This is a genomic window from Alkanindiges illinoisensis DSM 15370 (genome assembly GCF_000619845.1).
Classification (GTDB): Bacteria; Pseudomonadota; Gammaproteobacteria; order Pseudomonadales; family Moraxellaceae; genus Alkanindiges; species Alkanindiges illinoisensis.
Genome location: NZ_JHUX01000004.1, coordinates 115,343 through 173,013 on the forward strand (window position 1 = coordinate 115,343; position 57,671 = coordinate 173,013).

Sequence of the window (57,671 nt, forward strand, 5' to 3'; positions counted from 1 at the left end):
CCTGAACAGGTGGAATACAAGCTGCGCCGCATGGTAAATGACTACCTGCAACCACCCAAAACCCGCCAGAAAATGGAAATTGGTCTGCGTCGTTTTGAAGAAATCAAGGCCGATATTGCCCAGATCAAGGCCAATAATCCGCACGAACTCATGCGTGCTGCCGAAGTATCCGTAATTCGTGATTGTGCCGAAATGGCGGCGCGTGCCTCGCTGTTTCGTACCGAAAGCCGCTGGGGCTTGTATCACTATCGCGCTGATTTTCCGCAAAAAAATGATCAGGACTGGTTTTGCCATGCCCATCTGAAAAAAGATGCCAGCGGCAATATGGTCAGCCTGAAAAAACCGGTTGAACCCTACCTGATTCCGATTGAGCAGGATGAAGCGCAATCCTACCAAAAACTGCGTATTCCGCAAGGCAACAAAGAACCGGGCAATAAGCAACTGGCTGAAATTTGAAACACTATTTTTTAAAAACAGTTTTCTGGAGAACATCATGGCATTTATTGCACGTGAAACTGGACACCGTACCGCCGCTCCTGTGCTGGTGGATGAAGACAAATGTATTGCCGACAAGGGCTGCACCGTGTGTGTGGATGTTTGCCCGCTGGACTTGCTGGCGATTGATCCAGTTAAGCAAAAAGCCTACATGCAGTTTGATGAATGCTGGTACTGCATGCCGTGTGAGAAAGACTGCCCTACCGATGCCATTTATGTGGGCATTCCCTACTTATTGAAATAATTACTTTTTATGAGAAATGCTCAATGAAAATTTTACTTAAAACATTACCAGTCGTGTTGACGGCAACTACCTTACTTAGTACCCAGTCTGTACTGGCCGAAACCATCCGGGTGGCCATTGGTACACAGGACACCACCATCAATTGCGCTACCGGGGGCCTGCTGATTCGTGAATTGAATCTCCTGAATAAATACCTGCCCAAAGATGGCAAATATAAAGATGTGAAATACGATATTGTCTGGAAAAACTTTACTTCCGGTGCCCCGCTCACCAGTGAAATGGTGGCGGGACGGCTGGATTTTGGGGCAATGGCCGATTTTCCCGGCGTCAATAATGGTGTGGCCTTTCAAAAAACAGGCAAGCAAAGTGTGTTTTTAAGCGTGCTGTCCGGCAGTACCACGGGAAGCGGCAATGGCATTGTCGTGCCGTTAAATTCTAAAGTGCAATCCATTCGTGACTTAAAAGGCAAAACCATTTCCGTGCCGTTTGCCTCAACCGCACATGGCTTGCTGCTACGCGCAGTGGCTGCACAAGGCTGGGACCCCAAGCGTGATGTCAAAATTATTGCACAGGCGCCTGAAGTGGCAGGCCCGGCGCTCAAGAGCAACAAGATTGATGCGCATGCCGACTTTGTGCCATTTGCCGAGCTGTTCCCGTACCGGGGTTTTGCTCGCAAGATTTATGATGGCTCACAGTCCAATGCACCGACGTTTCACGGTTCACTGGTGAGCCGCGAGTATGCGCAAAAATATCCGGAGATTGTTAATGCCTATCTGCGCGCGGCCATTGAAGCCAACCAGCTGATTGCCCGTGAACCGGAAAAATACAGCTTGCTGATTTCAAAGGTGACTGGCGTTGAACCTGAGGTGGTATATCTGTTCCACGGTCCACTGGGTCTGCAAACCCGCGACCTGACCTGGAAACCGGAATACCGCAAGGCCACCCAGACTGCTATTGACACGCTCAAGCTGCTTGGCCGCACTGATGTCAACCTGAACGTCAACCAGTTTATCTCTGACAGCTATATCAAAAAAGCCTTTGCCAGCGCTGGCCTGAATTACGATGCCCAACTGAAAAACTACGGCAAACTGCTGCTGGTTGCCAATGATGCGCTAACTCACCAGCCGATTAAAACCTTTGAACGGGTAACGCAGGTCTGGGTACGCGATGAAGCCAAAGTGCGCAGCTACCAGAATGCGGAAAATGCCTTTAAGGATTTAAAACGCCTGCATCAAGCCGGTAAAAATATCCGGGTGGTTTACATTCAGGATCGTAACAGTGGCATCAAGCTGCTGGCCAATCAGGCGTGGTTTGCCACTGATAAACAGGGCCAGATCAATGGTTTCCTCCTGCGTGGCAATGCCGATCAGTGGGCCAAAGCGCATGGTGGCAAGGTCTATGACTTCAACAATGCCCAGAAACTGGTGAAAGCAGGTTAAGCCTGCGTTGATGCTGGTACTGGCTAAAAGATCAGTACCAGCGTTAGGGAGCTAATCATGAAAGTACTGACTCAATCTGCCGCGCTGGACCAACCGACTACCGCCAGCATTCCCTATCTGTCCATACAGCGGCTGGCTCAACTACGCCAAGTGGTAATGCGGGTACTGGCTGTGGCGGACTGTGTGCTGCTGTGGCATGTGCTGGCACATTTCAAGCTGGATCTGGGCGTGGTGAGCTTTGTCAATGTGCCCACCCCTGTTGAGGTGCTACATGCCTTTGTCCAGTTTAGTCACTTGCCAGATGCGCTCAGTCACTTAAAGGCCAGCCTGTGGCGGGTACTGGCCGGTTTCCTGGCGGCTGCAATTGCTGGCATTGCTTTGGGCGTGCTGATTGGCCGCTCCAGACTGGCCTGCAACCTGCTCATGCCACCGCTTGAAGTGCTGCGTCCCATTCCTGCGGTGGCATGGATTCCACTGGCTGTGCTGATGTTTCCCTCGTCTGAAATTTCCATGATTTTTATTACCTTTCTGGGCGCGTTATTTCCCATTTTACTCAATACCATTCATGGCGTAGAAGACGTTGACCCACGCTTGATTGCCTCGGCAAAAAGTCTAGGAAGCAAGCGCTGGTCTATTTTTAGCGAAGTCGTGTTGCCTGCCGCCACGCCCAATATTGTGACTGGGCTTGCCATTGGCATGGGCACCTGCTGGTTTTGTTTAATTAGCGCCGAAATGATTTCAGGCCAGTTGGGCATTGGTTATTTCACCTGGGAATCATTCACCCTGCAAAACTATGCCGACATTGTGGTGGGGATGCTACTGATTGGCGCACTGGGTTTGCTCAGCAGCGCCCTGATTCGCTGGACTGGCAAACAACTCACGCCGTGGTATCACACAGGACGCAAATCATGACACAGACCATTTCCAACAAGCAGGGCCATGTCAGCATTCAGCACTTAAACCTGCATCTGGGACAGGCTGACAAGCGTTTTGAAGCCCTGCATGATGTTTCCTTTGACATTCAGCCTGGTGAATTTGTCTGCCTGCTGGGGCCTTCCGGCTGTGGCAAATCCACCTTGCTGGGGGCGCTGGCCGGGCATTTGCCGTTTACGTCAGGTCAGTTGCTGCTGGATGGCCAACCCATTAAGGCACCCGATTCTGAACGCGGACTGGTGTTTCAGCATCACACCCTGTTTCCGTGGAAAAGCGTGCTGGACAATGTCAGCTTTGGCCTGAAAATGAAAGGCATTGGCAAGGCAGAACGCGAGAAACAGGCCCGTGAATTGTTGCATCTGGTCGGGCTATCCGGCTTTGAAAACCGCTATCCAGCCGAGCTGTCCGGTGGGATGCAACAGCGGGTTGAAATTGCCCGTGTGCTGATTAACAAGCCCAAAGTGCTGCTGATGGACGAACCTTTTGGTGCGCTGGATGCCCAGACCCGCCTGATGATGCAGGAACTGCTGCTGGACATCTGGAATGAAATTCAAACCACGGTGCTGTTTATTACCCATGATATTGATGAAGCCTTATTTCTGGCTGACCGGGTACTGATTATGAGCCACCGCCCCGGCCAGATCATTGAAGAAATTCTGCTGACCTCAAAGCCTGATTTTACCCGCCCGCGCAGTACTGATCTGGTGACCTCACCTGAGTTTATGCAGCTGAAAAAACACTGCATCCAGACCCTGCGGCAACCACCTACGGCTGAGCTAAAACGGCTTAATCCACTGGGTATTCTGCCCAAAACCCCAGCCTGATTTTAAAAATAAATCATATCCCGTTAAGACATAGGGTAAATCATTATGACGCTCACCACCCAGACTTACTATCCGGATTTAAGCCCCGATTTGAGTATTGATGCGGAGTATTTAAGCCTTCATCGCCGCTTGAATCAGGATGATGCCGCTGTTCGCCGCATTACCATTATGGATATTGCCGATGAGGAAAACAGTGAATTGCTACCGTGGCTACATTTTGCAGTCAAGCATGACCCTGCCCCTGAAGTAAGGCAGGAAGCTGCCACTCGGCTGGAAGGCTGGGAAGATCACGACACTATACATGCCTTAAGTATGGCGCTGCTGGATTCCAGTCTTTTGGTTAAACAGGCTGCTGCGCAAAGCCTGAGCGAAATCAAACAGGCAGAATCCATTGAACCGCTATTGCCCCTGCTGGCGCATGCAGACAGCTATGTGCGTGCTGCGGCCTTGCGGGCCATCCGTGAGTTACGTCCTGTGCAAGCCATTAATGCCATTGTGGCCAATATTCATCATGCCGATGTGCAGGTGCGCCGTGAAGCAGTCAGTACGCTGGGCTGGCTTAAACAGGCTTCAGCGCAATCCTTGCTGGCTGAACTGGCGATCAATGACACTGATGCCGAAGTACGCCGTATTGCGACCGGGGCGCTTGGAATTAGTGAACAGACCACGCCTGCCATTGAACAGGCGCTGCTTAAAGCCCTAACCGATGAAATCTGGCAAATCCGGGTTGAAGCGGCCCTGACGCTGGGCAAGGTTAAGCCGCAGTCCGCCATTATTCCGTTAATTACAGCGCTTGCCGACTCCTATTGGCAGGTGCGTATTCCAGCCGCACGCAGTCTGGGCAAACTTAAAGCCACTCAGGCTTTAGAAGCGCTGGCCCTGCCCCTGCAACATGAGATTAGTAACCTGCGTAAGGAAGCCGCTCTGGCCCTGGGCGAAATTGGTGGCCACCGTGCCTTGCAACTTCTGCAACAGGCAGAAACAGACAGTGATCCCGAAGTGCGAAAGGCAGTACGCATTGCCATCAATCAAATTGGTCAGGCGGATTGAAGATGAAACCTGAGCACATCAAGGTCGATGTATCACAACAAATCCTGCACCTGTATTGGCCGGATAGCAAGGTGCAGGCATTAAGCCATCAGGTGTTGCGTGAGCAGTGTCCCTGTGGTTTTTGCCGGGCAAAACGCTTAAGACAGCAAGAGATTATTGCAGCACCAGATACTACAATTACTGCCATGTTTGATCAGGGCTATGGGGCACAGATTTGTTTTAGTGATGGGCATGACAAGGGAATTTTTCCATGGACTTATTTATATGAAATCCAGCAAGCTGAGCTATAACTTATGAGCCTTTACCTTAACAAATAATTATTTATCATCTTCATCCGCTAAAAATTTTAGCTGTAGTGGATGATTTAAATGCGCTGGACAACCTCACGTTCTCAATCCTTTAAACCATCTACACGATGGCCCATAAATTTTTATAGGCATAAAAAAACCCTTAACCATTGCTAGTTAAGGGTTTTAGGCTCATATCACCGCAAGTAACGGCATATGAATTTAAGCAAATGGTAGAGATGGCGTCAACTGAACAATAATCATAAGTTACTGATATTAAATTAAAATTTAATTAGTAAAACTCTCAGGATACACCGCAGGATACAAAATAATTTTCGTTGCTCTACTTAATAATTACTTTGGTGATCGTGTTGGAAGCTTACCACCCTTCTTTATGGCTATATTGATAGCACTAGAAAGTTTAGCTACATGATCCAAACCAAAAAAAGCCGAATACTCTTTTAAAGGCGTGGTCATCTTTTCCCTCATCATTTCATGATTTTTTTTAAGCTCAGGATAATCATCATTTTCGTTAAAGGCATTAACCGCTATGTCATCGCCCACATACAAACGTCCACCATTAGAAAGACAATACTCAGTTAAATAATCAAGTAAATCATAAATAAATTTTCTTGGAACATTAGTTATATGAGAGAGCATATAAACATGAGAAATATGTAGAGAAGATATTCCATTCTCAAGTTTGCTATATCCGGATTTTGATATACCACCCAATTGAAAACCCATGATTTCCTGACTTACATCTAACTCTGTCCTGAATAGATATAAGATATAGCCAAATAAACTATCAACCGAACACCTAAAAGTCCTCTGCTGATCTTCTAATATTTTCATTGTTTCATCGAAAGAAAGATGATCACTATTTTTCATACTAGCCTCCTTTATTTCGCTATTGTATCATAAAAAAAATAATAACCACCAATCCGTCACTTTTAATCATATAAATATTTAAAGTTTCCTAAAAGAGTCTATTCACTCATAAGAATTTATGTGTTATTTTGAGTCCGTGAAATTAAAAGCTATGAAAACCCCTACTGAACTAGCAGTGGCAATTCCATACGCAAATGCTTTTCACGCGTTAATGATTATCAAGAGGAAAATATATGAATACTGAATTTTCACAACTTTCCCAAAAGTATCTGATTAGTCAGAAAGATTTGGCAAGAAAGCTTGGGATGAGCGTAGATGCCCTACGCAAGCTGCAAAAAATTGATCCTGTATTTGCCCAAGCTATGATTAAAATGGGTTCAACTCGACAAGCTGCTGTTTTTTACATAGTCGCTGAAATTTTAAAGTGGATTGAGTCAAAAAAAACTCAGAACGTGTTTAATCAAGCTATTGAATGCAAATGAAAAAAGCTGCTCTAAAGCAGCCTTTCTCAGTGAGAACGCTGGTTGCCGCCAGCTTCCATCACAAACTGAATAATCGACTCAAAATCAATCACCAGCAGTTCATCCTAACATAAAAATTTAGGATGAGCATGCTGGTAAATATTCTAACAGCTTGGAACACTCCAAGCCTATATTAGGATCTTTTCCAATGGTTAAGCCTTATCACGAAGCAGTGGATGGCAAGTTATTACTGGATCAAATTATTGAGAAGGTTAACTTGCATATTACCTGTGAACCACAAGTTGCTGTCGCAATTGCTCTATGGATTATGTTCACTTGGTGTATTAATGCATTTGATATCGCACCAATTGCCTGCATTACCGCTCCTGAAAAACGCTGTGGTAAAAGCCAGCTTTTAACACTGATGAGTTTAATGTCCAAAAATCCTTTAAACACATCCAATATTTCACCAGCAGGACTATTCCGAACTATCGATGCCTTTGCACCCACTTTATTTATTGATGAAGCAGATACCTTTGTCGCTGGTAATAATGAGTTACGAGGAATTTTAAACAGTGGCCAAGACAGGGCTAATGCCTATGTGATCCGCTTGGTCGGTGAAAAATTTGAACCTAGGCGGTTTTGTACTTTTGGTGCCAAGGCTATTGCAGGCATTGGACAGTTACCCAGTACTCTAAAAGACCGCTCTATTACTTTAGAACTCAGGCGACAGTATAAGGACGAGGTACGCCAGCGCTTACGGCATACTGACAAGGCAGAGTTTGCGCTAATGAGTAGGATGCTGATGCGCTGGGCACAGGACAACATGGAAGCACTTGCAATCGCACGTCCAGTTTTACCTGATGTATTAAATCATCGGGCACAGGATAATTGGGAACCGTTATTTGCGATTGCTGATCAAGCTGGTGGGCACTGGCCAGAAACGGCACGACAGGCTGCTATTACTATCTCTGGTATTGATGAGGAATCACAAAGTATCAATGAACAGCTATTAAGTGATCTTCGGGATATTTTCCAAACCTTCCCTTTGGAGCGCTGGAGTACCAAAGCGCTACTACAGCAATTATGTGCCAATGAAGAAACACCTTGGCATGCATGGAACAAAGGTAAACCAATGACAGCTTATCAACTAGCCCATCAGTTGAAGCCCTTCAAAATCCGGCCAAAACAAATCAGAGTTGGTAGCGAAACATGTAAAGGTTACGAGGCTGAAGATTTTAAAACTACTTTTGAGCGTTACCTGTCAAAGTGTGAGCCTCCTTCCCTAACTTTACCCGAAACAGGGAAACACGAGCCTAACGGCATTGCCTTGGCGATGTTAGAATATTTTAATACCATCCAATCATAAGCGGTTTTGTTATGACAAAGGCAACCCTTTGATGTCAAAGGGTTGTTTCGTTGTTTCGGGTAATTTAACTAAAGCAGATCACATTCAACAAAAATTATAATTTGTGGCCGAAGCACCTAGATATGATTTAACTGGTACTTGAAATATACATAGCCCCACTATCTGTTGAGGCCTGCCCCCCCCTATGAATAATAAATAACTCCGTATTTAGCAGGAGGGTTTTTGGGGTCAACCCTGTAAGCGTTTACCACAAGCGGTTCAATAGCGTTAAAAAGCATTGCTACTCCACAGCACACAGGCATAGCCTGCCGTACTGTCGGAGCAGCTTCAAACGACAATGCACTATCATTGAGTTGAGGTATAACCGTTACATGGCCATTAAGCGGTAAAAGTGACAGGTTTGATCTTTCATCATTAATACCCACTTAGCAGATCAACAGCAGTACCAGTAATACAAACATGGGCATCAGGTTAAAATCAGATAAAAACGTTAACTTAGGCATGATCAGCTAACACCTGTAATGCAGCCTCTACGACCTCAAGTAGACGTAGTGCTAACGGGTTATCAGCAATCACATGGTATTCGTCTGCTTCAAGCTGATGGGTTTCCACGTAGTCTAGGACATGGTTTAACATCGCTTGGCTAATCAGGTCAGTATCATGCTCGGTTAGTAGCTGTAAGGCTGCAAAGTTCAAAGCTTCGATATAGACGTGGGTTTCATTATCTATGGTTTCGTGGGTAATGGGTAATTCATAAGTTACGACTTCTTTAATACTGGACATCATAAATTTATTTCCTTTTTTATTGATTTGCTGGTTCATGATTTTTTTAAATTCGTGTTTATAGTGGTCACTAATGTGTTGTGAGCTACTAAATTTCTTCCTCTGGAATTGGCTGCATTTATTATCAATGTTTTTATCATTGGTCTTGGCAAGGTATAAATACCTGTCGATACAATCCAGTGTTTCCTGCTTGACCAAGTGGTAATAAGGATGCAGTGGCTTCGGCAGCGTTGGGAATACCTTCCTCTGGTAGATACCGCATCCGTTTTACAATTTCTCGTTCACTGTCGTTGTAGTTCACATCGACATGCTTTAAGCCTTGTAATGCAGGCAGTGCAATATTCCTGAACAGGTGATCATAGTCGGCATTCAAAAATGGAACATCAAGAATCAGGCAAAAGTGAATATGTACCGTCTCACAGAATTTCTGCATATAAGTCTGTTCAACTGACCAGAAGTACATCAGGCCGTTTACCTTATCCTTCAGTACACGGTTTAGACGCTGGGCGATGGATCGGATATCAAACTCATACTTGGTAAACAATACGAAATGGGCAGCTACGGGATTAAGCATGGTCTCATTAGCTTGCAGGATGACCGCAGCAATGGTCTCAGCATTGTCATGGTCATATTGATAGCTTTTTTTGTGTTTGGAATTAATCAGGTTATAGATATTTCTATGCATTATAATCTCTCTTATAATAAATGGTTTGTTTTAATAGTTTATTATGTGGGTTTTATAAGTGTGAATAGCGTGATTATTAATACCCATCGGTATTAGATAACCACAGCCAATAGTATTTCATACTGTATAATGGTTGTCAAATCAGTGGAATATCTCAGTATAGAGTCAAGGAAATAGTAAGAAATTACATAGATTATAAAATGATTAAGAATAAAGAATAATTAATCATCAAGAAAGGATAGGTTAACTATTAAATATTAACTAGTATGAATAATCAATAAAGAGAAGATAGAGGAATAGAAGTAGATAAAACTATTAAAAGCACTCTAAGGGGGTTAATTTAAAATATGAAAAAAGCTATAATATATAAGCGTTTTATCAAGGTTGAAGGCTTTAATAGCATGCACGTAGAATCAGGCTTTTGGGGCTGTTGACCGTTGCTAAGTAATGCAACCTCAAAAATAGTTCTAGTGAAAGTCATATTTTAGGAATCATAAATGAACTTTCACTAGTAATGTGATTAGCTTCAAAGCCAGTTAAAAATAAATGTCACCCAACAACTATTTAATTCACCCATCCAGAATGCGATAGCAGCCCCATAGCGAAGTTTAAAATCATAAGTGATAAGAATGTACCACCAGAATTAAAATGGCTGTAATAAGTATTTAAGGCCTTTTAGAGCGAACTAAATATTAATCAAATATTATGGCTTGTTAACTGCATCAAAATTTAAGCCATTAAAGAACAATGAAGGATTACTCTCTAAAGCGTTCAGCCAATCCAGCAACTCAATCACATCCAAGCGGCGTTCAAGCAGCTCAGTCTTGGAAATGTAAGATTGAGGTTTAAGTAGTTTCTTCGCTAGTTCAACCTGCGTAATTTTCTTTTCATCTCTAATCTGGATGAGCTTGGCAATTACTAAGCTATAGCGTGGATCATGGATAGTTCGCATGACCAGCACTATCAGGGAATATGAAAAATATCCCAAAATAGGATATTATTAAACCTATAAGTTATTATTTAAAAAATATTGCTATAAAGGGGTTTACATGGTCTGGCTCATCATTCTGTTTATTGTTGGCATCATCATTGAGATATGCAAGCAAAACGATAACAACTCAACATCTGACAGTGTGCCAAAAATTGGTAATGGACAAGAACAGCATAATGCTGCTAACGAAGCACAGCACAACTCATTTAAGAACCTTTATCCCTTTATTGATCTGTATACCTACTATGCCCTAGAGGGCAAGCGGTCTTGGACACCTGAAAAAATCCAGTTCATTAAAACAGTGCTTAGCCCATTAAATGATGCTGAAAAGATATTGCTTCGGGATCGGCTAAAGCATGTACCTAACGTAAGCCTGAGTATCCTGATTGATGGGGTAAAACAGGCAGTCAGCAATAATCCGGCAGCACGTCCTGAAATTACTTATGTAATAGCAAGGATGCTGGTTATTGACCAAACCCCTCACCCAAGCATTGAACGCAAGATTAATGATTTAGGACATTCCTTTGGCTTATCTAATGATGAGATTGGCAGGATTATCAGTACAGCCATTCATGCCAGTGAAGAATCCTATCAATCTGGGGAATCACAGCAGGAACACCAAGGCTATGAGCAACAAACCACAACGAACTCTGCCACTGAATGGGCATGTGAAATCCTAGGGCTATCACAGGCAGAGATTAGCACAGCACGTATCCAACAAGCCTACCGCCAGAAGATGCGGGAATATCACCCTGATAAGCACCAAGGCTTGCCAGAAGCCATCCAGAAGCTCCTGCATGAAAAGACACAGGACGTCAATAAGGCTAAGGACATATTACTCAAGCTAGCCAATAACAAAATGAGTGCTTAAGGAAGATTACGATGCTAAGAACACTATTACTACTACTGGTTGCTGTGGGTGGGCCAGTCGGCTTGGTCACTTATATTATGCTTCACGGTAGGATTCAAAAAGCCAAGCTAGCGCTATCCTCAGAAGATCATTACAGCAGGCTAAAGACACCTGCATCCTCGACACTTAGCTACCAAAGCCAAAGCACAAGTCGCACTTTGCAGCCAGTGCCGAGTAGTGATCATAAGCAACAGGATACCCGATCCATTGAATGGGCTTGCCAAGTGCTAGGGCTAACAATGGAAGGACTAACGCCAGAGACGATTGAAAAAGCCTACAATCGAAAGATGGAAGCGTATCAGGCCAGCGATCAACAGAATCTACCTGAATCGATTCAGCAGCTATTGCATGAAAAGATTCAGGAGGTAAAAGAGGCTAAAAAAGTTTTATCAGAGGGTAATAAAATTTGAATTTAATATTCAAAAGGAATCATTCTTTTATATCTTGTCTTTAATGCATCGACCCCACCTTCCATTATTGAGCATACCAAATCCCTAACAGCTTTCTCTTGTAACGCACCACTAGCTTCAATTTGAATTAGACCTTTATTTTGTAAAGCTATTACATTTTCAGAGTCGGAGTTGACTACTATATTTGGATTATGTGTTACAAGAATAACCTGCCTTTTGGTTTTTGATTCTTTTAGCTGTTTAACAATTAATCTAGTAATTAGAGAGTTATCTAGATCATCTTCTGGTTGATCTAGAATTAATGGCTCATTACCATAATTCAATAATAAGCTCAGTATCGTTGCTGATTTTTGACCTGCCGATCCTTCAGCAATATTTCTAAAATTATTTCCATTAGTTCTAAAATCAATTTTGATATCATCGTGTGGAAACCATCCGAGGATGCTTTCAATTACTTCAGAGGAAGAATTTATTTTCATTAGGTGATCGAATAATCTTTTCTCAATCTTTTCTTTTATAACACTAGCTATTGGGTTTGATAATATCTCCATTTTAAATTCTGATATTATTTTATGACATTCTTCAATGTCATAATTTTTGTTCTTAAAATCATTTTCCAAATTAAATAAAATGCCTTTTTGCTCATCGGAGTCATAAATACTACTTGAAAAATAGTCTCCTGTTTTTTGTATACATGCTCTAAAACCATTTTCATTAATTTTACCAAAAGGAATTATAGTAACTCTAATTTCATCATTGCTAGAAAAATAATTACTTATAAATTCTTTTCTACGTTTGGTTAGATTCATCCTATTTTCTATCAATTTACCATATATAGCTTTTAATTCGATTTTATTATTTATTAATTCACTCTCATATATACTAATATTCTCCAAATTTTTATCAATAATTTCTATGCTATTCACTAATTTCTGATGACTTTGAAAGTCAATACCTACATCTTTGAGTTGATCTAAAGTTATTTTATAATCTTCAATAGCTCTATCTATCCTCTTATAATCATCTATTTGAAGAATTTTTTCCTCAAAATCCGTAAAAAGATTACTCAGTTCCTGAGTTTTAATAACTAAATTATTTTTAATATCAGCAACTAGATTTAAAATTGAATTAATTTCATTATTTGCATATGTTTCATCTATTTGATTAGATATTTCTGAGTAATTATCTGTAAATTTTGTTAGTTCCAATATTTTCTCTGAAACACTATTTTTAAAATCCTTAAATTTATTTTTTTGTATTAAGGCATTTTTATAGTCTTGTGCTATTTTTTCATTTAAGGGATTTTCAATAAGGCTTAACTTATTAATTAAGTCTTTCCTCTCACCTAATAGCTGATTTTTAAAACCTATCTCAGAAACTAAATAATTTTTACGATTCAAACTATGTTTTAAATCCCTAATTATTTCATTTGATTCTCTATTAAGACTATTAATATCTACTATGAGTGATTGATCAATCATATTAAATAAAAAAGAAGGATTCTTGGAAAGTTCAAATATCTGCTTTTGGCTATAAATACTGATTGGAAATCTTTGATGAATTTCCCCAAATTCTTCCTCTAAGATATTAAATTCATTGTCAATTTTATATATATTATGTTTTTGATTATCAGCAGACCATACAATTTTATATTTTAAATTATCTTTTTCATAAATACATGAAATAACACTTTTTTCTAAGAACATACCAGAATCTTCACGAGATTTTGAAATCTTTTTAAATAATTCAAAGGTTCTTTTAATTTCATGTAAATCTTTAGTATCTAAAATTTCTTTATCCTTTGATAATACTATCCTTATAAATTCCACTAAAGAAGATTTACCTGCACCTCTACCACCAATTATTGAATTTAGCCAAGGACTAATATTTATAGTAAGTCCACTAGAGCGTCCTGCATACTTACAATCCTTAATATCTATAGATTGTATTAATAGTTTAGATTTTTCATCATTTGGATTAATGCTTGTTGTCTCCTTCCTTTTAATAGAAGTATTTCCATCTATTAATGCAAGTTTTAGACCCTCAATAGTTGGAGCACCCATTTTGACCCAAGTAAATGCCCTACCAACCTCTCTGGGCATATGAGCATCACTACCTATTACATTTGGCAAGTTGCTTATATGTGAATATTTATTTTTAAAATCATTATTCCATAATGAAAATTTTTCTGGAAAAACGACTTCTACAGCTAAAACCGCTTGTATCAATTGTTTGTATGAACTCATTGATTGCATCAGAAAAGCTCCTGCTGCAAGATCAACATGAGCTGGAATAGCAATCCCTCCAGCTTGATGAATTGCATGTACAACTTCAATTGCACTTTTAGTGCAGGGTATATCTATTTGATTTGGTTTAGCTCCTACCGCTCCAATTAAACTAGAAATTTCTTCTTGGGAGCAGCTTGGATCAAATATTGCAAGTATATGAACATTCGAGTTTGCTGTTATTTCCATACCAGGAAATATAGAAATATTTTTACCTTCATTTTTTAATAATTCAGCCTCTTTTTTTAGGCTATCTATCCATGTTGCAGTGTTATGGTCTGTTACAGCTACGCACTCTATCCCTTCATCTATAAATTTCATTAGCCAATCACGAGGGTTAATCGTTTTTGGATCAAATTGAGCTTTAGCATAATCACTTGATGCAGGTGTATGTGTATGAAAATCAAATTTCCACCATCTTGCTCCAGTAGTATTAATCATGTTTTCCCCTTAATTAATTTATTATGAATATATTCATATAGTGTAAAGAAGGTTTCTCAAATTTTATAGGTTTTGAGAATCAAAGTTTTATAACTTCTGGCTTATGCTTGTTTAGAGATTGGTTTTCATTGTCAGCTAACTTATCCCTATAATCAGCCCACCGTCCACACGTTGCACTAGGATAGTACTATGTTATAGAAACTAGCCACACCGCCTTTACATGCGCTAGGGCGGCTTCTAAATATTTCTCATTAAGTGTTTTACTGGCAACTTTCCTAAAGCTATGTGGTATTTATTGGCCTTTATACCCTAAGCGTATTAAGATATCAGAGACAAAAGGGCTTTTAGTATTGTACTTCTGGCTCAGGAACAGATAAGGCGAATGATAGGTGAGCCTGTTGGCTTAGTGGCATACATCACGATTCACACTAAGACTGAACAAGCCAAACTATCACGCTCATCAGAAGATCATTATAGCAGGCTAAAGTTACCTGCATTATCGATGCTTAGCTATCAAAACCAAAATACAAGCTTCAGTGTGCAATTAGTTCCAAGTAATGAACATACTCATGCCTATCTATTGAATAGGTTTGTGAAGTCTTAGGGCTGCCAATGGATTAATTAACCAAAGAGACGATTAAAAAAGCCTCTAATCGCAAGATAGAAGCGCATCAGGCCAGCGATCACCAAAATCCATTCGAGAGTTATTGGAGCAAAAGATTTAGGAAGTTAATGAGGCGAAGAACATTTTCACTTTCTCAAGAAACCACTATGTAATGCTCAAGTAAAATTAGTCACCTTACTACCAAGGCAGAGCACACAAAATGTTTACTATAGTCAACAATATGCTATCATTTAGGTATATCACTTATTGAATTAGTCGACTCTAGTGTAGAAGATAATAGTCAATGACTCACAGGAAATATGCAAACTAAATTATTCCCCAAAGCATCTTTTGAAATAGAAGCCAAGCACACTACACACTCGGGTGGTAAAGGTGAATATTTACATGATTGGTATTCATATTTAGAAGGTTTTTCATCATCATTTGTATATGAAATTTTAAAAACTTATGCTCCTGATGCTGAAATCGTTCTGGAACCTTTTGCTGGAGTTGGAACGACTCCAGTGAATAGCTCGATTTTAGGTTGCACATCTTATTATTGTGAAATTAACCCTGTTTTAAGAAAAGTTGTCGCAATTAAGCAAAAAATTCTTAACCTTTCAGATAGTAAAAAATCAGAATTTTTATTAGATATCAATGAGCTAGGGAATAATTTAAATCATTATTTACAGAATGTAAGACCATCAGAAGAACTAAGGAAAAAATATTACGATTGTTTTGATAAGAGTATTTTCTTTTCTCAAGATACTTTTGAGCAAGTACTAAAATTTAGATCCTTAGTGGATCAGATTGCATTAAAAGATGAACTTTTAGCTGAAGCTTTAGAGGTAGCCATACTATCTTGTTTAGTAACTTGTTCCTTATTAAAAAGATCAGGAGATGTACGTTTTAAAACTCCAAAAGAATTATCTAAAGGTGTACCTTTATTACTACCTTCAGTATTAAAGCAACTAAAGCTGATGATGGATGATTGTAGAAATTGTCCTCAAGCATTAGCTCCAATAAACTTATTGGCAAATAATTCAAAAGAAGTTTTAGATATCGAAAGTATCCAAGCTGATATTGTTATCACAAGCCCTCCTTACTTAAATGGTACTAATTATTTTCGAAATACAAAGCTCGAACTTTGGTTTATTGGAGAGCTTTTAAACAATAAGAGTCTTCGTATTTTTAGAGATCAGGTTGTGACATCTGGAATAAATGATGTCACTAAAGATAAAGGGAAAGATATTTTACCTTTGGTATCTGATTTATATGCTGAATTATTAGAAAAAGCTTATGACGCTAGAATTGCTAAGATGATGTCAGCATATTTTTATGAAATGAAAATAGTGCTAGAAGGATTGAAACACCATACGAAACTTAATGGTGTTATATGCATTGATATTGGAGATAGTGTCTATGCAAATGTGTATATTCCTACACACATAATTTTGACGGAAATCGCGAAAGATTTAGGTTTTTCATTATATGAAGAAATTTTATTAAGGAAAAGATATTCCAATGGTGGAGCTGAGTTAGGTCAGTATTTATTGGTATTAAAGAAGATGGATAGTGAAGAAAAATGAAATCTGCCAAACTCGCTGAAATTTTAGAAAAATGGGATAACTTTAAAACAACGTTTCCTCATATGGAGGAACCATTTTCAAAAAGAAATTGGGGATCTGATTTACACTCGGTTTGTTCTTATCAAGGAAAAATGAAACCAGCTTTGGCTTATCATTTAATTGATACCTTCTCGGTAAAAGGAGATATCGTCTTAGATCCATTTAGCGGATCAGGAACTATTCCATTCGAAGCCGCTATAAATGGTCGTTTTGCCTTTGGGTTAGATATTGGTGTATTAGCTACTTCTCTCTCGAATGCGAAGTTAAAAAAGCATAATAAAGAAGAAGTACTTAAAATAATTGACATGTTAGATGATTTTATTCGTAATAATACACCGCAAGATAAAAGCATATCGGACTCAATAGGAGTCGCTTTTAATAAAACTATTCCAGAATATTTTCATGAGGATACTTTTAAAGAAATTCTCTTAGCGAGGGAATTTTTTCTTAAACACAATGACCCAGAATCAGAGAATTGGTCATTAGTTTTCGCATGTATGCTACACATTTTACATGGTAATAGGCCTTATGCTTTAAGTCGTAATAGTCATCCTATTACCCCTTATGCACCTACGGGTGAATTTATATATAAGAATGTAATTGAAAAGTTGACAAATAAAGTTAACAAATCAATAGAGGCTCAAGAGTTATTAAATTTAACTTCATCTAAATGCTTTTTATCAGATATCCTTAGTAAATGGCCTGAAGAAATTCAAAAAGTCGATTCAATTATTACATCTCCCCCTTTTTTCGATAGTACAAAATTCTATATGACGAACTGGATGAGGTATTGGTTTTGTGGATGGAATAAGAAAGATTTTCAAGAAAATCCTAAATCTTTTGTAGAAGTGATGCAGAAAAAAAATTTTGATGTTTATGAGTTTATATTTAAAGAAAGTTATGAACGTTTAGTTGCTAATGGTATTGCAGTCTTTCACTTAGGTCATAGTGATAAATGTGATATGGCTAAATCATTAATTCCTTTTGCTGAAAGATACTTCGAGATTCTTGATGTTTTTACAGAGTCTGTTGAGCATTGTGAAAAACACGGGATCAAAGATAAAGGTAGCGTTAAAGGACACCAATATTTAGTCTTAATGAAAAAGTAAATTGATTTTTACAAAAGGCTATAATTTTTTGAAAATTATAGCCTTTCTTAAAAAATTAGCCTAGATTTCTGTAAAGTTTGAGAAGATCTATTTTTTTTCCAACATCTGTTTTGTTTAGTGTTTTCTGTAAAGCTTTTAATAATAAATCTGAAGTCAGCTTTCCATCGCGTACTTTCTGTAGTTCTGATTTTTGGCAAAAAGAATTAAATAACCAATCTAAATTTTCAATTAGACAATTTACCGCATTCAAGTTAGGACTTGGATTTTGAAGTTCATCAAGTGAAAGTCCTGTTATTCTTGATAATTCAGAAAGTTTTTCTTGTGAATAAAATTCAGAAGGCGCTCTGTCCCTTTTTTGTGAATTGCAGGAACCACAAAGACATGTTGCTGTCTCATCTAATGGCCATAAGAGAGCTAAAGGACGGGTATGATCTAAATGCATTTCTTTCGGAGATTTGAGGTCAATTGAACAATTAAAACATTTTTTGCCAAATTTTAACCATATGTCATCAGTTAACTCACGACCACCTGATTTCTCTCTATATATAAGTTGCGGGCTTTTGCCAAAAATCTCAGTTAGGAGTAATTCAAAAGCTCGTCTTCTTGCCCCATCCTCCTTCATTTGAGCAGCAGTACGCTGTGGATTGTGTGCAGCATTAACCTCATATTTTTTACAGAATCTACATTCCAACTGATAACCGTACTCTAATTGCATTATTTGATTTGTTTCAACGTTTCTTAGCTTCCCAAAACCAGCATGGGAACAAGGCCGCCTATGAACGGCAACACAATGATTTGAAAAACTTAAGTGATGTCTCTCGTTATTAATATTTATTGGAAGGAAGCGAGCACAACGATTGCAAGACTTTAAGTAGATATGTGCATTTGAAGTTTCAGTCGAGTCAAAGCTTAATTCGATGCTGACATCACCTTCTACAGAATAGAAATTTGATTCTGGTGCAAATTGGTACATATTTTTCAATAGTACAGGCTTTTCCGATTTTGCCCATTCCAAGTGTTTATGTTTGACAATACCACAGCCAACTTCGTAAAGTGCTAGATATGAATCTTCAAGGGCTGTAAATCTAACTTGTGTTTGCTCAACATTCGTATAAGTACTAGAAGTTCCCATTGAACCAAACTTTGACCAGTTATTATCTTCTGGGTCAGTATGAAGCTCCTTTACAAATCCCCCTTTAAAAACTTCGACCCTTATTTGGTCATTACATGAATACCATCCCCCAAATGCAACTATATCTCCAAGGTTATGGTCTGGAATTTGGAATGTTATAGTAATATTTTGCCCTTTAGGAATTAGTATACTTTCAATATCTTCTATTTTAAGCTCGCCACCAGTTGAATCAGGATGGCTTTTAAATCCACTAGTTCTTGTAGTTGTTCTTCTACGGCCTGCAAATTCAGTTTTCCCCGGAAGTTTATTGCCAAAATTTACTTTTTCCATTTACATTCCCTCAAAAAGCTGAGATAAATTTTTGTCTAATGCCTTAGCAATGGAATTCAAAGCCCTCAAAGAGATATTTCTCTTTCCTGTTTCAACGCCACTTACGTAAGTTCGATCTAGACATGCTTTATCAGCTAAAGCCTCTTGAGATAGCCCATAATTTTTTCTGAGAATTTTAAGGTGGTTACCAAAAGCTCTAAGGAGTTCTTCTTCCATGGCAGAAGCTGTCCAATTTTTTACTTAATCTTATGATAGTTTTTGTAGACTATGAGCCCACGTACTATGAGTCACATACATGTCAAATAAATATTTATTTTATTGAATAAGAATAGATACATATCTTCAAATTTTTTGCATCATCTGGAAGTAGATAAATTGAATCTTCTCTCCACTTTCATCAATTTATTTTTTTACATCTTGATAAAGTTGCAATAAGTTATAATTCTTTCCATATTCAGTTTCATCTAATGTCCTTTGTAAGGAAGTAAGAAATATTTCAGCAGTAATTTTTCCATCTCTATCTTTTTGTAAAGTATTGCTAAAACAGAAATCTGATATTAGCCACTCTATATTATCTAATATCAACTTTACTGCTTCTAGGTTTACTTTAGCATGGGTTAAATCTGAAATAGACAATCCAATAATAGATGATAATTCTTCTATTTCTTCTGGTAGATAATATTCAGATGGTAACTTATTACTTTTTTGAGAATTACAAATTTCACATAAGCATGTGGCTGTTTCATCTAACGGCCATAATAATGATAAAGGTCTTGTATGATCTAAATGCATATCTTTGGGATTATTTAGTTCAATATCGCACTTAAAACATCTTTTATTAAATTTAATCCAAGTATCTGTAGCTAATCCACCATACCGATGTTTATTTTTATAACTTAACAGATGGCTTTTTTTATATAATTCAGTCAATAAGGACTCCATAGCACGTCTTCTTGCTGAATCTTCTCTTAACTGATCAATCGTACGTTGCTTATTTAGTGGTATATTTACAAATAGCTTTTTACAAATCCTGCATTCTAATTGATATCCATATTTTAGAGACAGAGCATCGTCACATTCTTCATGTTTTAAAGTGTTAAATCGTTTATGATTAGAAAAACTTAAGTGACTTTTTTCATTATTAATATTTATTGGTAAAAAACGCGCACAACGATTACAAGATTTTAAATACAAATCTATTTTTTTTTCTAACATATTGGCTGCTTGATTATAGACAATAATTTTCCCTTTATTTTGGTAAAAATTCCCTTCTGGAGCATATGTATGAATATTATCTAATTGTTTTTCAACATATGCGTCATTTCGAACTCTTTCAATTTCCTCATGATAAACTGTACCACAATCAATATTATGAAAAGCTATATTAGTATCTTCTAATGCAGTAAAAGTTATTGAGGTGGTTGGAACATTATTTGTTGTATCAGAAACTCCTATAGAACCAAATTTAGACCAATTTAGCGGTTGATAAATTATCAATATAGTGTCTACAAACCCTCCTTTTTGTATATGTACTTTTATATTTTTATCACAAAAAAACCATCCTCCAAATGCTACAAGATCTCCAATATTATGAGGTGGTATTAAAAACTCAATTTTAATGGACTGATTTTTATTAAGAAAAAAACTATCTTTTTTTTCTATTTTATAATTTCGCCCAGTACTGTCTGGATGGGTGCTATAACCAGATGTTTTTGTGGGCTGTCTTCTCTTAGGTAATAAAATATCATTCATTACATAGCCTTAAATAGATCGAATAAATTTTTTCTAGGACTTTAGCAATGCAATTAGGAGCTTTTAAAGAGATATTTCTTTTTCCTGCTTCAACGCCACTCACGTAAGCTCGACCTAGACATGCTTTATTAATAAAGCATCTTGAGATAGGCCATAATCTTTTCCGAGAGTTTTAAAATGGCTTCTAAAGTTCTTTAGGAGTTCTTTTTCCATTGCAGAAGCTATTCATTTGTGTAACTATTGTTATAGTAATTTATGTGGCTTATACATCCACGGACTATGAGTAACAAAATGGTTTATCGGAAAGTCAGTAGTTATTCCATACAATTTCTAGAAAGCTTACAAGAAAATTACATGTAACGGTATTTTCTGATTTTAAAAGAATTTTATTATCAACTGCTTAATTTTAAGTTTTCAAGGACACTACCTTCCCTTTAACATTCTGGAATTAAAACTCATAGATTAGCTATAAGTTTTAATTTGATTAAAAATAAGCTTTAAGCTTTTTTAAAAACAATAACTTCATCATTAGCTAAACTATCCAGATAATCAGCCCACCATTGCATCATAGGCTTACGATCATTCAGGTAAGCTGCTTTATTGTATACTCCTTCTACCCCACCAGTGACATGGGCTAAAGCACTTTCTACATGATCACGGTTAAAACCTTTTTCCCTTAATGTCGTGCTGGCAATGTGCCTAAAGCCATGTGGCGACTGTCTCCCTTCATAGCCTAATCGTCTAAGTGCCATAATAAAGACTGTATCTGATTTTGGACTATTGTTACTACTACGGCTAGGGAATAAATAAGGACTATCACTACTATACGCCTTAAGCTCTTTTAATAGCTCTACTGCTTGTGTCGGTAAAGGAATGATATGTTCACGCCGCTTTTTCATGCGCTCTGCGGGAATTGTCCATTCGGCTGCTTGAAGATTAACCTCTTTCCATAAAGCTGTTCTAAGCTCACTGGGACGGCAAAACAGCATAGCTAATAGCTGTAACCCTATACTTACATCACGAGTTGGATAGTTTCTAATTGCTCTTAATAATGCTGGCAATTCATTTGCAGAAACATGCTTCATATTTTCTGATTTAGCTGTTTCCAAGAACCTGTGTAAGCCTTCTAATGGGTTAAACTCAATCCGGCCAGTCACTTTAGCAAGATCATAAATTTCCTGGCACAAAGCACGCATGCGATTAGACTGCTCAATGATCCCCTTCTCTCGCTGGATACTCTTAAACAGATTCATCCATTCAATAGGTTTAATTTCCTTATATGCACGCTTACCCATAACAGGAAAAATATGTTTTTCTAAAGCGCCCTTATTGCGCTTCATTGTACCTTCAGTCCATTTATTGACTTTTCCATCCAGCCACTCTACCGCTAGCTTTTCGAAGGTACTGTTAGTTGCTTCTAATTCTTGCTGCTTTTTTTCTTGTTTAGTAATAATAGGATCTTCACCCTTCGATAGGGCTTTATTTAATTCTTGCGCTGTTTTACGTGCAAGTTCGCCAGATACCGCTGGATATGTTCCTATACCAACCCAAGACCATTTACCATCAGCTTTCTTATAGCGTAGTTGCCACGACTTATTGCCATTAGGTTTGATACGAAAATATAAGCCATTACCGTCTAACTCTCTATACTCCTTATCTTCCGGCTCTAATGTCTTAAGAGTTGTATCAGTCATTGGCCGTTTCTTAATATCATCGCGCTTCATTGTATAACTCCTTAATCCTATTAACGAAAACAGTAGACATACAATTTATGTATCCCGCCAGTTCAATAAATATTAAAGGATACAAGATAGGATACACAATGGGCTGGCCTATACAGCCTCAAAGCTCCCCATAAACAGGCATAAAAAAACCCTTAACCATTGCTAGTTAAGGGTTTTAGTCTGATACATCATCATGTTGCAGTGTATCAATTTAGGTATATGGTGGAGATGGCGGGATTTGAACCCGCGTCCGCCAGCACTACGCCCACGAATCTACATGCTTAGTTATCGTCTATTGCTTTAACCGCTAACAGCCCAACGAACAGGACGTTAGAAGCGATTCCCTAAGTTTGACACCATGTCACGGGACATTACACGGTGCGGATCTGTGTGCGTGCGCTTCGGTCGGCCTCACCAACCACAGATATTTGGTTCGGCGGACAAGCAGCCCTTAGGCTGCTAGAGCGTAAGTTTCGTCGTTTGCGACTATAAAAATGCAAGATTGATTTACGAGAGATAATGCGCTCTCGGCATGCATCATTGAGTTTCATCACCAGCGTCGAAGCCAGAACATCCCCAATGCGAACACTTACTATAACAGGTTATACAACTGGACGCTATGTGCTTCACCAATTCATAACATTCCTGTTTAAAGCAAGGTTATGTATATAATGGTATCAATCACAAAAATTTCAAGCAGGAAGTGAACAACAAAATGGATTATTTACTGGCTCTAGATCAGGGCACCACCTCCAGCCGTGCCATTATTTTTGACAGCAAAGGCCAGGTCAAGGCCAGTGCCCAGCGTGAAATTACGATTCGCACGCCCCATCCCGGCTGGGTTGAACAGGATGCACAGGAGCTGTGGAATACCCAAATTGGTGTTGCCCAACAAGCCATGGCCGCAGCGGGTTTGCTGGCACAGGACATTGCCGCTATCGGCCTAACTAACCAGCGTGAAACCACAGTAGTATGGCATAAAAAAACCGGCAAGCCTGTAGCACCAGCTATTGTCTGGCAGGATCGCCGTACTGCCGAATGGTGCGAACAGCAACGCAAGCAAATGGATGAACAGCAATTATGCAAAAAAACTGGCCTGCGGCTTGATCCGTATTTCAGTGCAGGCAAGCTGGTGTGGATACTGGAAAACCTGCCAGAGGCACGGGCGCTTGCTGATGCAGGTAATCTTGCATTTGGTACTGTGGACAGCTGGTTAATCTGGAATCTAACCCGTGGCGAGCAGCATGTGATTGACATGAGCAATGCCTCACGTACCTTGCTCATGAACATTCAAACCCAGACATGGGATGAGGAACTGCTCGATTATTTTAATATTCCAGCCAGTGTATTGCCCAGCATTGTGCCATCTGGCGGCTTGATTGGTTATACCGCAGATGGCTTATTAGGCCGTAAAGTACCCATCTGTGCGGCCATTGGTGACCAGCAGGCTGCCCTGTTTGGACAAGGCTGTTTTAATGCCGGATTGGCCAAGAATACGTATGGCACTGGCTGCTTTATGCTAATGAATACCGGCAGTGAACTGAAATACAGCCAGCACCAATTACTGTCTACCCTGGCCTGGCAAACCCCGCAGCAATCACCACAATATGCGTTGGAAGGCAGTGTTTTTATGGCAGGTGCTATTGTGCAGTGGCTACGCGATGGACTGGGCATTATCCGGCAAAGTAATGAAGTGGAAGCATTGGCCCGGCAGGTCAAGGATACTGATGGCGTGGTGCTGGTTCCTGCATTCACTGGCTTGGGTGCGCCTTATTGGGACAGTGAAGCCCGCGCTATGCTCACTGGCATGACCCGTGGCACCAACCGCTGCCATATTGCCCGTGCTGCACTGGAATCCATTGCATTTCAGGTCGCCGATGTCCTAGTGGCCATGCAGCAGGATGCCCCAACCCCACTGACAGAATTGCGTGTGGATGGCGGCGCCTGTTGCAATGACATGCTCATGCAGTTTCAGGCTGATTTACTGGGTGTGCCTGTCCTACGGCCAAAACTTCAGGAAACCACTGCATTAGGCGCGGCTTTAATGGCGGGCCTTGGTGTTGGCTTATTTGGTTGTACTCGTGATATTGAGCATTTATGGCAGCTTGACCGTAGTTTTGAGCCCAGTATGAATGATGATGAACGCCAGCAACATCTATATCAGTGGCATCAGGCCGTGAGTAAGGCACGTACCACTATGTAAAGCGCCTAATTTATTACTTAAAAAGTCTTAATCTGGCTTTTGACCTAAGCGTTTTTAGCTTGGCACTAAAATACAAAAGCAGGCGATCATTTTTGATAGCCTGCTTTGCTATAACGTGTCTTTAAGTAGTCCAAACCTGTTATAGTTTTTTGGTTAGCCCTTAAATTTCTGCCATGCATCCAGTGTGGTTTTTTTGCTGTCATCCAGCTTAACCAGCGCGTCATCCTTGGCTTTGGTCAGGACTTCTTTTACCTCACCAATCGTGCCTTGTGCATCGTTCAGCAGTTCATTAAAGGTATCAGTAATTTCAGCTTTTAGCGTATTAAACAGATCAGTAATGTTCTGGCGAGTGGTGTTTAAATGTTCCTTGGCATAGCTCACGCGTGCATTCACCTCTTCCTGTAAGCCGGCAACATTTTTCTGGATGGTTTCAGAGGCAGCCTCGGCTTGTCCTTCAAAACGATCCCGTGCACTGCTGGTTAATTGCTTGACTTCATTTAAAGTGGCACTGGTATTTTCTTTGAGCTGGTCAATATGCTGGCTCACCTGTTCAACAGGAGTCTGGGCAGTGGCTTTTTTAGCAGTTGTTTTAGCGTTAGTGGTTTTACTGGTCATCGTCGTGCTCCATTAAAATTGAATAATGTTGCCTCAATATGACATAAATTATAATTCTATCCAGCCAAACTGTCTGACAATTATTTGTTTTAGATTAACGGTTTGTTAACCTAATCTTAAATAGATTTAGCTTTTAAACATCTTGTCTTAAAATCCGAACAGCCATTAAAAAAGTACTACCAGCCTTAGGCCAATAGTACTTTTTCCTAGCAATTTAGAATTTACTAGTAATGCAGAAGTTAAAAGCAATTAGCTTTTAATTTTTTCCAGTGCTTCTTTTGCTTTGGTTTTGATTTCTTCCAGCTTATCTAGAGCCTGCGCTTTAAGATCATCAACATTAATGTTATTTTCCTCAAGTTTTTCAAGCGCTTTGGTTTTCAGCTCTTCATATTTTTCCAGAGCCTGCGTTTTTAACTCTTCGACATTAATATTGTTGTCTTCAAGCTTTTCAACCGCCATGGCCTTAAGCTCATCCAGTTTTTCCAGCGCCTGTGCTTTAAGGTCAGCCAGTTTATCGGCATTGTTTTCCAGTGTTTCGCTAGCTTGATCTTTCAGGTTAGTAGCCTGATCTTTTAGGGTACTGGCCTGCTCAGTTACTGTGTCAGTCACCTGGTCTTTTAACTCAGTGGCTTTATCCTTTAAGGCATTGACCTGATCGGTTGCGTTGGTTTTCAGGCTATCCAGCTTCTCAGTGGCCTGCTCATTGAGGTCACTGGCTTTGCTTTTAACCTGATCCACAATACCCTGATCGGCTGCGTCCTGCTGTGCTTCCTCACGCTTCTTGGCATTTTCCAGCGCAGCTTCTACCAGATTGTTGGTGTGTTGCTTAAACTCGTTCAGATTGTTATTTGGCATAATGTTCTCCACAAGATCAAATGTTGAAAATAAAAAAATCCACAATTTCAATTTAATATATAAAGCGGCTTGGCAGATGACTAAGTGTTTCTTGTGATATTTTTATACATCGATTATCTAATGTGACACTTGTGTAATTGTTGCTTCGACGTAGCTGGCAATATGTAGAAACGGGTCAGGTATTGCACTTTAATCACTTAAAATAGCGATCTGTTGTTTCATCTACGGTCATCACAGGAAAACTTGCAGCATCCATAGACTTTCAACCGACAAATCCGTACAATATGCGGTTAATTCAAGCGAGAAGACTCAAGGAGACCGTGTTACCTCAACACTGTCTATCATTTGGCACGTCTACTCGCTTTTTTACAGCCCCAATTTTCTGGTTCAAGCTCAGGAGCTCAGTTTTGCGCACCCCTGCCATTTTAGCCCTCGCCGACGGAACGATCTTTCATGGTACTTCTATCGGAGCCACGGGTAGTACGACTGGTGAAGTCGTTTTCAATACTGCTATGACAGGTTATCAGGAAATTCTAACTGACCCCAGTTATGCCAAACAAATCGTTACCCTGACCTATCCGCATATTGGTAATACCGGCACCAATGACGAGGATCATGAGTCTGGTCGTGCCAGTCGCGTGTGGGCCAGTGGTCTGGTCATTCGCGACCTGCCCCTGCTTGCCAGTAATTTCCGCTCTTCCAAGCCGCTAGATCAGTATTTAAAAGAACAAAATATTGTGGCGATTGCCGATATTGATACCCGCAAGCTCACCCGTATCCTGCGTGATAAAGGGTCGCAAAACGGCTGTATTCTGGCAGGTGAAGATATTACCGAACAACAGGCGCTGGAAGCCGCACGTGCGTTTGGTGGCCTGAACGGACTGGATCTGGCTAAGGAATGCTGTGATCCTGAAGGCTATGAATGGTCTGCCGGTTCTTGGGAGCTGGGCAAAGGCTTTAGTCAGCCAGAAGAAAAATTCCATGTCGTGGCTTATGACTATGGCTTTAAAACCAACATCCTGCGCATGCTGGCAGATCGTGGTTGCCGCCTGACGGTAGTGCCTGCGCAAACGCCTGCTGAACAGGTACTGGCCATGAACCCGGATGGTATTTTCCTGTCTAATGGCCCGGGCGATCCGGCTGCCTGTGACTATGCCATTGAGGCGGTAAAAAACATTGTCGACAACACGGAAATTCCAGTGTTTGGTATTTGTCTGGGACACCAGATTCTGGCGCTGGCCTCTGGTGCCAAAACCGTAAAAATGCCGCATGGCCATCATGGCGCCAACCATCCGGTTAAAAATCTCGATGACGGCACGGTGATGATCACCAGCCAAAACCATGGCTTTGCAGTGGATGAAAGCACACTGCCTGCGTTCCTGCGTGTGACCCATCGCTCGCTGTTTGATGGCACCAATCAGGGCATCCACCGTACCGACAAGCCAGCGTTCAGCTTTCAGGGCCATCCTGAGGCCAGCCCCGGCCCGCATGACTGTGCGCCGCTGTTTGACCATTTTGTCGAATTGATGCAGCAGGCTAAAAAATAATGTCTTTAATAAAGACTTCTTTTTTTTTATCCCTACTGATACTAAAAAGTATCAGTAGCTATGCTGCATCCCTTGAAAATACAGAAAATTCAAGGGCCAGATCTGAATTACTAACTACAATTACAGATAGTTTTGCAATTCATGATTTTTTAAATGCCGTTAGAAATGCAAGTCAATCTTCTGATGAATGGAAAAACTGCGTTACTAGTAATGATACCGTTCAGAAAGTAGCTGCAGCTCTATCTAAAGAGGTAAATAAGACAATCCAACCTCTTAACGATCAAGAGGTAATTGTATATGCAAATTTCTTTAAAGACGGCGGTACAACTGCTTTATCTAAATATTATCAATCCAACTATCGCAATGCAGTACTTTCGCAAAATGGTAAAAAAGTTTCGGCACATAAAGTCATACATAACCTTTTAAGTTCTTTTAGTGAACAAGAAAGGCAAGCGTGGAATAGTTCTAACTCTTTACCAAACGTAGAAGTACGAAATCTGCTTATGCCTCTAGCTGATAAGGATAAAGAAATGTTTAGAACAATGTATTTTGGTCTAACAATGCGTTGGGCTGCTGAGGATAGTTGTCAAAAATTTTCAAGTCAAAAGGTTCCAAATGGTAAGTAAATATACTTTCTTATCAAGGCACTGGAATACCTTTGGAGTAAATCGTAATGCCTAAACGTACAGACATAAAAAGCATCCTGATTATTGGTGCTGGCCCGATTGTGATTGGTCAGGCCTGTGAGTTTGACTATTCCGGTGCACAGGCCTGTAAAGCGCTGCGTGAAGAAGGTTACCGCGTCATTCTGGTGAACTCAAATCCGGCCACCATCATGACCGACCCCAGCATGGCTGACTCAACCTATATTGAGCCAATCACCTGGCAGACGGTTGCACAAATCATTGAAAAAGAACGTCCTGATGCCGTGTTGCCAACCATGGGTGGCCAGACTGCGCTGAACTGCGCGCTGGCACTGGATGCCAATGGCGTGCTGGAAAAATATAACGTTGAGCTGATTGGTGCGACCAAAGAAGCCATTGAAATGGCCGAAGACCGCAAGCTGTTCGATCAGGCCATGCGTCGTATTGGACTGGAATGCCCACGTGCTGCCGTGGCCAGCAACATGGAAGAAGCCTTTGAAATTCAGGCCAAACTGGGCTTTCCAGCGATTATCCGTCCTTCTTTCACCATGGGTGGTTCAGGTGGCGGGATTGCCTACAACCGTGAAGAGTTCATTGAAATCTGTGAACGTGGCTTCGATCTTTCCCCAACCAAGCAATTACTGATTGATGAATCATTGATTGGCTGGAAAGAATACGAAATGGAAGTGGTACGTGATAAAAACGACAACTGCATTATCGTCTGTTCCATTGAAAATTTTGACCCGATGGGCGTGCATACCGGTGATTCGATTACCGTTGCTCCGGCGCAAACCCTGACAGACAAAGAATACCAGTTGATGCGTAATGCATCGGTTGCGGTATTGCGTGAAATTGGTGTGGAAACCGGTGGTTCCAACGTTCAGTTTGGGATTAACCCCAAAGATGGCCGCATGGTGGTCATTGAAATGAACCCGCGTGTGTCACGTTCATCTGCACTGGCGTCCAAGGCAACTGGCTTCCCGATTGCCAAGATTGCCGCCAAGCTGGCCGTGGGTTATACGCTGGATGAACTAAAAAATGACATTACCGGCGGTGCAACCCCGGCGTCATTTGAGCCGTCCATTGACTATGTCGTGACCAAGATTCCACGCTTTAACTTTGAAAAATTCCCGCAGGCCGAGCCAATCCTGACGACCCAGATGAAGTCTGTGGGTGAAGTGATGGCGATTGGCCGCAGCTTCCAGGAATCGGTGCACAAAGCCTTGCGTGGCCTTGAAGTGGGTGCATCCGGTTTTGATGAAAAAATTCCATTGGGTGCAGAAGGCGCAGAAGATAAACTACGCCTTGAACTCAAAGTGCCCGGCCCAGACCGGATCTGGTACGTGGCTGATGCCTTCCGTCATGGCATGAGTCTGGAACAGGTGTTTGAATATACTGCGATTGATCCATGGTTTCTGGTACAGATTGAAGACATTGTTAAAACCGAAGAACAGGTTAAACAACTGGGCTTTGCTGGCTTAACCTACGATGTAATGCGCAGCTTAAAGCGTAAGGGCCTGTCTGACTTGCGTATTGCCAATCTGCTGGGTATTCGCCAGAAACAGTTGCGTAAGCGCCGCTGGGATCTGGGCATTCATCCGGTGTACAAGCGTGTGGATACCTGTGCCGCCGAGTTTGCCACCAGCACTGCTTATATGTATTCCACCTATGAAGATGAGTGCGAAGCCAACCCCAGCAACCGTGACAAAATCATGGTACTGGGCGGCGGGCCAAACCGGATTGGTCAGGGCATTGAGTTTGACTATTGCTGCGTGCATGCTGCTCTCGCCATGCGTGAAGATAGTTATGAAACCATCATGGTCAACTGTAACCCGGAAACCGTTTCCACTGACTATGACACTTCAGACCGCCTGTACTTTGAACCGGTCACTCTGGAAGATGTGCTGGAAATTATCCGCCTTGAAAAACCCAAGGGCGTGATTGTGCAGTACGGTGGCCAAACCCCACTGAAACTGGCCCGTGCGCTAGAAGAAGCAGGCGCGCCCATCATTGGCACCTCGCCGGATGCGATTGACCGTGCAGAAGACCGTGAACGCTTCCAGCAAATGATTGAGCGCCTGAATTTGCGCCAGCCACCAAACCGCATTATCCGCAGTGCTGAAGAAGGCATTGTGGAAGCTGAAAAAGTGGGTTATCCGCTGGTGGTGCGTCCTTCCTATGTACTGGGTGGCCGCGCCATGGAAATCGTGTATAACGTGGATGAACTCAAACGTTATTTGCGTGAAGCGGTACAAGCCTCCAATGAAGCCCCGGTATTGCTTGATCGCTTCCTGGATGACGCCATTGAAGTGGACGTGGACTGTGTGTCTGACGGCACCACGGTGGTAATTGGCGGCATTATGCAGCACATTGAACAGGCTGGCGTTCACTCCGGTGACTCGGCCTGTTCACTACCACCATATTCATTGTCTGATGACATCCAGAATGTGATGCGCGAGCAAACCATTGCCATGGCCAAGGAATTGGGCGTGGTTGGTCTAATGAACGTGCAGTTTGCAGTCAAAGGCAATGATGTTTATATTCTGGAAGTGAACCCACGTGCCTCACGAACTGTGCCGTTTGTGTCCAAGTGCATTGGGGTGAGTCTGGCCAAGATTGCAGCACGCTGCATGGCGGGCAAAACGCTGGCCGAGCAGAACTTTACCACTGAAATTGTGCCCAAGTTCTTTGCGGTGAAAGAAGCGGTATTCCCGTTTGCCAAATTCCCGGGTGTTGATCCAATCCTTGGGCCAGAGATGAAGTCCACTGGTGAAGTGATGGGCGTGGGCAAAACCTTTGGTGAAGCGTTCTACAAGGCAGTTCTGGGCAGTAATGACCGTCTGCCGGGCAAGCCAGTTGAGGGTGAAATCAAGCGCGCGTTCCTGTCGGTGCGTGATAGCGACAAGCCACATATTGCTGCCGTTGCTACAAAGCTCAGTGAGTTGGGTTTTAAACTGGTTGCTACCGGTGGTACTTACCGCATGCTGCAAGAACAGGGCATTGAATGCGAGCGTGTGAATAAAGTCACTGAAGGCCGTCCGCACATTGTAGACCGCTTGAAAAATGAAGAGATTCACCTCATTATCAATACCACTGAAGGCAAACAGGCACAGCAGGATTCATTTTCGATCCGTCGTAGTGCCCTGCAAGGTAAAGTGTATTACACCACGACCTTAAGTGGTGCGGATGCAGTGTGCCAGGCTGTGAATATCCAACTGCCAATGGACGTTTATCGTTTGCAAGATTTGCAAAACATCTAATAGCGTCTAAAGGGTTCCGCTACTGTTTAGTGGCGGGGCTTTTTTTTTAGCGCTGGATTTATTTTTTGTGATGAACACAGGTGCTTTACCATTTAAAAGGACATGATTATGCAACGCTATCCCATGACCCCCCAGGGTGAACAAGCCCTGAAAGAAGAACTGCAACAATTAAAATCAGTGGAACGTCCACGGATTATTGCGGCAATTGCTGAAGCACGGGCGCATGGCGACCTGAAGGAAAATGCGGAATACCATGCCGCCAAGGAACAGCAAGGCTTTTGCGAAGGCCGGATTCAGGAAATTGAAGCCAAGCTGGGTGCAGCTGATGTGATTGACGTAGCTAAGCTGCAACAGGATGGCCGTGTGGTGTTTGGCGTGACGGTTGAAATTGAAAATCTGGATACTGAAGAACGTCGCAGCTATCAGCTGGTAGGCGACGATGAAGCTGACTATAAGGTCAATAAAATTTCCATTAACTCACCAATTGCCCGTGGCCTGATTGGCAAGCGCGAAGGCGATGAAGTCAAGATTCAAACGCCCAAAGGTGAAGTTGAATATGAAATCATGAGTGTGAAATATATTGGTTAATAGCCAATAGATCTTCAGGCTAGTAATAAAGGCTGCATGATGAACGGTGCCCCAAAAGCTGGGCAATGAATTAAGCGACTCGTCAGATCTGTTTTCTATAATGAATAGGAAGCAGGCCTTTTTTATTGTGCAGTGTCTGTTTGTTTTAAGCGGATCATTCAAGCGGCAGAATGAGCGTTTCTGCACAGTCAGCAAGCTACTCTGGTATGGCAGCAATTTGCCCTGTCATTATACTGGTTTGCATCATCCACATGATCCAGAGCGCTGATCCATGAAAAAAATATCTGCCTTATTAGCCCTGCTCCTGAGTACCACTCCTGCCTTTGCCGATGATTTTACTGTCAGCAGCCATGACATGAATGCACAGCAACCCTTAGCCATGAATCAGGTGTTTAATGGTTTTGGCTGTACTGGTAAAAATCTGTCACCACAACTTTCATGGCAACATGCACCAGCCAACAGTAAAAGTTTTGCCATTACGCTGTATGATCCTGATGCGCCCACTGGCAGCGGTTGGTGGCACTGGACAGTGGTCAACATTCCCGCCACTATTCTTCAATTGCCTACGGGTGCAGGTAGTAAACACAGCAACTTGCCAGTCGGCAGCATGCAGGGTCGCAATGATTTTGGCTTTGGCGGTGCCTGTCCTCCGGCTGGCGATAAGCCGCATCGCTATATTCTAACCGTCTGGGCACTGGATACTGATAAACTACATGTAACCCGGAATATGAGTGCTGCCATGATTGGTTTTATGTTGAACGCGCACAAACTGGCCACAGCCAGCCTGACTGCAACTTATGGTCGCTAAGTGATGGTTGCTCAGTTACTGCCTGCCTCTGAGCAAATGCTGCTGCAAAATAGCCAGATGGACTTTGCCACCATCCGGGCCAGACAGCAGCAGCATATCCGGCGAGTGCATATCTTGGCACCTGCCCTGTGCCGTATTATTCAGGGACATAAAATTTTGCACTGGCAACAACAGGCATTAAAAGTCACTTCCAGCGACCTGCTGCTATTTCCGGCAGGTGCTGTGGTTGATATTGAAAACCATCCTGAACAGCAGCTTTATAAAGCTGAAATCGTTAGCTTTCCCCTACCACTGATTCACCAGTATCAATTAATGCGGCAGGCGCATGCAGGTACGCTTCAACCTTCGGCGCCTGTCATTACATCCCTATCCATGCCAATTACCTCAGAACTGGATTTTTGCTGGCAAACCCTGACCCACAGTATTCAGCAGCCGCTTTCCTGGCCGGTGCAACAGCATTTTGCCCAGGGTCTGTTACTGGCGCTGGAAGGGAGTGTGCTGCTGGAAAACCTGCTGGTGATTGAACAGCATCAATTGCGGCATAAATTACAGCAATTGTTTTTAAGAGAGTGCGGGCTGGACTGGAAACTGGCAGATGCTGCCCACTGGCTGCACTTGGGCGAATCCACCATTCGGCGCAAACTGGCCGAGGAAGGCAGCAGTTTTCGGCAAGTGCTGGATGAAGTGCGTTTTACCGTGGCGCTGGGCATGGTGCAAACCACTGATTTACCCATTAGCAGGGTGGCAGAACATTGCGGCTATGAATCAGCCTCACGCTTTGCAGTGAAATTTAAAAGCATGTATGGCATTTCGCCCAGTGAGCTGCGGATCAACTAATTTTAAATAGCTGGCTTGTTTTAAATGCTTAAAAAGCTGCATTTGAAAAACCAGATTGCCTTTGAGCAGTCAACTGCCTATATTCAACCGATGGCCCATTTAACGCTGCATTCCTCAAGCTGTGTATTCCATGCATTATTTCAATCAGAACAATGCCGTGGCAAACAGGCTTGCCTGCACATTAACCAGCCTAAACACAAGAAACAGTTGCTGATCTGATCGGGGCAACTGTTCCGTCAGATGAGTGACGGAACAGTGCAAAGCCCTACGCTACAAACAACTTCCCACCATCTGATGTCCCCTAAGCCGGTCAGTATTGCTTAGAGAACGCTCATGTCTTTTGATTTTTCCGGAATCTGGATTCCCCTCATTACCCCACTGCATTCTGACGATGAGGGGGTGGATCATACCGCCCTGTCCCAACTGGTTGCACAGTACCGAAGCAGCGGCATTCGTGGTTTTGCCAGCTTAAGTACCACGGGTGAAGCCTCGTTACTGAACGCTGAAGAACAGGATGCCGTACTTGATACAACCTTAACCGCAGCGCAAGGTTTACCCGTCATTGCCGGGCTAATTGCCAGTACTTTTAAAGCAGCCTGTGAACGCATACGCCAGCTCAACCAGTATGACATTGCAGGGATTATGCTTAGCTCGCCCAGCTATATCCGGCCTTCGCAACAGGGGCTGGTTGATTACTTTAGCCGGCTAGCGGATATCAGTGAAAAACCATTGGTAATTTATGAAATTCCCTATCGCACAGGCATTCGCATGGAACTGTCATCGCTATTAACGCTGGCGCGTCATCCGAATATTCAGGCCATCAAGGATTGTGCGGGATCACCGACAATCACTCAGGCCTTAATCGACGCTGGCAATCTGCAAGTGCTGACGGGTGAAGATTTCAATATTTTTAATACTCTGTGCATGGGTGGACACGGAGCCATTGCAGCAGCAACGCATATCCGGCCAGATTTATATGTCAGCATGATGCAGGCGATTCAAGCGGGTCAATTGGCTAAAGCACGGCAGATTTTTGCCAGTGTCACTCCATTAATCCAGCAGTTATTTGCTGAACCTAACCCTGCGCCACTCAAAGGCTTGCTGGCACAACAGGGCCATATCGCCAATCAACTCCATTTTCCTCTGCTACCCGCGTCTACAGGACTGGTGGAACAGCTTGGCCGTCTGGCACAGCAACTGGATACATCATATCCTGCCTAACTGCTATTGAATGACATATGCTGAACTGGCTGCAATAGACCAGTTCAGCAATCATTTACTGTAAAACCAATCTCTTTTTGAGCGCAATTTTTAAACGGGATTTTTGGCCATATTTTTTTCAATCCGGCTGTCTGGAATTACCCAAAGCAATGCAATCGCCAGATAAATCAGTTGGGCCAGCCATTCATAATAAAATGCCAGCGGTACCGCCAGACAATAACCAATCACTGAAAAAATGCCCTTATAATCGCGGCCAATGGCAAAGCGCAAGGTGTTATTTTCTTCCGCAGCACAGGTAATACTATGAACCAGCATCCAGTAAGCCACGGCACAAGCCGCCAGATTCACCCCATAAACCGCGGTGGGCAGCGCATTAAAATGATTTTCCCCCATCCAGCCAGTGCTAAACGGCAATAGTGACAGCCAGAATAGCAAATGCAGGTTGGCCCATAACACCCGGCCATTGATATGGTGAGTGGCATGCAGCAGGTGATGGTGATTATTCCAGTAAATGCCAATGTATAAAAAGCTCAGGATATAGCTTAAAAACACAGGAATTAATGGCGTAAGCGCATGCAGGTCTGAACCATGCGGCACTTTAAGCTCCAGCACCATAATGGTAATGACAATGGCCAGCACGCCATCACTAAAGGCTTCAAGCCGGTTCTTTTGCACAATGGATTCCTTATGTGTTGCTAACAGATGGTTCTGTTTAATAAAAATTTAAAGCCCTAAACGTGTTTCAAGCGCTGCAATCTGCTGACTTAACCCGGTTGGGCCAAATTCGCTTGGGTCATTGTGGCTGGTGGAAATGTCATTTTAAAATGAGTCATTTTAAAAGCGGCCAGCACCTTGCCCTGGCTTAAATCCGGGAAGTAAAACGGATCAAACCACCAGTTTTTTATAGTGGCCAAACAGGCCTGACCGCTGGCTTCCGGCGCTGTATAAAAGCGTTTGCCACCCCAGTCCTGCACTAGCGTCCTTAAGCGTGCTGGAATTAGCGCAGTGCTCACCGGAAATGTAAAGCGGTTGGCTTGTAGTTCAATTTGGGCAATGGCTTGCTGGTCTAGTGTTTTCAGCTGTATGGATTCAGCCTGCAATTGGGTTGCCGCGCTGTCCTGTTGATAATCAAACTCAGCCAGTTGCTTGGAAATGCCCCAGTTTTGCTGACCATTAATGACTGATGCCATAGTTGATACATAAATTTTATCAATGGATGGATAACCCGCCACTATCCCGTGGCTCAGGTGCGGAATATGCAATAGTTCATCATAAGGCCCGACATCACTTTGGCGATAGTGGGCAAAAATCAGCAGTTGCACACGACCATGTGGCCTCAGGCGGCCTGCTTTTTTAGCCAGCGTTACGAACAGATTTCTTGCTGGTTTTGCTTTTGATTTATCTACTTCGGGTTTATCTGCTGTATTGTTTGGATAAGGCATCCAGACAGCCACCACGTAGCCTTTGCCGTTAAGCTGCCAGGGCGCTGGGGCAATAATACCGCTATTTTCTGGTGGCAACGGGCTTGTTACTGGCATGCGATGCTCCATTGGACTAAATGGCCTATTAATACCTGATTCACTAAAAAAAGGCGATATCCTGATGATTAAGCTAGGAAACTTTTATCTATAGAAATGCAGGCTTAAGGCTATACTGTGTTGTCAGGCAGCTTTTTCATAATGCCGCGTAGCCAGCCAGACCAATAGCGCCATGCTGCTTAGCAGTAAGCCAAGCGCGGAAACCCCAGCCCAGGCATAATGCTGGTACATCCATGCTGAAGCTAGCGATCCCAAAGCCCCGCCAATAAAATAACTGAGCATATAACCTGCATTCAGGCGATTCCGGGCTTCCGGCTTGATCTGGTAAATAATATTCTGGTTAACCACGTGTACCAGTTGCACACATAAATCCAGCACAATAATGCCAATAATCAGCGCAATCACCGAATATCCGCCAAAGTATAGCGGAATCCACGACAACATCAGCAAAATACAGCCCAGCGTGGTGGTTTGCGTTGATTTACCCTGATCCACCATCTTGCCTGCTTTGGTGGCCGCCAGCGCACCAGCCACTCCGGCCAGACCAAACAGGCCAATCATAAAATCCGAAAAGCCAAACGGGGCTTCCGACAGTAAAAAAGCCAGCGGTGTCCATAAAATACTGAAACAGGCAAAAATCAGCCCACCAATGATTGAGCGCCACAGAAACACTTTTTCAGTTTTAAAGAAGATGAAGATGGACGCCAACAGCTGTGGATAGGTCAGCCCGGCATTTTGACGCCGCACCGGCAAATGACGGTACAGCACCATCGTAGTCAATAACAACACGGCAGCTGCGCACCAGTAAATGGTACGCCAGTTGCCAAGATCCGATAAAAAGCCTGCCACCGTGCGCGCCAGCAATATACCCAGCAGCAGGCCACTCATGATAATGCCCACTACCTGCCCACGCTGATGCGGACTGGCCAATGCAGAGCCTAACGGTACAATCACCTGCGCCACCACCGAGAAAAAACTGGTAATACTGGTGCCAATAAACAGCATCCAGATATTTTGCGACAAGGCGCTCAGCAGCAACCCACTGGTTGATAACAGCAACATGCTAATAATCAGGCGGCGCTGCTCAAACAAATCGCCCAGCGGAACCAATAGCACCAGCCCCAAGGCATAAGATAGCTGAGCCACCGTGACAATAATCCCGGCACTGGCATACGAGAGCTGAAAATAATCAGCAATGCTGTGTAGTAACGGCTGTGCATAATAATTGCTGGCCACTGCAATACCAGTGGTGAACGCCATGAGCATGACCATGCTCCGGCTCAGCGCTGCTTGTGGGTGCAAATTGTCAGGAGTAGTTCTGGATGTAGACATCGGATTCTTACAATAATAGCGCGAAATGATTGCAGTAAATTATGCCCGAAACTTTTGACAGAACTGTAATTAAAGGTGGTAAATCAACTGACTGGCTTAAAAATTTAGTCTGTTGGGCAAGTAGTTAGCATCTAATAGCAACTGTAGTTACCTTAAATTCTGTATACCCTACCAAACATAGGGCACAAAAAAAGCACTAATAAAAAGTGCTTTTTTGATCTACTGTTCATAAAGCAGGTATTGATTAAAAGCTTGATAAAACCTTTAATCCCTTGCCTGCCTTACTTAAAGGCTACTGCAGAATTACACAGCGCCATGCGGTTGGAGTTTTTGGAAGGCGACCAGTCTGTGCCAGCATTGGATTTAAAATAACCCAGTGGCCCAACCTGTTTGGCCAGTGCCTGACAGGCTTTCATGTCTGCCTCGCTACCTGAAGCACCACCACTGGCCTTGCAACTGCCACCATTGCAACGCCAATCCATGTCATTGCCCTGAACATTGCCCTGATGTGCGCTGCCCGCTGTGTATTCAACTGGCGCAGCCCAGGCCTGAGCCATGCCCAGCATCAAAAGCCCTATACCTAACAGATGTTTGATTCTCATCAAACCACTCCTTTATAAAGGATCGGCATCACACACGATCCATTGTTTATCTTATACGCTGTTTTTGATTTTATTTCAGTAGCAAATCATTATCCCATTATACATATTTTGTTACAACTGCGGGATATTGAATGTATCACATTGATTTAAATCACCTGTGTTTAAACCGGTATTAAACCAGCGTGCCCGTTGCTGGCTAGTCCCATGGGTAAAGCTATCCGGCACCACGTAACCCCGTGCCTGTTTTTGCAGATAGTCATCACCAATTTTATGCGCAGCATCCATGGCTTCTTCTACATCGCCAGCCTGTAAGAACTGGGTGCGCTGCTGATTATGATGGGCCCACACGCCGGCATAACAGTCAGCCTGCAATTCCTGCCGGACGGACAAGGCATTGCCCTGTGTTTCGCTAGCTTGCTGGCGTGCCTGTTGCACCTGGCTGGAAATGCCCAGCAGGTTTTGGACATGATGGCCCACCTCATGGGCAATCACATAGGCTTCGGCAAAGTCACCAGCCTGATTGCTATTGGGGTTTTCTGCACTGTTTTGCTGATCACCGCTAATGCCCATTTGCTGGCGCATTTGCTGAAAAAACGACAAATCAATATACACTTTCTGGTCGGCCGGGCAATAAAACGGCCCCATGGCAGATTGTGCTGCGCCACAACCGGATTGCACCCCATTACGGAACAACACCAGCATGGGTTTTTGATACTGCTTGCCAGCGCTGGCAAAAATTTGCTGCCAAGTGTCTTCAGTATCCGCCAGAACCACACTCACCATTTGCCGGGTTTGTGCATCTTCCGCGCTTTCCTGATACGGCTGTGAAACCTGCTGGGTTGCTGATTGTCCACCCAGCATGGCCAGCGGATTAATACCAAATACTTTCCAGACAATCAGGCCCAGAATCACCACCACAATGGTGCCTTTTACCCCAAGCCGGGAAAAAATTGCCATCAGGGCAAGCGGAGCTACACCACCGCCCAGGCCTGTGCCGGAGTTGCCACGCAGGTCTTCAACCTGATTACTTTCACGACGTCCTTTCCAGCGCATGAGGCACCCCTTGTCTATCGATGATGTTGAAACTGATTTTACCCACTACGGTAAATAACTGGCTTAAGACCGCGCCGATGTCCAGATTTTCTGGCCCAGACTCACAATAACCAAAACAATAATACCGGCCACAATTCCCAACAGGCCATTTAACACGGTAGGCAACAAGGCTTCAAACAACTGGCCAAAACCCGGAATGCCACCCGCTGCCTCAGCACGGTTGTCAATCCAGTGATGAAACAACGGTACGCCATGCGCAATAATACCGCCACCCACCAGAAACATTGCCGCCGTGCCAACAACCGACAGGGTTTTCATCAGGTAAGGGGCAAAGCTGATCAAGCCCTGACCAATGCGTTTGGCCAATGAACCGGGTTTTTTCATCAAGTAAAAGCCTGCATCATCCAGCCTGACGATGCCTGCCACCAGCCCATAGACGCCGGCAGTCATGACCACTGCAATAATACTCAACACAATAAGCTGATCAAGTAGCGGTGCATCGGCCACTGTACCCAGACTAATCACAATAATTTCAGCAGATAAAATGAAATCGGTGCGGATGGCTCCCTTGGTTTTTTCTTTTTCAAACTGGGCCAGATTGTTAATGTTCAGCTCTGCTTTTTTTTCAACCGTGCCGTCTTCGCTTGTGGTTTTATCCTTGCGATGGAAAAAACTGTGCGCCAGTTTTTCTACTCCTTCATAACACAGGTATAGGCCGCCCAGCATCAGTAGCAACAGAACACCCTGCTCCCAGAATGCGCTAATCAATAACGCCAGTGGCACCAGGATGACCTTGTTAATAAAGGAACCCTTGGCCACAGCCCAGACAATGGGAATTTCACGCTCAGCCCGTACCCCGCTCACTTGCTGGGCATTGAGTGCCAGATCATCACCCAGTACCCCGGCAGTTTTTTTGGCCGCCATTTTGCTCATGAGTGCCACATCATCCAGAATTGTGGAGATGTCATCCAGTAAAGTCAGTAAACTGGCTCCAGCCATCTTGTTCTACTCAATGATTTAATTAGCGCTAACATACGGAATTTTAAATTTTAGTTCTATCCATAAATTGCTGTAAAAAGATTATTTTTTGCAAAGCATGACTAAAATCTGGACAAAAAGCTTCTTCACAATTTAAAACCGGAACGTTGAAAAGCTTAAAGGTTATATGCAGTTTTAATTAGCTTTTTCACATCACTAGGAATTTTTGCCGTGCTCTGATGAATAAGCTGATTCCTGCCACAATCCTCATCAGCTTTTCTGCTGGATCAATCTTTAAATATGGCTTTTATCATGGATTGAAATCTGCCTTATCTGTCCATTGCTTGGCCCGGTTCTCAGTAGCTTGCGGATCACGACTGACTGGAATAACGGGTGGAATATAACGCTGGGCCGGATGATAACTGCCCGAACCCGACGGATATAGATAATAGGTATCCTGATTAAAATACACGTCGCTAGTGGCATTTTGCGGGGCAATGACTTCAACCTGCCGATTGATAATGGTCGTGCTGGGCGCCTGATAATACAGTTTTGCAGCTATCTGTGGACGCTGCCCGCCTGTCCGTCGTTCATTGCGCGGGTGTGTACTATAGCGATGATAACCCGGTGACTCGCTAATGACCTGACGATAGAACGGTAATTGCGGTGGTTCTGGTTTCACCCGTCCCCGGTAAATGGCACGCGGGGATTGTACTGGTTGCGGTTTTTCTACTGAAGCATGATCAGACATCGCCAGCAGTTGAGTGGCTGCCATGGCTGGCTGGCGAACTCCCAACGCTAAGCCCACGCTTATAGCCAGCATAAAAAAGGCTGTTTTTGTAGTGAGTTTATCTGGATAATTTGTTTTCATTGCTATCATCGGTTTATGGTTGTCATGGGATATCTTGAATCTAAAGGCTTGAATACCAGTTTTGGCCAGACTCGTATTTAAGGTTGATACAGCTTTGTCACGTAGCAGCGTTTCAGGTAGCCATGTGCGCGGTAATCTAGGTAATAGGGTTTCTAATTTAAATTAATTTGGTAAAAGGCACAATTCGCTCAAATTATATACAACAAAAATGGTATGAAGCCTCTACAATACCCGCATATTTGCAGCCTTGGCCTGCCACAATCACTCATTATTATGAAAGCGGAACTGGATTTATGAGCAGTACTACTGACAATCGTCCTATTGTATTAACCGGTGACCGAACCACGGGACAACTTCATCTTGGACATTATGCTGGCTCATTAAAAACCCGTACCACGTTGCAGGATACGCATCATCAGTTTTTGCTGCTGGCTGATGCACAGGCCCTGACTGATAACTTTGATAACCCGGAAAAAGTGCAGCGTAATGTGCTGGAAGTGGCACTGGATTATCTGGCAGTGGGCATCGACCCAACCAAAACCACTATTTTTGTGCAATCCTGCGTGCCTGCGCTGTCTGAGCTAACCATGCTGTACCTGAACTTTGTGACGGTAGCACGGCTGGAGCGCAACCCCACCATCAAGCAGGAAATTGTGCTGCGTGGTTTTGAGCGCGACATTCCGGCAGGCTTTTTGTGCTACCCGGTGGCACAGGCGGCGGATATTACCGCGTTTAAGGCCACGCTGGTGCCAGTGGGTGAAGACCAGATTCCCATGATTGAACAAACCAATGAAATTGCACGCCGTATTAACCGTCAGGTGGGACGGGACATTTTGCCGGAATGCAAGGCCATGCTGTCCAACGTGGCGCGTCTGCCCGGTTTTGATGGCAAGGCCAAAATGAGCAAATCACTGGGCAATACCATAGTGTTGAATGCCAGTGATGATGACATCAAAAAAGCCGTCAATAAAATGTATACCGACCCGAACCATTTAAAAGTGAGTGATCCGGGACAGGTTGAAGGCAACGTGGTATTTACCTATCTGGATGCCTTTGATGAATTCCCTGAAGAAATTGCCGAGCTAAAAGCGCATTACCAGCGTGGTGGTTTGGGCGATTCAGTATTGAAAAAACGCCTGTATGAGCGACTGGTCGCCATGATTGCACCGATTCGCGAGCGCCGTAACCAGTTTGCCCAAGACCCGGCCTATGTGATGGATGTGCTGCGCGAAGGCACGCAAAAGGCACAGGTGGTCACCCAGCAAACGCTGGATGAAGTAAAAAATGCATTGGGCCTATTCCGGTTTTAATTAACGCTGGATTGACCGCTATCATTTAGCCTTAAGTCATTGGCTTAAGGCTTTTTTATGGGTTTTTGTCGGTGGACTTAATATCTTGAGCCGCCTCTAATACTTCCAGCTATACAAATCATTATTGTTATGTTATAACATAATTAATGAATAAATTTGAGTATGCATCATGCAGGTTTTATCTTCCTTAAAAAGTGCCAAAAAACGCCATGCAGATTGTCAGGTGGTTCGTCGCCGTGGCAAGCTTTATGTGATTTGCAAAAGTAACCCGCGTTTTAAGGCACGGCAGGGTTAAAGCGTCAGTTGAAATGAGTAGCCCGCTTTTGAATACGGGCTGTTTGAATTATTGGTAATATAAAAACTAATCATTGCCAGATTTTGGATTTAATGCCTAGGTTGCTTATCCAGTAGCTGCTTGTCCAGCGGCTGTTTATCGAGCTTTAGGGAAATCATCAGCATCACCAGCCCACCAATACTTAAGCCAACTCCTACCCATATTGGCGCAAGCCAGCCATAGCCAGCACTAATCACCATACTGCCCAGCCAGGCGCCCTGTGCATTGGCAATGTTAAAGGCTGAATGATTTAATGAAGCTGCCAGTGTTTGCGCCTGACCCGCCACATCCATCAGCCGGGTTTGCAAAGCTGGCCCCAGTGCCATGCCGGTTGCACCCATTAAAAATAGCGCTATTAATGCACTGTAAAAATTTTGCATCATAAAAGGAGCAATGGCAAAAGCTGCAATCATGCTAAACACAATGCTGTATAGCGCTTTTTTCATGCCGCGATCAGCCAGCCAGCCGCCAACCAGACCGCCACTGACCATGCCTAGGCCCCACACGGCCAAGGCCACAGGCACATAGCGAATGCTGACCTGGGTATAATGGGTTAGCAAGGGTGACACAAAGGTATACACTGAAAATAATCCGCCAAAACCAATCGCGGCAATGCCCAGTGTTAGCCACATCTGGCGATTTTTTAAGCCTGCCAGTTCGGTTTGTATGCTGGCATCGGTAGCTATGGCTATTTTGGGTAAGGTCACGGTAATGGCCAAAATGGTGAGTGCGCCAATTGCTGCGGCAAACACAAAGCCACTACGCCAGCCCAGATGCTGCCCCAGCCATGTGGCAAAGGGTACGCCAATCACGGTAGCAATGGTCAGGCCCAGCATCACATGCGCCACAGCCTGTGCGCGTCTGGCAGGCCCGGCCAGCGTAGCAGCCACCAGCGCCGCCACACCAAAATAAGCACCATGCGGCAAACCAGCAATAAAGCGCGAAATCACCAGACTATTAAAATCCGGTGCAAAGGCGGTGGCCGCATTGCCCACGGTAAAGAACAGCATCAGTGCCAGCAGCAAACCCTTGCGTGGCACGCGAGCACACATAATGGCAATGACTGGCGCGCCAACTACAACCCCGAGCGCATAGGCGCTAATCATGTGGCCTGCTACCGGCACCGTAACGCCAACACCTTGTGCAATTTCCTGAATCAGCCCCATTGCCACAAATTCAGTAGTACCAATACCAAAACCACCCAGCGCCAGTGCGACAATCACCCACAGCAATGAATAACCAGAACGGTTGGAAGCAGAATTCATCAGTTGGGACGAATTTAAACTCGACATAAAAGACTCAACATCAGACAAGTGATTGCAGGACTAACAGGTTTGTATTAAGGGCTTAATTATAAGGCAACTGCTGGTTTAGAATCCCTGCATTGTTTAACCAAACTACATTTTTTAGCCTAGAAATTAAAAATAGTTAACATTAGAACTTTAATGGGCTTTAGCAGCCTTAAACCCTTGGCTGGAAAAATTACGATAAAGTAGCGATTTCTTCAAAAATTCATCATTATTTTTCAGCGCTTGGGTATATGATGCGCGCATTCATTGCATGGTTTTACTGGCTAACTGATTTGCAGTATTTTCAATCCTGATGCTCCTGGTTTTTCATTCACCTGCGCTATTGCAGCCTGGTGATTTTTGTCTTTTTGAGTGTGTCTTATGACGCGGCTTTTATCTTTTTTGTCGGTGGTGCTGTGTATTGCTTTTATTGTGCCCGGCTATGCCAAACCCATCGCTTCAAACCAGACTTCCAATAAATCATCTGTTGCCATGCCTGCCGAACTGACCATTATCGGCTACCATGAAATTGCAGCCCCGCAGCAAGCCCTGATTCCCGATTATGCTGTTACTCCGCAACAGTTTGAACAACAGGTGATCTGGCTAAAAAACCATGGTTTCCAGTTTGTTAGCATGGATGATGTGCTGGCAGCGCGTGCGGGTAAAAAGCCACTTCCGGCCAAGGCTGTGCTGCTGAGCTTTGATGACGGCTATGCGTCGTTTTATCAGCATGCCTATCCCCTGATCAAACACTACAAAATTCCGGTTGTCCTGGCACTAGTTGGCAACTGGCTATTGCCACCAGAAAATCAACCGGTGGATTTTGATGGAAAGACCATTAGCCGCAACAGCATGTTTAGCTGGGCCCAATTGCGCGAAATGAGTGATAGCGGTCTGGTGGAAATTGCCAGCCACACTTATGACCTGCACGATGGGATTCTGGCCAATCCACAGGGCAATATGCAGCCTGCCGTTACTGCGCGCCTGTATGACCCGGCTACCAGAACCTATGAACCGGATCAGGCTTACCGGATGCGCCTGTACAATGATTTTAAGACCAACAATGATTTATTCATTAAACATGGCTTGAAAAAACCACGGATTATGGTCTGGCCATATGGTCGCTATAATAATGATGCGCTGGACTTAGCCAGCCAGTTGGGTATGCCTATTACCTTTACACTGGATGACGGGCCAAATCTGCCGTCCACCCCGCTCTCGGTGTTGCGCCGCATTCTGGTAGACAGCAGCATGACGCCTGCTGATCTGGGCCATGAAATCAGCATTCGCGAGCAGCAGCTCACGGACAACAACCGTGCCCAGAAAATCATGCATGTGGATCTGGACTATATTTATGATCCAGGCCCGGAGCAACAGGAACGCAATCTGGGCCATTTGCTGGACCGGATTGCCGCCATGCATGTCAATACGGTTTACCTGCAAGCGTTTTCTGACCCAGATGCCAATGGCTCAGCCGATATGGTGTATTTTCCCAACCGGCATTTGCCTATGCGGGCAGACCTGTTTAACCGGGTAGCGTGGCAAATCCGTACCCGCACACAAGTAAAACGCGTGTATGCGTGGATGCCTTTGCTGGCATGGGAACTGCCGGACAGTGACCCAGCCTCAAAAGATATTGTGGTCACGGAACAAGGCAAAAACAGCCAGCATTTGAATATGGGCTATCATCGCCTGTCGCCCTTTTCGGCACTGGCCCGGCAAACCATTAGCGAGATTTATCAGGATCTGGCCAAGTCTGTCCCGTTTGATGGCATCCTGTTTCATGATGATGTCACCATGTCGGACTATGAAGATGCCAGTCCCAAGGCCAAAGCACAGTACCAAGCCTGGGGCCTGCCTGATGACTTGAGTGCCATTCGGGGTAATGATGCCCTGCTGCAAAAATGGACCGCGCTCAAAACCCAGACACTGGATGAATTTGCCCTGTCACTGGCGGCAGAGGTGCGCAAGCAGCAACCCTGCCTGCTGACGGCACGCAACCTGTATGCACAGGTGGCCTTAAAAGCCTATGCAGAAAACTGGTATGCACAATCACTGGAAAACTCCCTGCGCGATTATGACTTTACTGCCATTATGGCCATGCCTTATATGGAACAGGTCAAAGACCCTGATGCGTTTTATAGCAGTATCGTCAAGCGGGTCAAAAGCTATCCGCAAGGCCTGAAAAAAACTGTATTTGAACTTCAGGCTACTGACTGGCGTAGCAATACACCTGTGTCCACGGACGAAATCGCCAACACCATTAGCAAGCTGTATTTACAAGGGGTACGCCACGTTGGCTATTATCCGGATGACCCGATCAAGGATCACCCGGACCCAGCCATTCTGCGCCGGGTATTTGACAGTAAAACCAGTGCAGCCCTGCCCTAAAAGGTAATGTCTAATGCTTAGTCACCCTGAACACGTATGGCAGTTGCTGCTGGGTTTTGTATTTTTTTACCCTTTGTTCATGTCTTATTTATGGATGATGGGCGCGCTGTTGTTTTATCGACGCGAACGCAAGGAACCGCCATACCAGACGCCACCTGTACTGGAACAGCCCCCTGCGGTTAGTGTGCTGATTCCCTGCTTTAACGAAGGTGATAATGCCGAAGAAACCATCCGGCATGCAATGGCGCTGCAATATCCGGATTTTGAAGTGATTGCCATTAATGATGGCAGCACCGACAATACCGCCGACGTGCTCAACCGGCTGGCAGGCCAATATGATAGGCTCAAGGTGGTGCATCTGGCGCGTAATCAGGGTAAAGCGATGGCACTCCAGGCTGGCAGTTTGCTGGCCAGAGCCGAGTACCTGATTGGTATTGATGGTGATGCCCTGCTTGACCCGCATGCAGTGCACTGGATGGTGCGCCATTTTGTCAAAGATCCAACCGTTGCGGCGGTAACTGGCAATCCGCGTATCCGCACCCGCACCACCCTGCTGGGCAAGATTCAGGTCGGTGAATTTTCGTCCATTGTGGGCATGATCAAGCGGGCGCAGCGCAGTTTTGGTCGCCTGTTTACCGTGTCAGGAGTGATTACTGCCTTTCGCAAAAGTGCCGTGCATGACGTGGGCTACTGGTCGGCTGATATGCTGACCGAAGATATTGATATCACCTGGAAACTGCAACGCGCAGGCTGGGATATCCAGTTTGAACCCAATGCACTGGTTTGGATTCTCATGCCGGAAACCCTGAACGGCCTGTGGAAACAGCGCCTGCGCTGGGCTATGGGTGGTGCGCAGGTACTGCTGAAAAATCTGGATGTCTTTTTCAAGCCACAACAGAACTTCCTGTGGCCACTGATGCTGGAATTGTGCCTGTCGCTGGTGTGGTCATACCTGATGCTGCTGGTGGCTGTGCTGTGGTTACTGAGCTTTATCCTGCCGGTACACACCTTGCCGATAGTAGGCTCGCCATTTGTGCCGCATGGTACGGGTGTATTTTTAGGGGCAACCTGCCTATTGCAATTTGCCTTAAGCAAATGGATGGACAGCCGTTATGAGTCCCGCCTTGGTCGCAACTATTACTGGATGATCTGGTATCCACTGGTATTCTGGATGATTAATATTTGCTCTACCATTGTGGCCTTTCCTAAAGTATTATTACGCCGCGAAGGTAAACGGGCACGCTGGGTTAGCCCAGACCGTGGTGTTAGACCCCCTCAATAAATCATAGTGAATAGCATGAATCACGCATTAATTATCGATGCCCGCCAGCAACTCCGCTGGCATCAGCGTTTATTTTCCGATACTTCAACCGCCATGATGTGGGGCATCTGGTTGCTGCTCTGGCGTCCTGTGCTGATTTTTACCTGGGTGATGAGTGTCAAGCATCCGGCGGCATTGTTGCATTTCCTCAACATGGCCAGTTTTGAGGATTATATGACCGCGCTGTTTTCCGCAGTGGCTGCCTTACTGTTGTGGAGTACGCTTCCCTCCCACAAGGTTAAAAATCCGGTAGCACGCACGCTTGACGACTATGCCAGTCACTTTGGTATCCAGCCTGAACAGATTGAAACAGGCCGCGCGCAAACCATTTGTGTGGTACACCATGATGATCAGGGCAGAATTATCCGCATTGAATCGACCTGATGCTTAAATAAACGTGTCCTGCTCTGCATGGGCAAGGCAGGATTTTAGTAAAGCTGCCTTATAGTTGCGCATTCAGCTTTTCTTATCCGGTTGGGCTGCCTGCTCTAGCACAGGGAAAGCCATATTGACAATCTTGCCCTGTCGGTCATAAAAAAATAAATTGATCTGTGCGCCCTGTGCCTGCTCAACCATATGGGTTTCAAGCTCATAAAAGTGTGCCATGTCACTGGGCTGGACGTCCGGCATGGCATGGCGGCGCTCTTTATTATAAAAGCGCAGAATATTATACGACGCCCATGCCAGCAGCAGCAGTCCCAGAATCATGATCACCGCCACCAGACTGGTTAAATGCTGGGTAAAACCATGTTCATAATCATGAATAATGTACTGGTCAAACCGATGCCAGCCAAACCACCATGCCAGCAGGCTCAGCAAGGGAATAAAGAGATACAGCCATACCATCGATCCTGCGGCTGCAAGCATGCCAAAAACGCCGCGTTGCGACCAGCTTTGCAAATCCGGACGGTCAATAAATGCTGGCAACACCACGTTTTCATGTTTAAAGTTTTTATCCAGAATCGTTTCAATGCCCATCTTGTTCTCACTGCCCATTTTTCTCTCACCTAAGCCAATTAAACGTTAAAATTTCAGTAAGTGGTAAGGTTAAACACTAATGCCACGGTCCGGACTTTCCCAACGGGCACGTTTTTTTGAGCGCTTGAGCAGGGCTTTGGGTAAGGCCACCACGGTGGTTAACATGGACAAAATCCAGTACAGCAATGGATACCAGATCACCCAGATATAGTTGCGTAATATCCGGCCCTGATCATAGCGGCGGTCCATCCACAGGCTGATAAAAAACTGCACCAGACAGGTTACGCCCAGAAAAAGCCCATAGACCTGCGGCAAAATGCTGGCCACATACCAGCTTTCCGGCAGGTCAACCACCAGGCCGCTAAAGTACAAAATAAAAATAATCAGCATGGCATACGACCAGCCCACGCTAAGCAGGTATTCAAAGGCCACGCCCCAGAAACGGCGCGACTTCCAGTGAAACAGCGCCTTGCCATATTTAAGCAACACCTCAACCCCACCCTGTGCCCAGCGTAAGCGCTGGCTCCATAAGCCCTTCAGCGTTTCCGGCATATACAGGTAACACAATGCCTGCGCTTCGTAGCGGATATCCCAGTGATCCAGTTGCAGGCGCCATGAAATATCAATGTCCTCGGTCACAATGTTTTCACTCCAGTAGCCTACCCGGTGCAATGCGGTTTTACGGAATCCGGCAATGGCACCCGATACGGTAAAAATACGGCCATAGGTACGCTGTGCCCGCTTGATCAAGCCAATAATGGACGAAAATTCGCCAACCTGAATCTTGCCAAGCAAACTGGAACGGTTAATGATGCGTGGATTACCAGTCACTGCACCAACCCGTGGGCCACTTAGCAGGTGATCCATCATCCAGTGCACGGTATAGGGATGCAGCAAGGCGTCGCCATCAATACACACCAGATATTCATGCTGACTAACCAGTGCGCCTGCCCGTAATGCAAATGCCTTGCCCTGATTATTGGTCAAATGCACGATCCGGATACGAGAGTCCTGTGCGGCCAGTTGCTCCACAATTTGCTCGGTCTGGTCGGTGCTACCATCATTAATCACAATGACTTCAATGTTGGGATAACGGGTGGCCAGTGCAAAACGGATGGTATCTGTAACATGCTGCTCTTCGTTATAGCAGGGAATTAAAATGCTACAGCCCGGCGCAGTCTGGTCAAATTTCGGCAAGGCAGGACGATGCAGTTCGCGTCGCAAATAAAACCAGATGCCACCAATGATCCACAGCCAGGCCATCAGCAAGGGATAGTAAAACGCAAAGGCAAATAGCGCATTGCGCACCGATAAATTTTGCAGCCAGTTCAGGGCATCAATAAACATGCTTCATACTCGATAAATGGTTTTTATTGTGGTTATTCATTAAAAAGCGCCACTCAGCCCCAGCACCCCATAGGTACGCTGTTCACGGTTGCCGTCGTAAACCTGACTGCCCCAGCCAATGCCATAATTGATTTGCCAGCGCCGGTTCAACTGCCACTCATGCTGATACAGCGCATTCACATAGGCTTTACCGGAAAACCCGGCTTGCTGGTTAATGCCCGTACCCAGTTCAAAATGCTGATTAAAGGACTGCTGTTCATCACCGCGCCAGGTCATCCAGTCATGATCCAGATTGATGCCATAGCTCAGGTTATGATCCGGGTTAAAATAACTGCCACCGGGCTGGCTGTTGTTTTCATAAAACGCTTCCAGCCCACCCGTGGTAATGTGCTTTTCATTGGCAAACAAGCGCTGGTTGAAAGCCCCCGACACCGACTGTCTGAGATTGCCATCGCTAATGTCCAGTGCCTGATAGCTAAACGACGCACTGCGTGATTCATGCTGTCGCCAGTCCACGCCCGCCTGATAGCCATTGGCATCCAGGCCTGCTTCCAGCGCCCGTAGCGGAATTTGTGCCGAGTTATGCTCATAACCCAGCCGGTAGCGCCAATGGTCATTGAGCCAGTGTCCCCAGCCTGCACTAAAGCCGGTTTTCTGGGAATTTGAGCTTTGCCCGGACTGACTTTGGCCAGAGTGATTATCCAGTTGCTGATTGACTAAAACCCAGGCATTTTTGCGATCCTGCTGCCACTCTGCCCCAAGGCCCAAGCGCTGGTCACGCTGATGCGCTGGTTCAAGGTCAGCCCAGCGATCCTGATGATCCACAAAAATTCGCCAGCGATTGTCCAGCCACGGACTATTAAGCCGGGTATGCCACTCACGGTCATGGCTCCCATTCACACTGCTTAAGGTTCGCGCATCAGCCTTGCTGTGTGCAATTTTAAGGTCACTTTGCAGGGTGACACGCTGGCGATCCTGCCATTCCTGCTGTGCCTTAATCACACTGGAACTTTCTGGTGTTTTTTGGCTTGCCTTCTCCAGCGCATCCTGCCAGCCTGCATAGTCCTGCAAGTCACGGGCATTGCTGGCATGGGTTAAATCCAGTGTCACACTGTGCGGCGCATTTTCATACGCCTGCTGTACCACCTGTTCAGCGGCCTGCGGCAAACCACGCCAGTTCAAAATGGTGGCATAATCATTGGCCAAGCTGGTATTGTCAGGGTTATCCTGAACCAGTTGCTGTAGCTTTGGCACAGCAATGTCCAGCTGGTTACGGTAAGCTGCATCCAGTGCCAGCATTTGCTCCACACGCACCCGGGTCTTGCGGGCTTCCAGATCCGTCATACTGGCTGCCATAGTAGGAAATTGCTGGTCCAGTTTGACCAGTACATCACTGGCCTGCTGGTATTTTTCCTGCTCAATCAAAGCATAGTAATCGGCAATAAACAGTTCAGCATCCGGCTGTGGCAGATTTTCCAGCAAATACTGATAAATCTCATGCGCCTGCACGGGCTGTTTGGTGGCCAGATAGGCATCAGCCACGGCACGCTTGGCATAGGGCTGTAACTGGAATTGCTCACTCACCGACAGTTGCTGGTACTCGGCAATCAGCTCCGGCATGCGCTCACGCACCCGCAAGGCATACAGGTAATCATTAAACAGCGGTGCATATTCATTCTGGTTTTTATTGAGCTGATCCAGTGCCTGTCGTAGGGCCAACAGGTTTTGGTCTATGAGCTGAGCGGCCTGCTGGTATTTGCCCTGTAGTTCCAGCTGATCCTTTTGTTTGAGCGCTGCTTGCATGTTCAAACTCAGTATATCTGCCTTAACCAGCCAAACCGCACTTGCTGGAAAAACTTCGGGATGCTGTTGTGCCAACTGGTAAGCTTCGGTAACCCGATCCAGATTTCTTAGTGCAACAAACTGCTGCTCCAGAGCCAGTCGCTGCTGCGGATTCAAGGCCAGTGCCTGCTGGCTGGAAACTACTGCCTGTCCTGAAAGACCGGCCAAACGCTGGATATACGCCAGTTGTGCATATTGGTCGGCATTGAGCGTGCCCTGCTGTAATGAGCCAAGCAGTTGCTGCACCACTGCGGTTTGCCCGGCTTCAGCGGCCAATGTGGCGTAATACCAAGGATCAAATGGTGCTTGCCCTGTAGGCTGCTGTTCAGATTGGTTATATATTTGCCGGGCCAATTCAAATGCCGCCTGAAACTGTTGCTGGTCACGCAGGGCATCTAACCAGGATTTGTACGCATAGGCAGGAATATCATTTATTTTGGTGGTTAATTTTTCTTGCTGCGCCAGTCTTACAAGTTCAGCATTGCGGCCAGCTAGTCGCAGTACCACCATTAAATCAGCAGTTGTCTTTAAATCATCAGGATTTTGCTGATGTAATTGGTAAAGCTGGCTAATGGCTGGTTCAAACTGGCGCTGGCTAGCCAGCTTGACCGCCTGCTGGCCTAGAAGTAACCGCTTTTGGGTGAGTGCCAGTTTATGGCTTGGCTGTATTGCCAGTGACTGATCCGCATAGGTCAGACCCTGCCCTGCATCACCCAGTAAACGATAAATATAGGCCAGTTGTGCATACTGATCTGCTGTTTTCAAAGTAGCCGGCTGAATACGATCAAGCGTTGCACGGGCATCAGTGCTTTGACCCGCTTCAGCAGCCAGCGTCGCATAATAGAGTACATCAAGCTGTGGTGCTTGATTGGACAATGACTGATGTGCCATGATCTGCTGTGCCACCTGATAGGCAAGCTTTGGTTGCTGGCTATCGCGCAAACCTCCAATCCAGGCCATTCTAACATAGGCAGGCAACTGTAAAGCCTGCTGTTGTAACTGGCCGGTTTGGGTTAACTGTGCAATTGCCTGATTTTTGCCAGCCAGCCTTAACAGCACAATCAGGTCAGCCGTTACTTTCAGGTCTTTCGGCGCTTGGCGGTGCAGTTGCTGCAAGGTGGCAATGGCTTGCGGAAGTTTACCCTGCTTTGCCAGTTGCACCGCCTGTTCGCGCTGCTGGCTGATGCTTAATGCAGTGCCTGTCGGTTTGGCATACAGTGATGAAGATAAGGTAAAACAGCCTATTTCCAGAAAAAATAAACAGCCCAGATAAAGTTTGTTTTTTAATGGGTCAGGGTAAAATGTCCCCATAATTATTCCAAAAATAAAGAGCAAAAATCAAAGCTGGCGTTTTAAATGGCCGGCATACGTTGTGTGGCCTATTGTGTATTTTTATTTTTAACCGTCAGTGTTTAAATGATTCCAGATTGGCAAATTCGCGTAATGGAACCTGAAAAAACGTAATTCCATTGAGTAATTGGTATTAATTCAACTAATTTATTCGCTTTTGTGTAATCCATTTCTGACAGAGAAAATCGTTCATTTCCTACAGGTGTAATAGACAATACTTGCTGATACCTATAAAAAAGAGCGCCGAAGCGCCCTTTTAAAACAAAGATCAAAAGCAGGTATTAAACCATGCCTTTATCTTTTAATACCTGATACATGGTTGAACCTAGTTCAGCAGGGCTTCGGGTGTAAGCCATACCTGCGCGTTCAAACGCTGCAAATTTTTCTTCAGCGGTGCCTTTACCGCCAGAAATAATTGCACCTGCGTGACCCATACGCTTGCCTTTTGGTGCTGTCACACCGGCGATATAACCTACAACAGGCTTGTTCACGTTGGACTGGATGTATTCAGCCGCTTCTTCTTCCGCCGTACCGCCAATTTCACCAATCATGATAATGGCATCAGTGTCCGGATCATCCTGGAACAGTTTGAGGGCATCAATCTGGTTCATGCCCGGAATCGGGTCACCACCAATACCAATACAGGTTGACTGTCCCAGACCCAGCTTGGTGGTTTGCGCCACGGCTTCATAGGTCAGTGTACCGGAACGGGAAATAATCCCAATACGGCCCGGCAGGTGAATATGACCCGGCATAATGCCAATCTTGCACTCGCCCGGTGTAATCACACCCGGACAGTTCGGGCCAACCAGACGCGTACCATTACCATTGGTTTCCAGATAGCGTTTGGCTTCCAGCATGTCGATGGTCGGTACGCCTTCGGTAATCACCACAATCAGGCCAACGCCAGAATCCACTGCTTCAATAATGGAATCCAGTACAAATGGTGCCGGTACATAAATAACCGTTGCATCTGCCTGGGTTTGATCCACAGCTTCACGCATGGTGTTAAATACAGGTAGATCCAGATGGGTTGAACCACCTTTACCCGGTGTTACCCCACCAACCACTTTGGTGCCATAGGCAATGGCTTGTTCGGAATGGAATGTGCCGTTCTTACCGGTAAAGCCCTGTACCAGAACCTTGGTGTCTTTATTAATTAATACGCTCATGCTAATGCTCCTTAGGCTTTCACGGCTGCAACAATTTTTTCCGCTGCATCGGCCAGGCCCTGCGCTGGAATAAGTTTAAGACCTGATTGCTCCAGAATCTGGGAACCAAGCTCGGCATTGTTACCTTCCAGCCGGACGACCACAGGAACAGTGACATTCACTTCTTTTACCGCGGCAATAATGGCTTCTGCAATCATGTCGCAACGCACAATACCACCAAAAATATTGATCAAAACGCCTTGTACCGAAGTATCCGCCAAAATCAGCTTGAATGCTTCAATCACGCGCTCCTTGGTTGCACCGCCGCCTACATCAAGGAAGTTGGCTGGCTGGCCACCGTACAGCTTGATAATATCCATGGTCGCCATGGCAAGGCCGGCACCATTCACCATACAGCCAATATTGCCTTCCAGCGCCACATAGTTCAGCTCAAACTCGGAGGCTTTTAGCTCACGCTCGTTTTCCTGAGACTTGTCACGCGATGCAGCAATCTCAGGCAAACGATACAGCGCATTGGAATCAATACCAATTTTGGCATCGACACATAGGATTTCGCCATTTTCGCGCACAGACAGCGGGTTGATTTCAAACAGGGCAAAGTCATTTTCAATAAAAGCACGATAGGCGCCTTTCATCAGCTTTACAAACTGATTGATTTGCTTGTCTTTTAAGCCCAGTTGAAACGCCACATCACGCGCTTCAAATGGTTGCAGACCCACCAAGGGATCAACAGTGACTTTAATGATTTTTTCCGGGGTTTCTTCAGCGACTTTTTCAATGTCTACGCCGCCTTCGGTAGACGCCATAAAGGTTACGCGGCGGGTTGAGCGGTCAATCACCGCACCCAGATACAGCTCACGCTCAACCGGATAAACATCCTGACAAACCAGTACACTGTTTACAGGCTGGCCATTGGCATCAGTTTGATAGGTCACCAGACGGGTTCCAATCAGGTCACGGGCAATTTGTGCCGCTTCTTCCTTGCTCTTGGCGATCTTTACACCGCCTGCCTTACCACGGCCACCCGCATGAACCTGAGCCTTGATGACGGCAAAGTTACCAATCTTCTCAAACGCTTCAGCTGCTTCTTCTGGCGTAGTTGCCAAAATGCCTTCCTGTACCGGCATACCATATTGCTTAAGCAACGCTTTTGCTTGATATTCATGTAAATTCATTGATAGACCTAACCGTATAATCGTTGGTTAATTTAAATACTGCCCTGCCTGCCTATCATGATCGATAATCAGGCAGCACTTTCGTATTCCAGACACACAGCCACTTTAGGTATTAAAAAATACGTAAAAGTGTTCCTGCTTACTTCATTTCAAATTTCTTCAAAACCTGCTATTTGCGCTTACGCTGAATGGCATGAATGGCACGCCCATCTACCGACAGGGCAGCTTCATGCACCGCTTCAGACAACGTGGGATGTGCAAAAGTCATCAACTGCAAGTCTTCTACACTGGACACAAATTCCAGTGCAATCATACCCTGATGCACCATGTCACCTGCACCACTACCCAGCACATGCATCCCCAGCAGGCGGTCAGTCTTGGCATCAGCCACAAACTTGACAAACCCTGCCGGTTCACCAGCGGCCAGCGCCCGGCCATTCACTGCAAACGGGAACTGACCGGTTTTCACTTCAATGCCCTTTTCCTTGGCCGCTTCTTCAGACAAGCCTACCCACGCCACTTCAGGGAAGGTATAAATCACACTGATAATGGTGTCATAGTTCACCTGCGCGGCATGGCCATGAATACGCTCAACGGCCATCACGCCTTCTTCCATGGCTTTATGTGCCAGCATTGGGCCACGTACCAGATCGCCAATCGCATACACACCATCAACCGAGGTTTTGCACTGGTCATCAACCTGTACAAAACCGCGTTCAGTGAGCGTGATACCTGCATCGTCACTCAGCAGTCCTTCGGCATATGGCTTACGGCCAACACAGACAATCAGCTTGTCAAAGGTTTGTTCCTTATCTTCGCCTGCCTGATTGTATTTCACGGTAACCTTGCCATCTTTGGTTTCAGTGGCAGTAACCTTGGCATTCAAGCGAATATCAAGGCCCTGCTTGGTCAGCACTTTCTGGGTTTCCTTGGCCAGTGCTTTATCCGCCATGGGCAGGAAACTGTCCAGTGCTTCAAAAATGACCACTTGGCTACCCAGACGGCGCCATACTGAACCCAGTTCAAGGCCAATCACGCCGGCACCAATGACGCCCAGAGTGGCAGGCACCTGATCAAACGCCAGCGCACCAGTAGAATCCACGATTAGCGCTTCATCAACAGGTGCTACCGGAATATTAACCGGCACTGAACCTGATGCCAGAATTACATAATTCGGCTCAAGGGTTTGAGCTTCGTCGCCGTTGAGTGGTATAAATTCTACTTTTTTGCCAGCCAGCAGCTTGCCTGTGCCTTGTAGCCAGTCAATACCATTGCCTTTTAACAGCTGGGCAACGCCACCGGTTAGCTGCTCAACCACTTTGGTTTTGCGCGCCTGCATGGTGGCAATATCAATGCTGACATCACCGGTACCAATGCCATGTGCTTGTAGGTCATGCTGTGTCGATTCATAACGATGGGAGGAATCCAGCAGC

Annotated in this window: 52 protein-coding genes and 1 other RNA gene (2 of these 53 running past the window's edge); 27 read left to right on the forward strand and 26 right to left on the reverse strand. The window is 44.5% G+C overall.

Annotated elements, in window-relative coordinates; genetic code table 11:
• The 7 genes in view from Q337_RS0109360 to Q337_RS0109390 are tightly spaced (at most 57 nt apart) and all read left to right on the forward strand, a layout consistent with a single transcriptional unit that may run on beyond the window.
• Positions 1-456 carry the 3' end of a fumarate reductase/succinate dehydrogenase flavoprotein subunit gene (locus Q337_RS0109360; protein ID WP_026471372.1) on the forward strand. Its footprint begins 1,323 nt before the window's first position, so the window shows 456 of its 1,779 coding nt (coding positions 1,324-1,779); the start codon falls outside the window, past its left edge; it ends in the stop codon at positions 454-456.
• 37 nt (positions 457-493) lie between these two features.
• A complete protein-coding gene (locus Q337_RS0109365; protein ID WP_026471373.1) occupies positions 494-739 on the forward strand; it encodes a 4Fe-4S dicluster domain-containing protein in 246 nt (81 codons plus the stop codon).
• Positions 740-762: 23 nt separating this feature from the next.
• Entirely contained in the window at positions 763-2,178 is a 1,416-nt protein-coding gene (locus tag Q337_RS0109370) for an ABC transporter substrate-binding protein (protein WP_026471374.1), read from the forward strand.
• A gap of 57 nt (positions 2,179-2,235) precedes the next feature.
• Positions 2,236-3,090 carry an ABC transporter permease gene (locus tag Q337_RS0109375; protein ID WP_026471375.1) on the forward strand — a complete coding sequence of 285 codons (855 nt, stop codon included), beginning with the start codon at positions 2,236-2,238 and terminating at the stop codon, positions 3,088-3,090.
• An 8-nt stretch (positions 3,091-3,098) separates the two neighbouring features.
• Positions 3,099-3,935: an ABC transporter ATP-binding protein gene (locus Q337_RS0109380; RefSeq protein WP_026471376.1), complete on the forward strand. Its 837-nt coding sequence runs from the start codon at positions 3,099-3,101 to the stop codon at positions 3,933-3,935.
• A 45-nt stretch (positions 3,936-3,980) separates the two neighbouring features.
• A complete protein-coding gene (locus Q337_RS0109385; protein WP_051526758.1) occupies positions 3,981-4,985 on the forward strand; it encodes a HEAT repeat domain-containing protein in 1,005 nt (334 codons plus the stop codon).
• Positions 4,982-5,275, forward strand: coding sequence for a gamma-butyrobetaine hydroxylase-like domain-containing protein (locus tag Q337_RS0109390; protein ID WP_026471378.1), 294 nt, complete (start codon positions 4,982-4,984; stop codon positions 5,273-5,275). The genes Q337_RS0109385 and Q337_RS0109390 overlap by 4 nt, the downstream gene beginning before the upstream one ends.
• A 351-nt stretch (positions 5,276-5,626) precedes the next feature.
• Here the strand turns inward: Q337_RS0109390 and Q337_RS0109395 are convergent, their stop codons facing one another.
• Positions 5,627-6,163: a helix-turn-helix domain-containing protein gene (locus Q337_RS0109395; RefSeq protein ID WP_026471379.1), complete on the reverse strand. Its 537-nt coding sequence runs from the start codon at positions 6,161-6,163 to the stop codon at positions 5,627-5,629.
• Positions 6,164-6,396: 233 nt separating this feature from the next.
• Here Q337_RS0109395 and Q337_RS17340 point away from each other — a divergent pair, with 233 nt between their 5' ends.
• Positions 6,397-6,645, forward strand: coding sequence for a hypothetical protein (locus Q337_RS17340; RefSeq protein ID WP_051526759.1), 249 nt, complete (start codon positions 6,397-6,399; stop codon positions 6,643-6,645).
• A 211-nt stretch (positions 6,646-6,856) separates the two neighbouring features.
• Positions 6,857-7,993, forward strand: coding sequence for a DUF3631 domain-containing protein (locus Q337_RS17345; protein ID WP_211253603.1), 1,137 nt, complete (start codon positions 6,857-6,859; stop codon positions 7,991-7,993).
• Positions 7,994-8,488: 495 nt separating this feature from the next.
• Here Q337_RS17345 and Q337_RS0109410 read toward each other — a convergent pair whose 3' ends face one another.
• The 3 genes from Q337_RS0109410 to Q337_RS0109420 all read right to left on the reverse strand — a co-directional run bounded on the left by Q337_RS0109410 (position 8,489) and on the right by Q337_RS0109420 (position 10,413).
• A complete protein-coding gene (locus Q337_RS0109410) occupies positions 8,489-8,779 on the reverse strand; it encodes a hypothetical protein (protein WP_026471380.1) in 291 nt (96 codons plus the stop codon).
• A gap of 133 nt (positions 8,780-8,912) precedes the next feature.
• Positions 8,913-9,461, reverse strand: coding sequence for a hypothetical protein (locus tag Q337_RS0109415; protein WP_026471381.1), 549 nt, complete (start codon positions 9,459-9,461; stop codon positions 8,913-8,915).
• A 703-nt stretch (positions 9,462-10,164) separates the two neighbouring features.
• On the reverse strand, positions 10,165-10,413 hold the full coding sequence (locus tag Q337_RS0109420; RefSeq protein ID WP_026471382.1) for a helix-turn-helix domain-containing protein: 249 nt from the start codon (positions 10,411-10,413) through the stop codon (positions 10,165-10,167).
• Between the two features lie 97 nt (positions 10,414-10,510).
• Here Q337_RS0109420 and Q337_RS0109425 point away from each other — a divergent pair, with 97 nt between their 5' ends.
• Together Q337_RS0109425 and Q337_RS19080 are read left to right on the forward strand one after the other, a co-directional pair.
• Complete coding sequence (locus Q337_RS0109425) at positions 10,511-11,323, forward strand: J domain-containing protein (RefSeq protein ID WP_026471383.1); 813 nt, start codon at positions 10,511-10,513, stop codon at positions 11,321-11,323.
• 278 nt (positions 11,324-11,601) lie between these two features.
• Positions 11,602-11,772, forward strand: a complete 171-nt coding sequence (locus Q337_RS19080; RefSeq protein ID WP_211253604.1) for a hypothetical protein — start codon at positions 11,602-11,604, stop codon at positions 11,770-11,772.
• Positions 11,773-11,774: 2 nt separating this feature from the next.
• Here the strand turns inward: Q337_RS19080 and Q337_RS0109435 are convergent, their stop codons facing one another.
• On the reverse strand, positions 11,775-14,498 hold the full coding sequence (locus Q337_RS0109435; protein ID WP_026471385.1) for a TrlF family AAA-like ATPase: 2,724 nt from the start codon (positions 14,496-14,498) through the stop codon (positions 11,775-11,777).
• 924 nt (positions 14,499-15,422) lie between these two features.
• On the opposite strand from Q337_RS0109435, the gene Q337_RS17350 reads away from it, so the two are divergent.
• Both Q337_RS17350 and Q337_RS0109445 read left to right on the forward strand, forming a co-directional pair.
• The gene (locus Q337_RS17350; RefSeq protein WP_051526761.1) at positions 15,423-16,691 is read left to right on the forward strand and encodes a hypothetical protein; all 1,269 of its coding nucleotides are present in this window, start codon (positions 15,423-15,425) and stop codon (positions 16,689-16,691) included.
• Positions 16,688-17,839: a DNA methyltransferase gene (locus Q337_RS0109445; protein ID WP_026471386.1), complete on the forward strand. Its 1,152-nt coding sequence runs from the start codon at positions 16,688-16,690 to the stop codon at positions 17,837-17,839. The genes Q337_RS17350 and Q337_RS0109445 overlap by 4 nt, the downstream gene beginning before the upstream one ends.
• A gap of 55 nt (positions 17,840-17,894) precedes the next feature.
• Here Q337_RS0109445 and Q337_RS0109450 read toward each other — a convergent pair whose 3' ends face one another.
• The 5 genes from Q337_RS0109450 to ssrA all read right to left on the reverse strand — a co-directional run bounded on the left by Q337_RS0109450 (position 17,895) and on the right by ssrA (position 23,355).
• Entirely contained in the window at positions 17,895-19,301 is a 1,407-nt protein-coding gene (locus Q337_RS0109450) for a hypothetical protein (RefSeq protein WP_026471387.1), read from the reverse strand.
• Positions 19,302-19,517: a helix-turn-helix domain-containing protein gene (locus Q337_RS0109455; protein ID WP_026471388.1), complete on the reverse strand. Its 216-nt coding sequence runs from the start codon at positions 19,515-19,517 to the stop codon at positions 19,302-19,304.
• 186 nt (positions 19,518-19,703) lie between these two features.
• Positions 19,704-21,053, reverse strand: a complete 1,350-nt coding sequence (locus tag Q337_RS0109460) for a hypothetical protein (RefSeq protein WP_026471389.1) — start codon at positions 21,051-21,053, stop codon at positions 19,704-19,706.
• Positions 21,054-21,550: 497 nt separating this feature from the next.
• Positions 21,551-22,777, reverse strand: a complete 1,227-nt coding sequence (locus Q337_RS0109465) for a tyrosine-type recombinase/integrase (protein WP_034279851.1) — start codon at positions 22,775-22,777, stop codon at positions 21,551-21,553.
• Positions 22,778-22,997: 220 nt separating this feature from the next.
• Positions 22,998-23,355, reverse strand: a transfer-messenger RNA (tmRNA) gene (gene ssrA, locus Q337_RS18640).
• A gap of 137 nt (positions 23,356-23,492) precedes the next feature.
• On the opposite strand from ssrA, the gene glpK reads away from it, so the two are divergent.
• Positions 23,493-24,980, forward strand: coding sequence for a glycerol kinase GlpK (gene glpK, locus Q337_RS0109470; RefSeq protein ID WP_026471391.1), 1,488 nt, complete (start codon positions 23,493-23,495; stop codon positions 24,978-24,980).
• A 153-nt stretch (positions 24,981-25,133) separates the two neighbouring features.
• On the opposite strand, the gene Q337_RS0109475 is transcribed toward glpK, so the two are convergent.
• Both Q337_RS0109475 and Q337_RS17355 read right to left on the reverse strand, forming a co-directional pair.
• On the reverse strand, positions 25,134-25,595 hold the full coding sequence (locus Q337_RS0109475) for a hypothetical protein (RefSeq protein ID WP_026471392.1): 462 nt from the start codon (positions 25,593-25,595) through the stop codon (positions 25,134-25,136).
• Positions 25,596-25,844: 249 nt separating this feature from the next.
• A complete protein-coding gene (locus tag Q337_RS17355; protein ID WP_034279855.1) occupies positions 25,845-26,450 on the reverse strand; it encodes a hypothetical protein in 606 nt (201 codons plus the stop codon).
• A gap of 407 nt (positions 26,451-26,857) precedes the next feature.
• On the opposite strand from Q337_RS17355, the gene carA reads away from it, so the two are divergent.
• The 8 genes from carA (at position 26,858) to dapA (ending at position 35,355) form a co-directional block, all read left to right on the forward strand.
• On the forward strand, positions 26,858-27,997 hold the full coding sequence (gene carA, locus Q337_RS0109485; protein ID WP_026471393.1) for a glutamine-hydrolyzing carbamoyl-phosphate synthase small subunit: 1,140 nt from the start codon (positions 26,858-26,860) through the stop codon (positions 27,995-27,997).
• Positions 27,997-28,623 (forward strand): hypothetical protein, encoded by a 627-nt coding sequence (locus tag Q337_RS0109490; protein WP_026471394.1) that lies wholly within the window; start codon positions 27,997-27,999, stop codon positions 28,621-28,623. The genes carA and Q337_RS0109490 overlap by 1 nt, the downstream gene beginning before the upstream one ends.
• Before the next feature lie 47 nt (positions 28,624-28,670).
• Positions 28,671-31,901, forward strand: coding sequence for a carbamoyl-phosphate synthase large subunit (gene carB / locus Q337_RS0109495; RefSeq protein WP_026471395.1), 3,231 nt, complete (start codon positions 28,671-28,673; stop codon positions 31,899-31,901).
• A gap of 108 nt (positions 31,902-32,009) precedes the next feature.
• The gene (greA, locus tag Q337_RS0109500; RefSeq protein ID WP_026471396.1) at positions 32,010-32,489 is read left to right on the forward strand and encodes a transcription elongation factor GreA; all 480 of its coding nucleotides are present in this window, start codon (positions 32,010-32,012) and stop codon (positions 32,487-32,489) included.
• Positions 32,490-32,760: 271 nt separating this feature from the next.
• Positions 32,761-33,297: a YbhB/YbcL family Raf kinase inhibitor-like protein gene (locus tag Q337_RS0109510; protein WP_026471398.1), complete on the forward strand. Its 537-nt coding sequence runs from the start codon at positions 32,761-32,763 to the stop codon at positions 33,295-33,297.
• A 3-nt stretch (positions 33,298-33,300) separates the two neighbouring features.
• A complete protein-coding gene (locus Q337_RS0109515) occupies positions 33,301-34,134 on the forward strand; it encodes a helix-turn-helix transcriptional regulator (protein ID WP_026471399.1) in 834 nt (277 codons plus the stop codon).
• 24 nt (positions 34,135-34,158) lie between these two features.
• Positions 34,159-34,353, forward strand: coding sequence for a hypothetical protein (locus Q337_RS0109520; RefSeq protein ID WP_026471400.1), 195 nt, complete (start codon positions 34,159-34,161; stop codon positions 34,351-34,353).
• A 114-nt stretch (positions 34,354-34,467) separates the two neighbouring features.
• Positions 34,468-35,355 (forward strand): 4-hydroxy-tetrahydrodipicolinate synthase, encoded by an 888-nt coding sequence (dapA, locus tag Q337_RS0109525; RefSeq protein WP_026471401.1) that lies wholly within the window; start codon positions 34,468-34,470, stop codon positions 35,353-35,355.
• 90 nt (positions 35,356-35,445) lie between these two features.
• Here dapA and Q337_RS0109530 read toward each other — a convergent pair whose 3' ends face one another.
• From Q337_RS0109530 to Q337_RS0109560, 7 genes are all read right to left on the reverse strand, one after another.
• On the reverse strand, positions 35,446-36,030 hold the full coding sequence (locus Q337_RS0109530) for a TMEM175 family protein (RefSeq protein ID WP_026471402.1): 585 nt from the start codon (positions 36,028-36,030) through the stop codon (positions 35,446-35,448).
• Between the two features lie 89 nt (positions 36,031-36,119).
• Complete coding sequence (locus Q337_RS0109535; protein ID WP_156935765.1) at positions 36,120-36,893, reverse strand: hypothetical protein; 774 nt, start codon at positions 36,891-36,893, stop codon at positions 36,120-36,122.
• Between the two features lie 123 nt (positions 36,894-37,016).
• On the reverse strand, positions 37,017-38,225 hold the full coding sequence (locus Q337_RS0109540) for an MFS transporter (protein WP_051526762.1): 1,209 nt from the start codon (positions 38,223-38,225) through the stop codon (positions 37,017-37,019).
• Between the two features lie 281 nt (positions 38,226-38,506).
• Positions 38,507-38,827, reverse strand: coding sequence for a hypothetical protein (locus Q337_RS0109545; RefSeq protein ID WP_156935766.1), 321 nt, complete (start codon positions 38,825-38,827; stop codon positions 38,507-38,509).
• A 111-nt stretch (positions 38,828-38,938) separates the two neighbouring features.
• Complete coding sequence (ypfJ, locus tag Q337_RS0109550; RefSeq protein WP_026471406.1) at positions 38,939-39,880, reverse strand: KPN_02809 family neutral zinc metallopeptidase; 942 nt, start codon at positions 39,878-39,880, stop codon at positions 38,939-38,941.
• A 63-nt stretch (positions 39,881-39,943) separates the two neighbouring features.
• Positions 39,944-40,879 (reverse strand): DUF808 domain-containing protein, encoded by a 936-nt coding sequence (locus Q337_RS0109555; RefSeq protein WP_026471407.1) that lies wholly within the window; start codon positions 40,877-40,879, stop codon positions 39,944-39,946.
• Positions 40,880-41,168: 289 nt separating this feature from the next.
• Positions 41,169-41,729, reverse strand: coding sequence for a hypothetical protein (locus Q337_RS0109560; protein ID WP_026471408.1), 561 nt, complete (start codon positions 41,727-41,729; stop codon positions 41,169-41,171).
• Positions 41,730-42,022: 293 nt separating this feature from the next.
• On the opposite strand from Q337_RS0109560, the gene trpS reads away from it, so the two are divergent.
• Positions 42,023-43,039, forward strand: a complete 1,017-nt coding sequence (gene trpS / locus Q337_RS0109565; protein ID WP_026471409.1) for a tryptophan--tRNA ligase — start codon at positions 42,023-42,025, stop codon at positions 43,037-43,039.
• Positions 43,040-43,208: 169 nt separating this feature from the next.
• Positions 43,209-43,334, forward strand: a complete 126-nt coding sequence (ykgO, locus tag Q337_RS0109570) for a type B 50S ribosomal protein L36 (protein WP_026471410.1) — start codon at positions 43,209-43,211, stop codon at positions 43,332-43,334.
• 89 nt (positions 43,335-43,423) lie between these two features.
• On the opposite strand, the gene Q337_RS0109575 is transcribed toward ykgO, so the two are convergent.
• The gene (locus Q337_RS0109575; protein WP_407636766.1) at positions 43,424-44,665 is read right to left on the reverse strand and encodes an MFS transporter; all 1,242 of its coding nucleotides are present in this window, start codon (positions 44,663-44,665) and stop codon (positions 43,424-43,426) included.
• Between the two features lie 378 nt (positions 44,666-45,043).
• On the opposite strand from Q337_RS0109575, the gene pgaB reads away from it, so the two are divergent.
• Genes pgaB through pgaD (Q337_RS0109595) form a run of 3 tightly spaced genes read left to right on the forward strand, consistent with a single transcriptional unit; the run spans position 45,044 to position 48,758 of the window.
• Entirely contained in the window at positions 45,044-47,053 is a 2,010-nt protein-coding gene (gene pgaB, locus Q337_RS0109585) for a poly-beta-1,6-N-acetyl-D-glucosamine N-deacetylase PgaB (protein WP_084494790.1), read from the forward strand.
• 13 nt (positions 47,054-47,066) lie between these two features.
• A complete protein-coding gene (gene pgaC, locus Q337_RS0109590) occupies positions 47,067-48,335 on the forward strand; it encodes a poly-beta-1,6-N-acetyl-D-glucosamine synthase (protein ID WP_026471413.1) in 1,269 nt (422 codons plus the stop codon).
• Between the two features lie 15 nt (positions 48,336-48,350).
• On the forward strand, positions 48,351-48,758 hold the full coding sequence (gene pgaD / locus Q337_RS0109595) for a poly-beta-1,6-N-acetyl-D-glucosamine biosynthesis protein PgaD (protein WP_026471414.1): 408 nt from the start codon (positions 48,351-48,353) through the stop codon (positions 48,756-48,758).
• Positions 48,759-48,830: 72 nt separating this feature from the next.
• Here the strand turns inward: pgaD (Q337_RS0109595) and pgaD (Q337_RS0109600) are convergent, their stop codons facing one another.
• From pgaD (Q337_RS0109600) to lpdA, 6 genes are all read right to left on the reverse strand, one after another.
• Positions 48,831-49,370, reverse strand: coding sequence for a poly-beta-1,6-N-acetyl-D-glucosamine biosynthesis protein PgaD (gene pgaD, locus Q337_RS0109600; RefSeq protein ID WP_026471415.1), 540 nt, complete (start codon positions 49,368-49,370; stop codon positions 48,831-48,833).
• Positions 49,371-49,421: 51 nt separating this feature from the next.
• Positions 49,422-50,699: a poly-beta-1,6-N-acetyl-D-glucosamine synthase gene (pgaC, locus tag Q337_RS0109605; RefSeq protein WP_051526763.1), complete on the reverse strand. Its 1,278-nt coding sequence runs from the start codon at positions 50,697-50,699 to the stop codon at positions 49,422-49,424.
• Between the two features lie 39 nt (positions 50,700-50,738).
• Positions 50,739-53,852, reverse strand: coding sequence for a poly-beta-1,6 N-acetyl-D-glucosamine export porin PgaA (gene pgaA / locus Q337_RS0109610; RefSeq protein WP_026471417.1), 3,114 nt, complete (start codon positions 53,850-53,852; stop codon positions 50,739-50,741).
• A 320-nt stretch (positions 53,853-54,172) separates the two neighbouring features.
• Positions 54,173-55,063, reverse strand: coding sequence for a succinate--CoA ligase subunit alpha (gene sucD / locus Q337_RS0109615; RefSeq protein ID WP_026471418.1), 891 nt, complete (start codon positions 55,061-55,063; stop codon positions 54,173-54,175).
• A gap of 11 nt (positions 55,064-55,074) precedes the next feature.
• Positions 55,075-56,238 carry an ADP-forming succinate--CoA ligase subunit beta gene (gene sucC / locus Q337_RS0109620; RefSeq protein ID WP_026471419.1) on the reverse strand — a complete coding sequence of 388 codons (1,164 nt, stop codon included), beginning with the start codon at positions 56,236-56,238 and terminating at the stop codon, positions 55,075-55,077.
• 169 nt (positions 56,239-56,407) lie between these two features.
• Positions 56,408-57,671, reverse strand: partial view of a dihydrolipoyl dehydrogenase gene (gene lpdA, locus Q337_RS0109625; RefSeq protein ID WP_026471420.1) — the 3' portion only. The gene runs 173 nt beyond the window's last position; the window shows 1,264 of its 1,437 coding nt (coding positions 174-1,437); its start codon lies beyond the right edge, outside the window; it ends in the stop codon at positions 56,408-56,410.

What these genes read in the sequence shown, in the direction of transcription:
- glpK (WP_026471391.1), top strand. Translation starts at nt 23,493, where the DNA reads ATGGATTATTTACTGGCTCTAGATCAGGGCACCACCTCCAGCCGTGCC.
- Q337_RS17340 (WP_051526759.1), top strand. Translation starts at nt 6,397, where the DNA reads ATGAATACTGAATTTTCACAACTTTCCCAAAAGTATCTGATTAGTCAG.
- Q337_RS0109555 (WP_026471407.1), bottom strand. Translation starts at nt 40,879, where the DNA reads ATGGCTGGAGCCAGTTTACTGACTTTACTGGATGACATCTCCACAATT.
- pgaB (WP_084494790.1), top strand. Translation starts at nt 45,044, where the DNA reads ATGACGCGGCTTTTATCTTTTTTGTCGGTGGTGCTGTGTATTGCTTTT.
- trpS (WP_026471409.1), top strand. Translation starts at nt 42,023, where the DNA reads ATGAGCAGTACTACTGACAATCGTCCTATTGTATTAACCGGTGACCGA.
- Q337_RS0109415 (WP_026471381.1), bottom strand. Translation starts at nt 9,461, where the DNA reads ATGCATAGAAATATCTATAACCTGATTAATTCCAAACACAAAAAAAGC.
- Q337_RS0109425 (WP_026471383.1), top strand. Translation starts at nt 10,511, where the DNA reads ATGGTCTGGCTCATCATTCTGTTTATTGTTGGCATCATCATTGAGATA.
- ypfJ (WP_026471406.1), bottom strand. Translation starts at nt 39,880, where the DNA reads ATGCGCTGGAAAGGACGTCGTGAAAGTAATCAGGTTGAAGACCTGCGT.
- Q337_RS0109460 (WP_026471389.1), bottom strand. Translation starts at nt 21,053, where the DNA reads ATGAATGATATTTTATTACCTAAGAGAAGACAGCCCACAAAAACATCT.
- Q337_RS0109465 (WP_034279851.1), bottom strand. Translation starts at nt 22,777, where the DNA reads ATGAAGCGCGATGATATTAAGAAACGGCCAATGACTGATACAACTCTT.
- dapA (WP_026471401.1), top strand. Translation starts at nt 34,468, where the DNA reads ATGTCTTTTGATTTTTCCGGAATCTGGATTCCCCTCATTACCCCACTG.
- Q337_RS0109375 (WP_026471375.1), top strand. Translation starts at nt 2,236, where the DNA reads ATGAAAGTACTGACTCAATCTGCCGCGCTGGACCAACCGACTACCGCC.
- Q337_RS0109490 (WP_026471394.1), top strand. Translation starts at nt 27,997, where the DNA reads ATGTCTTTAATAAAGACTTCTTTTTTTTTATCCCTACTGATACTAAAA.
- Q337_RS0109520 (WP_026471400.1), top strand. Translation starts at nt 34,159, where the DNA reads ATGCTTAAAAAGCTGCATTTGAAAAACCAGATTGCCTTTGAGCAGTCA.
- pgaC (WP_026471413.1), top strand. Translation starts at nt 47,067, where the DNA reads ATGCTTAGTCACCCTGAACACGTATGGCAGTTGCTGCTGGGTTTTGTA.
- Q337_RS0109395 (WP_026471379.1), bottom strand. Translation starts at nt 6,163, where the DNA reads ATGAAAAATAGTGATCATCTTTCTTTCGATGAAACAATGAAAATATTA.
- Q337_RS0109445 (WP_026471386.1), top strand. Translation starts at nt 16,688, where the DNA reads ATGAAATCTGCCAAACTCGCTGAAATTTTAGAAAAATGGGATAACTTT.
- Q337_RS0109535 (WP_156935765.1), bottom strand. Translation starts at nt 36,893, where the DNA reads ATGCCAGTAACAAGCCCGTTGCCACCAGAAAATAGCGGTATTATTGCC.
- Q337_RS0109450 (WP_026471387.1), bottom strand. Translation starts at nt 19,301, where the DNA reads ATGGAAAAAGTAAATTTTGGCAATAAACTTCCGGGGAAAACTGAATTT.
- Q337_RS0109545 (WP_156935766.1), bottom strand. Translation starts at nt 38,827, where the DNA reads ATGAGAATCAAACATCTGTTAGGTATAGGGCTTTTGATGCTGGGCATG.
- Q337_RS17355 (WP_034279855.1), bottom strand. Translation starts at nt 26,450, where the DNA reads ATGCCAAATAACAATCTGAACGAGTTTAAGCAACACACCAACAATCTG.
- pgaD (WP_026471414.1), top strand. Translation starts at nt 48,351, where the DNA reads ATGAATCACGCATTAATTATCGATGCCCGCCAGCAACTCCGCTGGCAT.
- Q337_RS0109365 (WP_026471373.1), top strand. Translation starts at nt 494, where the DNA reads ATGGCATTTATTGCACGTGAAACTGGACACCGTACCGCCGCTCCTGTG.
- sucD (WP_026471418.1), bottom strand. Translation starts at nt 55,063, where the DNA reads ATGAGCGTATTAATTAATAAAGACACCAAGGTTCTGGTACAGGGCTTT.
- Q337_RS0109455 (WP_026471388.1), bottom strand. Translation starts at nt 19,517, where the DNA reads ATGGAAGAAGAACTCCTTAGAGCTTTTGGTAACCACCTTAAAATTCTC.
- ykgO (WP_026471410.1), top strand. Translation starts at nt 43,209, where the DNA reads ATGCAGGTTTTATCTTCCTTAAAAAGTGCCAAAAAACGCCATGCAGAT.
- Q337_RS0109420 (WP_026471382.1), bottom strand. Translation starts at nt 10,413, where the DNA reads ATGCGAACTATCCATGATCCACGCTATAGCTTAGTAATTGCCAAGCTC.
- Q337_RS0109475 (WP_026471392.1), bottom strand. Translation starts at nt 25,595, where the DNA reads ATGACCAGTAAAACCACTAACGCTAAAACAACTGCTAAAAAAGCCACT.
- pgaD (WP_026471415.1), bottom strand. Translation starts at nt 49,370, where the DNA reads ATGGGCAGTGAGAACAAGATGGGCATTGAAACGATTCTGGATAAAAAC.
- Q337_RS17350 (WP_051526761.1), top strand. Translation starts at nt 15,423, where the DNA reads ATGCAAACTAAATTATTCCCCAAAGCATCTTTTGAAATAGAAGCCAAG.
- Q337_RS0109510 (WP_026471398.1), top strand. Translation starts at nt 32,761, where the DNA reads ATGAAAAAAATATCTGCCTTATTAGCCCTGCTCCTGAGTACCACTCCT.
- greA (WP_026471396.1), top strand. Translation starts at nt 32,010, where the DNA reads ATGCAACGCTATCCCATGACCCCCCAGGGTGAACAAGCCCTGAAAGAA.
- Q337_RS0109410 (WP_026471380.1), bottom strand. Translation starts at nt 8,779, where the DNA reads ATGATGTCCAGTATTAAAGAAGTCGTAACTTATGAATTACCCATTACC.
- Q337_RS0109540 (WP_051526762.1), bottom strand. Translation starts at nt 38,225, where the DNA reads ATGTCTACATCCAGAACTACTCCTGACAATTTGCACCCACAAGCAGCG.
- Q337_RS0109370 (WP_026471374.1), top strand. Translation starts at nt 763, where the DNA reads ATGAAAATTTTACTTAAAACATTACCAGTCGTGTTGACGGCAACTACC.
- sucC (WP_026471419.1), bottom strand. Translation starts at nt 56,238, where the DNA reads ATGAATTTACATGAATATCAAGCAAAAGCGTTGCTTAAGCAATATGGT.
- pgaC (WP_051526763.1), bottom strand. Translation starts at nt 50,699, where the DNA reads ATGTTTATTGATGCCCTGAACTGGCTGCAAAATTTATCGGTGCGCAAT.
- Q337_RS0109515 (WP_026471399.1), top strand. Translation starts at nt 33,301, where the DNA reads ATGGTTGCTCAGTTACTGCCTGCCTCTGAGCAAATGCTGCTGCAAAAT.
- carB (WP_026471395.1), top strand. Translation starts at nt 28,671, where the DNA reads ATGCCTAAACGTACAGACATAAAAAGCATCCTGATTATTGGTGCTGGC.
- pgaA (WP_026471417.1), bottom strand. Translation starts at nt 53,852, where the DNA reads ATGGGGACATTTTACCCTGACCCATTAAAAAACAAACTTTATCTGGGC.
- Q337_RS0109560 (WP_026471408.1), bottom strand. Translation starts at nt 41,729, where the DNA reads ATGAAAACAAATTATCCAGATAAACTCACTACAAAAACAGCCTTTTTT.
- Q337_RS19080 (WP_211253604.1), top strand. Translation starts at nt 11,602, where the DNA reads ATGGAAGGACTAACGCCAGAGACGATTGAAAAAGCCTACAATCGAAAG.
- Q337_RS0109575 (WP_407636766.1), bottom strand. Translation starts at nt 44,665, where the DNA reads ATGTCGAGTTTAAATTCGTCCCAACTGATGAATTCTGCTTCCAACCGT.
- Q337_RS0109435 (WP_026471385.1), bottom strand. Translation starts at nt 14,498, where the DNA reads ATGATTAATACTACTGGAGCAAGATGGTGGAAATTTGATTTTCATACA.
- Q337_RS0109385 (WP_051526758.1), top strand. Translation starts at nt 3,981, where the DNA reads ATGACGCTCACCACCCAGACTTACTATCCGGATTTAAGCCCCGATTTG.